Here is a 55854-nt window from a genome sequence, read left to right as displayed (position 1 = left end):
CCGAGGCCTCGGGCGTCGTCGCGGCCGACGAGCGCCGGATGATCCAGTCGGTCTTCGACCTCGGCGACACCAGTGCCCGCGAGGTGATGGTCCCGCGCCCGGAGATGGTGTGGATCGAGGCCGACAAGACCGCGCTGCAGGCCACGAATCTCGCGACGCGGTCCGGACATTCGCGGATCCCGGTGATCGGGGAGAACACCGACGACGTCCTGGGCATCGTGTACCTCAAGGATCTGGTGGCGCGCACGGTCGCCCAGCGGATCGATCCCACGACCCTCCGCGTGGTCGACGTGATGCGCGAGGCCGAGTTCATCCCCGACTCCAAGCCACTGGACCGGGTCCTCGCCGACATGCAGCGAGAGCGCAACCACATGGCGATGCTCGTCGACGAGTACGGCGGCATCGCCGGGCTGGTGACCATCGAGGACGTGCTGGAGGAGATCGTCGGCGAGATCACCGACGAGTACGACATCGACGAGCTCGCACCGGTCGAAGACCTGGGCGACGGGTCGTACCGGGTGTCGGCACGACTGCCGGTGGAGGATCTCGGCGAGCTGTTCGGCGTCGAGATCGCCGAGGAAGAGGTCGAGACGGTCGGCGGACTCGTCGGTCTGGAACTGGGGCGGGTGCCACTGCCCGGCGCCCGGGTGGAGTCGCACGGGCTGCAGCTGGTGGCCGAGGGTGGGCCCAATCGCCAAGGGCGCCAACGCATCATCACGGTGCTGGTCACCCGGGTCCCCGACGCGGACGAGGATTCCCGACGCGACGAGCACGGCGGGCAGTCGAGTCGATCGCAGGGACGTGCCGAGCGCACCACGGGCAACGCCCACGACGACCAGGACACGGACACCGCCGGCCAGGAGCGCGCAGGCGAGTCGAGAGCAAGGATGAACCAGTGACCGAGACCCTCTCCGACGAGGATCGCAAGCTCGTGGTGCTCGCCCGAGGTGCGCTGGCGCGCGCCGAGTCGCCCTCGGGCGCGGCGGTCCGGGACGGCGACGGTCGCACCTACGCCGGGGCCGACGTGCGGACACGCTCGCTGACCCTCACCGGACTCCAGGTCGCGGTGGCGTCGGCGATCTCGAGCGGCGCCCGCTCCTTCGAGGCGGCGGTCGTCGTCAACGGTGACGCCGACGACCCGGGCCTGGACACCCTGCACGAGCTCAGCCCGGAGGCGTACGCGGTTCTCACCGACACCGCGGGGCGTCCTCAGCATCGGGTGGGGCGCGCGGATGCCTGAGTTCCGTTCGGGCTTCGTCTGTTTCGTGGGCCGGCCCAACACCGGTAAGTCCACGCTCACCAATGCCCTGGTCGGCGAGAAGATCGCGATCACCTCGAATCGTCCGCAGACCACCCGCCACACCATCCGCGGGATCGTCAACCGGCCCGACGCCCAGCTGATCCTCGTCGACACCCCGGGCCTGCACCGACCGCGCACCCTGCTGGGTCAGCGCCTGAACGACCTCGTCCGCGACACCTACTCCGAGGTCGACGTGATCGGAGTCTGCATACCGGCCGACGAGGCCATCGGTCCGGGTGACCGGTGGATCATCTCGCAGGTCCGCGAGATGGCGCCGCGCACGACGATCGTCGGGGTGGTCACCAAGATCGACCGGGTCGGGCCGGAGCAGGTCGCCAAACAGCTGCTCGCGCTGTCGCAGGTACTCGGGCCGGACTCGGAAGTGGTTCCGGTGTCGGCGAAGTCGGGCAAGCAGCTCGACGTGCTGTCCGACGTGCTCGTGAGCCTCATGGAGGAAGGCCCCGCGTTCTACCCGGACGGCGAACTCACCGACGAACCCGAACAGGTGCTGATGGCGGAGTTCATCCGCGAGGCCGCGCTCGAGGGGGTGCACGACGAGCTGCCGCACTCGCTGGCCGTCGTCATCGAGGAGGTCATCGATCGTGAGGACCGCGACCCCGACCTACCGCCGATGGTCGATGTCCACGCCGTGTTGTTCGTCGAACGCGACAGCCAGAAGGGCATCATCATCGGCCGCAAGGGCGCGCGTCTGAAGGAGGTCGGTACAGTTGCCCGCGCACAGATCGAGCGGCTGCTGGGCACCAAGGTGTACCTGGATCTGCACGTGAAGGTCGCCAAGGACTGGCAACGCGACCCCAAGCAGTTGCGTCGATTGGGTTTCTAGCAGCGTGTTCCTGACGGCCTGACGCCGGCAGGGGCGGACTGCGGGGAGGTACGCCGATGGGAACGCACGAATCGCCACAACAACCGGGAGACGATTCCGGTAGGGGAGCGCACGAGGCGCCCGACACCGACCAGCCGACCGGACGCACGATCGCCGGCGTCCTCGGATCGCCGCGTTTCTGGCTGGCACCACTCGCGTTGGTCGCGGTGATGTTCTCGCTGATGGCCGCGCTGTACATGGCGGCGGTCGTCGACCCGCAGCGCCACCTTCACGACTTCCCCGTCGCCCTGGTGCAGGAGGACGCGGGTGGTGAGGTGCAGAACGCAGACGGACAGTCCACGCCGCAGAACTTCGGCGACCAGGTCGCCGAGGGCATCATCTCCTCGGCGGCGCAGAATGGGATCGTCGTGACCCGCACCGACCGCTCGACCGCGCTGTCCGAACTCAACAGCGGCAAGGTGTACGGCGTCATCGTCGTCGGGTCCAATTTCACGAATCGGGCGGTCGCACTGGGCCGGTCGACGGTCCTCACCGCCGAACCGGCGAAACCGACCATCGACATCTTCATCAACCGGGGCTCCGGGGCGTTCGCGTCGTCGATCACCACCACCCTCGCCGATCAGGTCCGTGAACGGGTCAACGAGCAGGTGGGCGCGCAGCTGACCGAACAGGTCCGTACCCAGCTCGAGCGCAACGACATCACCTTCACCGGCGCGGCGCAGGTCGCGCTCGCGACCCCGGTGGCCGTCGAGGTGTCCGAGCCGACCCCGCTTCCCGAGGGTGCGGGCAACGGATTGTCAGCGTTCTATCTGACCCTGCTGCTCGTGCTCGCCGGCTTCACCGGGGCGATGATGGTCAGCATCGTGGTCGACGGCATGCTCGGCCAGACCCCCATCGAGTACGGGCCGTTCTATCAGCTGCGCGAGCGGCTCGCGATCAGCCGGTGGGCGACGCTCGCGGCGAAGTGGACGATCATGTTCCTGGTCGCAGTGGTGCTCTCGACCCTGTTCATCGCCGTCGGCGCGATGGTCGGGACGTCGATCCCGAACGGCTTCGTGCTCTGGATGCTCTCGGTCCTCGGCATCTTCGCCGTCGGCGTGAGCGCGAGCGCGATGATGGCGGTGTTCGGCAACCCCGGTCTGCTGTTCAATCTGCTCTTCTTCGTGGTGTTCGGCCTGCCGTCCTCGGGCGGGACGCTACCGCTGGAGGCGAGTCCGCGCCTCTTCGAGTGGATCGCCGCGATCGAGCCGATGCACGTGATCTACCTCGGCGTGCGTGCTGTCCTGTACTTCGACGCCGACCTGTCGGCGGGGTTGGGCCGATCGATCATCCAGTGCTTCATCGGCTTGCTCGTCGGCGTGCTCCTCGGTCTGCTCGGCACCAAGTTCTACGACCGCAAGGGCTGGCACCGATACCCGGGTGGGATGACGCTGTCGCCGAAGCTGGACAAGATCGTCAACGCCGGCTGACACGGGCGGCGCCGCCTCGCCCCGACCGTTCACCTGGGTCTGACACGGTGGCCGGATGGGTAAACCCGTCGTCATGTCGATCCCCGAATTGTCCTCGGCCCTGCACGAACTGCGGGACGACCTCGATCGCGCCGAGGAGCAGGCCGCCTCGCTCATCGCCGCGGTCGCCGACCAGCACCGGGACAGCGCCCGCAACCTCGTGCACTACGTCGCGGTGCGACGCCGCGATCTGCGTCCGCTGCAGGAGTCGATGTCCGCGCACGGACTGTCGAGTCTCGGCCGGATGGAGTCGATCGTCTATTCGTGGATCGAGACGGTCATCGAGACGCTGGACGCCCTGGTCGAGGGGCGCACCCGGCATCCGATCTGGGGTGACCTCGCGGGCGGGGTGCGGACCCTGACGCGTAATCGCGACCGGCTCCTCGGGCGCGTGCATCCCGGTGGCGGCGATGACGCCATCGTCGACGGACCCGGTGACGAGCACGGCGAGCGGGCCACCCGTGTGATGGTCACGATGCCGACCCAGGCCGCCGACGACCCCGACCTCGTCCGCGCCATGGGTGCCGCCGGAATGGACGTCGCGCGGGTGAACTGCGCACACGACGGCCCGGCCGAGTGGGCGCGGATGATCGAGTCGGTGCGTGCTCTACCCGGCCGGGTGCGGGTGGCGATGGATCTCGCCGGTCCGAAGTTGCGCACCGGCCCGCTCGAATCGGGACCGAAGGTGATCAAGGTCAAACCGGTCCGCGCCGACGACGGCACCGTCGAACGGCGGTCGCGGGTGCGGCTCAGTGCCGCACCGTTCGATCCCGGCGCACGCCTGCCCGACGGCATCGACGCGGTCATCCCGGTACGCGCACTCGCCGACGTCGTGCAGGGAGACCGGTTGCGCCTACGGGACGCTCGTGGTCGCCGACGGCGACTCGAGGTGGTCGCGGTGTCCGAGGCGGGGATCGACGTCGAATGCGATCGCACCGTCTACTACGAGACGGGTACGCCGATCGGGTTGTCGGGCTCTGCCGACGCCGCTCCGATCGTCGTCGACGATCTGCCCGAGAAGCGTCAGCATCTGCTCGTGCGCACCGGTGACGAGATCCGGTTGCAGCGCGACCTCACGCCGACACCGGCGACCCGGACCGGGCCGCATCGGATCGGATGCGAGCTCGGGGACGCCTTCGACGACGTCGAGGCGGGCCATCGGGTGTTGTTCGACGACGGCAAGATCGCCGGGCGAGTGCGGGAGAAGGTCGACGACGAGATCGTGGTCGACGTCGAGCGTGCCGCGCCGGGTGGGACGAAACTCCGCGCCGAGAAGGGCATCAACCTTCCGGACACGACGCTGCACATCCCGGCGCTCACCGCGTCGGACCGCGATGACCTCGAGTTCGTCGCGGTACATGCCGACATGGTGAACTGCTCGTTCGTCCGGTCGCCGGAGGACGTGGCCGACCTCATCGACGAACTGAACCGTCGCGGTGCGTCCGATGTGGGCATCGTGCTGAAGATCGAGACCCGGGCGGCCTTCGAGTCGCTCCCGCAGATGCTGCTCGAGGCGATGCGCTGGGACGCGGTCGGGGTCATGATCGCTCGCGGCGACCTGGCCGTCGAGGTCGGGTTCGGCCGGCTCGCCGAAGTGCAGGAGGAGATCCTCTGGCTGTGTGAGGCCGCGCATGTGCCGGTCATCTGGGCGACGCAGGTGCTCGACGGACTGGCCAAGAAGGGCGTGCCGTCCCGGGCCGAGGTCACCGACGCCGCGATGAGCCGGCGTGCGGAGGGCGTGATGCTGAACAAGGGGCCCTACATCGTCGAGGCCATCGAGGCGTTGACGTCGATCCTCGATCGGATGGGTGGTCACGTCGAGAAGAAGCGCTCGCTGCTGCGGCCGCTGACCTCGTTCGACATCGATCCGGGGTAGGCCGGCGGGCATGTCGGGGCACGTCGTGTCGGTACCCGGTGGGAGAATGCCCCGGTGAGGTTCTACCGGGATGAGGCCGTCGTGCTGCGCCAGCACAAGCTGGGCGAAGCCGACCGCATCATCACGCTGCTCACCGCCGAGCACGGTCTCGTGCGCGCGGTCGCCAAGGGCGTGCGGCGGACGCGGTCGAAGTTCGGCGCCCGCCTCGAACCCTTCGCCCACATCGACGTACATCTGTATCCCGGCCGCAGCCTCGACGTGGTCACCCAGGTCCACAGCCTGCACGCCTTCGCCGACGCCATCGTCGCCGACTACGGGCGCTACACCACGGCCTGCGCGGTCCTCGAGACCGCCGAACGGCTCGCAGGCGAGGAACGAGCGCCCACCCGTCAGCTGCACCGGCTGACGGTTGGGGCGCTGGCCGCGCTGGCCGACGACCGCCGGCCGCGTGAGCTGATCCTCGACGCCTACCTGCTGCGCGCGATGTACAGCGCGGGCTGGATGCCGGCGCTCGAGGAGTGCGCGCGGTGCGCGACACCCGGTCCTCACCGCGCTTTCCACGTCGCCGCCGGCGGCGCCGTCTGTCTGCCGTGCCGGCCACCCGGATCGGCGACCCCCTCGCCCGGCGTGCTCGACCTCATGGAAGCCCTGTTCCGCGGTCGGTGGGATGAGGTCGTCGACGCCACGCCGTCGCTGCGTCGACAGGCCAGCGGACTCACCGCCGCGCATCTGCAGTGGCATCTGGAACGCCAGCTCCGAACCCTGCCGCTGATCGAACGCACCGCCCCTCATAGGCTGATGGAGACGGGTGTGGACACGGGCGTGAGGAGGGTCGACGATGGCGTTGCGGCCGGGTAGTTCGGGAAAGGCACGCAAGGCCGCGAGTCTCCGCGCCGATGTCCGTCCACCCGACCCGCATCCGAGCGGTGCGCGGCCACCCGCCATTCCCGCCGAGTTCGTACCGAATCACGTTGCGCTGGTGATGGACGGCAACGGACGCTGGGCGACCGATCGCGGCCTCCCGCGTACCGAGGGGCACAAGCGCGGCGAGGCCGTGCTGATGGACACCGTGTGCGGCTGTATCGAATTGGGGGTCGGCTGGTTGTCGGCCTACGCCTTCTCCACCGAGAACTGGTCCCGCAGTCCCGACGAGGTGCGGTTCCTCATGGGCTTCAACCGCGACGTCATCCGGCGCCGGCGCGACGAGATGCACGAGATGGGGGTCCGCGTGCGCTGGGCCGGACGCCGACCACGCTTGTGGCGCAGCGTGATCCGCGAACTCGAGATCGCCGAGGAGATGACCCGGGACAACACCGTGATGACGCTGACGATGTGCGTCAACTACGGCGGCCGCGCCGAGATCGCCGACGCCGCACGTGAGATCGCGCGGCGCGCGGCGCGCGGGGAGATCGATCCCGAGCGGATCTCGGAGTCGACGTTCGCGCGGTACCTCGACGAGCCGGACATGCCCGACGTCGACCTCTTCCTGCGCCCGTCGGGGGAGCAGCGGATCTCGAATTTCCTGCTGTGGCAGTCGGCGTACGCCGAGATGGTCTATCAGGAGAAGCTCTTCCCGGACTTCGATCGTCGCGACCTGTGGGCCGCCTGCCTCGAATACGCCTCGCGCGACCGGCGTTTCGGCGGGGTGAAGCCGTCATGACCGGCGCCGCGGGCCTCCTCGACCGCACGGCGGAGATCGTCGCCGAACTCGGACCCGTCGACCGTCCCGACGCCGATTCGCTCGTGGTGCAGGTCGGTCCGACACGCGCGTCGATCCGCGTGCTCACGCTGGCCGATGGGCTCGACGTGCTCGCCCTCACGCAGATGGTGGCGATGGACCTGCCCAACACCCCGTCCCTGCGCGACGACGTCGAGGCGTGCGCCGCGCAGCTCAGCTTCGGCAGCCTCCGACGATCCGATCGTGCCGGGGTCACCACAGATGTGTTGCAGTACTACACATTTCCGGCCGGGCAGCTCGACGACGTGCCGCTGCTGACGGTGTTGCACATCGTGCTCGCCGCGGGTGTCGACGCCGCCGAACGACTGGTGGGCCCGACCTCTGCTTGAGGCGACCACCCCCTCGGCTCAGGGAGCAGGGTGGAGTGTCGACAACCGTTCTCGTTCAGTCGTTTCCGGCGACCCGACAGTCACTGCATCGTCCGAAGACCTCGACGGTGTGATTGATGTCGGTGAAGCCGTGCTGGGCGGCGATCTTCGCGGCCCAGCGCTCGACCGGCTCGGCCTGCACCTCGACGGTGGTTCCGCATTCGCGGCACACGAGGTGGTGGTGGTGTCCCGACGAGCAATGGCGGTACCGGGTCTCGCCGGAGCCGTCCCACAGGACGTCGATCTGCCCGGCCTGACTCAGCGCCTGCAGATTGCGGTAGACCGTCGTCAGGCCGATCGATTCGCCCCGGCCCTTGAGGATCTCGTGGAGTTCCTGGGCGGAACAGAAGTCATCGGTGCCGGCGAGGGCGTCGGCGATCGCGGCCCGCTGGCGGGTCGAGCGGATGCCCGTGACCGGCTGCGGTCCCGAGGCGACCCCGCTCATTCGTTCACCGCTCGGGAGGTCTCGGACGGCACGGCGCGGCCGTCACTGGTCTCGTTCGCGTGGATCAGGGCGTCGCCGACGATGTGCGCGACGTGGTCGTCGAGGAGTTCGTAGGTGATCTCGCGACCGTTGCGCTGGCCGCGGACGACGCCGGCGTCCTTCAGGACGCGCAGGTGCTGGCTGACCAGTGGCTGACTCAGGCCCAGGTGCCCGACGAGCTCGTGTACGCACTGCACCCGCTCGCGCAGCGACAGCACGATCGCGACGCGGGTGGGGGAGGCGAGGGCGCGCAGGAGATCGGCCGCGGCTTCCCGCGCCGCGGCGTCGGCCGCCTCGGCAGGGTCGGGCCCGTCCAGTGGTTGGGTCGACATCGCGCTCCTCTCGCCTGGCTCGCGCCTTTGATCCGCCCATTCTAACGGAAATGGTTTTCAATCCATGTCCGGGTGTCGTGGCAGGTCAGCCGCCGTCGGCGCGTCGTCGTTCGGCGACGGGCGGCACCCCGTTCTCTCCCGCGGTCGACAACGCGTAGGTCGCCACCGCGTACGCGACCGCGGACGAGTTGACGGCCAGGAGATCGGTGTTGACGTTGTCGAGGGTGTCGCGCGCGGTGTGATAGGCGGGATCGAAGGCCTCTCCTGCCCGGCCGCCCCACATCTTCGCCTGCGCCTCGCTCTTCTTGCTCTCCGCGCCGGTGAACACACCGCCGGCGGGGATGCCCACCGCGATGAACGGGCCGTAGTCGGAGCGCCCGTCGAAGTCGTCTGGGGCAAGGGGGATCCCGCGATCGGCAAAGAACTTCTCGAAGGTCCGCTCGATGCCCCCGGAACCGTCCGGGCCGGCGCCGGCTCCCTCGCGTTCGGAGTCGTCGCCGTCGTGGGTGAAGTAGCCGCCGTTGGGCGAGGCGAGCATGTCGAAGTTCAGGTACAGGGCCACCGCGGCACGGGCGGCGGGGTCGAGCCCCCGGACGTACTCCGCCGAACCCACCAGCCCGTCCTCCTCCGCGCCCCAGAACGCGAACCGCACCCGATGCGGAACGCGGGGGGTCGAACCGAGCCGCAGCGCGGTCTCGAGCACGGCCGCAGTGCCGCTGGCGTTGTCGTTCGCGCCGGGCCCTTCGACGACGCTGTCGAGGTGCGCCCCGGCCATGACGACGTCGTCGGCGGTGCCCGTGCGAGTCTCGGCGATCAGCGAGCGCGTGCTGATCGCGGTGGTCTTCGCCTCGACCTCGAGAGTCACCGATCGTGCAGACCGCACCCGTTCGGCGTCGTCCGCGGAGATCCCGAGGACGGGGATCGACGGGCGGTCGTCCGGCCCGAGCGTGGCACCCGTGAGTGGGCCGGGCTCGTTGTTGACCATGATGGCCGCGACCGCGCCGGCCGACTGCGCGTTGCGCGCCTTGTCGGCGAAGGTGCAGGTTCCACGGACGATGACCGCGACGCTCCCGCGCACCGAGCCCGGGTAGTCGGTGCTCGCGCATCCGAGTCCCGCGACCGCCACGGGCGCGGCGGTGACCGGGGTGTCGCCGGTCCCGGCCGAGTACTCGACGATGCGCGTCGCGACCTTCAGGTCGTCGGCCGTCAGGCTCACCGGCCCGCCGTCGAAGCGCTCGTAGTCGACGGTGGGCGTGGTCACGTCGAAACCGGCCGCACGCAGCAGACCGGCGACGTAGTCCAGTGAGGCGTCGTACCCGGATGTGCCGGCCGCCCGGTTGCCGCCGTTGTTGTCGGCGATCTGCTGGAGGGCGCGGACGTGCGCCATCACGTTCTCGATCCTGACGGCGTCGCTCAGCGCGGCCGGGGTGACCTCGTCTATCGGCGGTGCGGGGGTGGGGGTGGAGACCGGTGCCGACGAAGGCCGATCGACCTCCGCGGTCTGATCGTCCCCGCAGGCCGCGACCAGCGACAGGGTCAGTACCAGGGACGCGGCGAGGGACACCGACCGGCGATACCGGGCCGGAGCGTTGACGCCGACGCGTCGTCGAGCTCGAACGATCACAGTGCCACTCTGGCAGTTCCGGTCCGCCGGTGTGTGCCCTACGGTTCGCGACAGGGGGCTCGGTTGCCGGTGCTTTCGGGAAACGGGACACCTGCTCGGTAGTCTGTACGGGTTGCCGCCTGTATCTCGTGGATGCACGCCGAGCACCGAGCGTCAGCACGACCGTCCCAGCCGAACACTCAACCCGTGGAGAGCAGTTAACCGTGGCCGCCCAGTCCAATGTGGAATCCGTCGTCAACCTCGCCAAGCGTCGGGGCCTGGTCTACCAGTGCGGTGAGATCTACGGCGGTACCAAGTCGGCGTGGGATTACGGCCCGCTCGGCGTCGAGCTCAAGGAGAACATCAAGCGCCAGTGGTGGCGCGCGATGGTCATCAGCCGTGAGGACGTCGTCGGACTCGACTCGTCGGTCATCCTGCCGCGCCAGGTCTGGGAGGCCTCCGGCCACGTCGAGGTGTTCACCGACCCACTGGTGGAGTCGCTGCACACCCACAAGCGCTACCGTGCCGACCACCTCATCGAGGCCTACGAGGCCAAGCACGGGCACCCACCGGCAAACGGTCTGGCCGATATCAACGACCCGGAGACCGGGCAGCCGGGCAACTGGACCGAGCCCAAGGCGTTCAGCGGTCTGATGAAGACGTTCCTCGGCCCCGTCGACGACGAAGAGGGCCTGCACTATCTGCGGCCGGAGACCGCGCAGGGCATCTTCGTGAACTTCAAGAACGTGATGACCACCGCGCGCAAGAAGCCGCCGTTCGGCATCGCGCAGATCGGCAAGAGCTTCCGCAACGAGATCACGCCGGGCAACTTCATCTTCCGCACCCGCGAGTTCGAGCAGATGGAGATGGAGTTCTTCGTCAAGCCGGGCGAGGACGAGGAATGGCACCAGTACTGGATCGACCAGCGCTTCGACTGGTACGTGAACCTGGGCATCGACCCGGAGAACCTGCGGCTCTACGACCATCCGAAGGAAAAGCTGTCGCATTACTCCAAGCGGACCGTGGACGTCGAGTACAAGTTCGGCTTCACCGGTAACCCGTGGGGCGAACTCGAGGGTGTCGCCAACCGCACCGACTACGACCTGTCCACGCACAGCAAGCATTCGGGCGAGGATCTGTCGTTCTTCGATCAGGCGTCGGGCGAGCGCTACACCCCGTACGTGATCGAGCCGGCGGCCGGCCTGACCCGCTCGCTGATGGCGTTCCTGTGCGACGCCTACACCGAGGAGGAAGTGCCGAACGCCAAGGGCGGCACCGATACTCGCACCGTGCTGCGGCTCGACCGGCGTCTGGCGCCGATCAAGGTCGCCGTGCTGCCGCTCTCGCGCAACGAGAAGCTCTCGCCCAAGGCCCGCGACCTCGCCGCCGAACTCCGCAAGCACTGGAATGTGGAGTTCGACGACGCGCAGGGCATCGGCAAGCGTTACCGCCGGCAGGACGAGATCGGCACGCCGTTCTGCGTGACCGTCGACTTCGACACCCTCGACGACCAGGCCGTCACGGTCCGTGAACGGGACACGATGAGCCAGGAGCGGGTCGCGCTCGACAAGGTCGCCGAGTATCTCGGCGGCAAGCTCCTCGGCGCCTGAGCGCTCTCGCGTCGCCACGGGCGTACGCTCTCGATTCCGCCTGACCTGCGGATGTCTGTCACAATTGATGGCGAGTTGTCGCGTGACGTAGGGCATGGGGTCCGGCGTGCATGCGACGAGAGAGTGAGTGGAGTCGTGTCTGTCAGCGGGAAAGTCGTTCATTACGACGCGAATCGGGGCTTCGGATTCTTGGCGCCGGAATCGGGCGGTGCCGATGTGTTCCTCCACATCAACGACATCGACATCGACGAGAACTCGTTGAAGCCCGGCGCGAAGGTGTCCTTCGACGTCGAGGAGACCGACCGTGGTTCGAAGGCGGTCAACGTCGCGGTGACCGAGGCCGCGCCCGCCGACGAAGCGGGCGCCCGGGCGCATCGTCGCGAGGATCACCACGGCCGGGATCGGGGCGAGCGGGGTGATCGCGGCGACCGCGGACGCCACGACGACCGCGGCAGCCGTCGTCCGCGCGCTGGTGGTGGTTCCCTGGACGCCGCCGCGTTCACCGAAGAACTCACCGAGCTCCTGCTCGATGCCGACGGCGCCCTCACCGCGCGGCAGATCGTGGCGATCCGGCAGCGGGTCACCGACTTCGCAGTCGCCCGGGGCTGGGTGCTTGACTAGCACCCGCCATGGGCCCGAGACCGTCGGGCATGTCCTCCCGGCGGTCGCCACCTACGCCGACGAGGCCGTCGAGCGATACGTGCCCGAGGGGGCGAAGGTCGCGAGCCTGCCCGGCACCCGGACCGATCATCGGAGCGACTTCGCCCGGGACCGCGCGCGGGTCCTGCATTCCGCCGCGCTTCGCCGGCTGGCCGACAAGACACAGGTCGTCGGCCCGCGCGAGGGTGACACCCCCCGTACCCGGCTCACGCATTCGCTCGAGGTCGGGCAGATCGGCCGCGGGATCGCGATCGGTCTCGGCGCCGAACCCGACCTCGTCGAACTCGCCGGACTCGCCCACGACATCGGGCATCCGCCGTACGGGCACAACGGCGAACGCGCGCTCGACGAGGTGGCCGCCGACCACGGCGGTTTCGAGGGCAACGCGCAGAATCTCCGGATCCTGACCAGGCTCGAGCCCAAGCTGCTCGACGCCGACGGGCAGAGCGTCGGCCTCAATCTCGCGCGCGCGTCGCTGGACGCGACCCTGAAGTATCCGTGGACCCGGCGCACCCCGGGTGGGAAGTTCGGGGCCTACGACGACGATGCCGGGATGCTCGAGTGGATCCGTCGGGATGCGCCCGGGACCCGTCAGTGCGTCGAGGCCCAGATCATGGACTGGTCCGACGACGTGGCGTACTCCGTGCACGACCTCGAGGACGGCGTGATCGGCGGGCGGATCGACCTGCGAACCCTCGGCGATCCGCAGGATCAGCGCGCGCTGGCCGACATCGGCGCCAAGGAGTTTCCCGGCCTCGACCCCGAGGCACTGGTCGACGCCGCCGGCCGACTGCACCGCATGGACATCGTGCGTTCGGTGGGTGTCTTCGACGGAACGCTCGACTCCTACGTCGCACTCAAGCGACTGACCAGCGAGTTCATCGGCCGATTCGCGTCGGCCGCGATCACCGGTACCCGCGAGGTGGTGGGGGACCGGCCGGTGTCGCGCTACGACGCCGATCTGGAAGTGCCGGAACTCATCGCGGCCGAGGTGTCGATGCTCAAGACCCTGGCCCTGCGGTTCATCTTCTCCAACGAACGCCACAAGGCGACCCAGCGTCGCCAGCGGGAGCGCATCCACCGGGTCGCGAACTGGTTCGCCGAAGCGGCGCCCGGAGGACTGGACCCGGTGTTCGTGCCGTGGTGGAACGCCGCCTCCGACGACGCCGCCCGCATGCGCGTCATCGTCGACCAGATCGCATCCATGACCGAAGGCCGGCTCGAGCGCACCGACAAGCACAACTCGGGGGCCCAGGCGCACCTGGGGTAGGCCGGGGTCCGTCGGTCCGCGCCGAAGGGGTTGTCGTCAGAGTCGGAGCCCACCCCTGGTACCCGCCCGGGACGTCGGCCCCGGTCGGGTGGACGACCGGTGTCGAGTACCAGGTCGGGCCGGCCGCGCGGCGTCACTACACTGGTCGCGTGGCAGGCCGAATTCCCGATCGCGACATCACGGCGATCCGTGAGCAGACGAGGATCGAGGACATCGTCGGCGATTACGTCGCCCTGCGCCGTGCCGGTGCCGACAGCCTCAAGGGCCTGTGTCCGTTTCACGACGAGAAGTCGCCGTCGTTCCACGTCCGGCCCAACCACGGTCACTTCCACTGCTTCGGCTGCGGCGAGGGCGGTGACGTCTACAGCTTTCTGCAGAAGCAGGAGCACGTCAGTTTCGTGGAGGCGGTCGAGCAGCTCGCAGACCGCATCGGTTACCAGATCAACTACGAGGGCGGTGGCACCGCCATCAAGCGCGACCGCGGTACGCGCGCCCGCCTGGTGGCGGCCAACGCGGCCGCCGCGAAGTTCTACGCCGCCGCGCTGCAGTCACCGGAGGCGCAGCCGGCGCGCGATTACCTGAAGGAACGCGACTTCGACGCGGTGGCGGCCGTCCGATTCGGTTGTGGCTACGCGCCCGCCGGCTGGGACACGATGACCAAGGCCCTGCTGTCGCAGGGATTCGAGTTCAGCGAGCTCGAGGCGGCCGGTCTGTCGAAGCAGGGACGCAAGGGGCCGATCGACCGGTTCCACCGCCGTCTGCTGTGGCCGATCCGCAACCTGGCCGGCGACATCATCGGCTTCGGCGCCCGCAAACTGTTCGACGACGACAACCTCGGCAAGTACATGAACACGCCGGAGACCATGCTGTACAAGAAGTCTCAGGTGCTGTTCGGACTCGACCACGCGAAGAAGAGCATCGCCAAGGGACATCAGGTGGTGGTCGTCGAGGGCTACACCGACGTCATGGCGATGCACCTGGCCGGCGTCACCACCGCGGTCGCGTCGTGTGGCACCGCGTTCGGTGAGGACCACCTGGCCCTCATCCGGCGTCTGATGATGGACGACTCGTACTTCCGGGGCGAGGTCATCTACACCTTCGACGGTGACGACGCCGGTAAAGCGGCTGCCCTCAAGGCTTTCGAGGGAGAGCAGTCGATCTCGGGTCAGACGTTCGTGGCGATCGCACCCGATGGGATGGATCCCTGTGAACTGCGTCAGGAGAAGGGCGACGCCGCCGTCCGCGATCTGATCGCGCGGCGGGTGCCGATGTTCGAGTTCGCGATCAAGGCGCTGCTCGCCGGACACGACCTCGACACGGCGGAGGGGCGTGTGCACGCCTTGCGCGACACCGTCCCGGTGGTCGCCCGGATCAAGGACATCGCTCTCCGCGACGAGTACGCGCGGCAGCTCGCCGGCTGGGTCGGGTGGGAAGAGGTCTCCCAGGTTCTCGGGCGAGTGCGCGAGGAGGGTGCCAGAATCCGGAAGGCGCAGGGCGTCAGCACTTCCGGAGGTCGGGGAAACGCGCGCGGCGCCCGTAACCGACCGGAGGCGGAGTCGGCACCGACCTCGGCGCGGCCCCAGCCCAACGATCCGCGCCTGTGGCCGCAACGGGAAGCGCTGAAGGCGGCGCTGCAGTATCCGGCGATCGCCGGCACGGTGTTCGACTCGCTGCCCGTCGAGTGCTTCAACGAACCGGCCTACGCGATCGTCCGCCAGGCGATGACCGGGCTCGGCGGGACGTCGGCCGGCATGGGTGGCGCGGCCTGGGTCGACGCCGTGCGCAATGCCGTCGACGACCCGATCATCGATCCGCTGGTGACCGAACTCGCCGTCGAATCGATGCCGGTCGACGAGGACAACATCGCCCGCTACATCTCGAGCGTGCTGGCCCGGCTGCAAGAGGTGTGGGTGGGCACGCAGATCGCCGACATCAAGTCGCGCCTGCGCCGGATGGCGCCCAGCGACGACCCGGACGGTTACAACGCGGTGTTCGGAGATCTGGTCGCTCTCGAGGCCTATCGTCGCAGCCTGCTGGAACAGGCCGTCGATCCCATCGTCGGCGCGGGCTGACGGGCTCACCGACGTCGAGAGCTGCGCGACCGATCCGCGCGTGGGCGCGACACCGATGAGTTCCCGCCTCCGCGGAGGTCTGCACCGTGGACACCCCGACTCGACCGGACGAAGGCAGGAGTACATGGCGACCACCATCTATTCGGCGACGGCATCTCTCGACGGATTCATCGCCGGGCCCGGCGGTGACATGTCCTGGCTGACGCCGTTCTTCGACGCCCCGACCGACGAACGGACCGAGGCCGCCGCCGATGCCGCCTCGCGGCTGATGCGGGGGACCGGCGCGCTACTGGTCGGCAACCGGTCGTTCGGCGGCGACGATCCCAACAAGGGAACCGACCGCGAAGGCGCGTTCGGCGGTGAATACGACGGGGACGCAGTCGTTCTCACCCACCACCCGCCTGCGGAGGCCGTCGCTGGCGTCACATTCGTCTCCGACCTCCACGATGCGGTCGAGGCCGCCGCGCAGATCGCGGGCGATGCCTACGTCACCGTCATCGGGGCCGATGTCGCGCGACAGATGATCGATCACGGGCTGCTCGACGAGGTCCTCGTGTTCTTCGTCCCGGTCTTCCTCGGTGCGGGCGTGCGACTGTTCGACCGGCCAGACGGCGGCGAGGTCCGGCTGACGCCGATCCCCGGCGAGACCGAGTACTGGTGTCGCGTCGAGCGATGAGCTCGCGCGGTGTCCGGGAACCGGAATCGAACCGTCGGTGCGGCTGATGAGTGGGGAGTGCGGGGCTCGAACCCGCGACCTACGGATTATGAGTCCGCGGCTCTAACCGACTGAGCTAACTCCCCGCGCAGATGTCGCTGCCTGCGGGAGGACAATACCGCACCTCGGAAGAACGACGACAGACGAGTGCGTGCAAAACGGTCGACTGTCGACGCCGCTACACTGGCCGCAAAATCGGGCACGAGTGTGGCGGGAAGTGGTACCAGATGACGGTCGAGGACGGGGTCGGTGGTGACCTGCCGGAGAGCCTGGTGGACGTCGCCGCGCGGCGGCTTCGTGACGCGATACTGAGCGGCGCACTCGAACCGGGACAGAAGATCGTCGAAGAGACGTTGTGTGCAGATCTCGGGATCAGCCGGGCTCCCGTTCGCGAGGCGTTGCGCCTGTTGGCGCAGCAGGGGCTCGTCGAACATCAACCGCGGCGCGGGGTCCGGGTGGCCGAGTGGTCGCCGACGGACATCCTGCAGCTGTTCGAGATCCGCCAGGTGCTCGAACGCCATGCCGTGGAAACAGCGCTACCGCTGACCGATCCCGACCGCCAGCTGGAACCCGTGCGCGAGGCGATCGACGCGATGCGTCGCGCGGGTGACGATCTGGAGCGCGACGATGCCCACCGCCGTTTCCACGCCGCGGTGGTCGCGCTGGCCGGGAACCGCCAACTCGACGTCACCCTCGCGCCGATCCTGCTGAAACTGCAACTGCCGATGGCGGTCAATCTGCGTTCCGAGACAGCTGACCATCACGGACCCGCGGACGGGTTCACCCGGCATCAGGCGATTCTCGATGCACTCGAACGCAATGACGCCGAAGCGGTCGTGGCCGCGCTCGGCGACCACGGGCATCTGCACTACCTCGGGTTGGTGTCCGCGAGCGCGGGCGAGTCCCCGGAGCACGTTCACGGGCACTTGCACACGCCCTGACCCGCCGACGGCGATGCCCTAACACGATCGACACACAGCCGTTCCGCAAGCGCCATCATTCTGTCGACAATCGACGTTATGACGAAAGCTGCCGGTCCGACGACGGGGCCCACGGTCGCCGAGATACTCGACTCGCACCTCCACGGAAGCGGGTCGCCGACCCGCACCGCGCGAGCCGTCCTCGATGCGATCGAGGCGCGAGGTGACGACGGCACCTGGCTGTCCACGGTTCCTCGGGACGAGCTCATCGCCGCGGCTGCGGCTCTCGAGAACCGTTCCGACGCACGGGACCTGCCGCTGTACGGCGTCCCGTTCGGGGTGAAGGACTCGATCGATGTCGCGGGGGTGCCCACGACGTTGTCGTGTCCCGCGTACGCGTACGTCCCCGAGACCACCGCCCCGGTGGTCCAGAAACTCCTCGACGCCGGTGCGCTGTATGTCGGCAAGACCAATCTCGACCAGTTCGCCACCGGACTCAACGGGACGCGTACCCCCTACACCGTGCCGCGCGGGGTCTACGGCAACGAGATGATCTCCGGCGGTTCGAGTTCCGGCTCCGCGCTCGCGGTGGCGCACGGGGACGTCCCGTTCGCCGTCGCCACAGACACCGCGGGATCCGGGCGTGTGCCGGCGGCGCTCAACGGCATCATCGGATACAAGCCGTCCCGCGGACTGATCAGCACGACCGGCCTCGTGCCCGCCTGCAAGTCGCTCGACTGCATCACCGCGATGACCTCGACCATCGCCGACATGGACGTGATCATGAACGTGATGATCGGCCGCGACGACGCGGATGCCTGGTCGCGTGACAGGGGAGCCCGCCACTCCGGCGGCACCCTCACCGTCGGCCTGCCCGCTCCGGCCGAACTCGAGTTCTTCGGCGACGATGCCATGCGCGACGCCCACCTGTCGTTCCGGGCGCGGTTGGCGCATCTGGCGGTGCCCGGGGGTCTCGAGATCGTCGATGTCTCGCTGGCCCCGTTCCTCGCAGCGGGGGAACTGCTGTACTCGGGGCCCTGGGTCGCCGAAAGGCTCGTCGAATTCGCCGGCTTCCTGGCCGAACGGCCCGACGACATCCACCCGGTGGTCCGCGAAATACTGCGCGGCGGCGACAAATACACCGCAGTGGACGCCTTCTCCGCACTGCAGCGGTTGCAGGAACTGCGCGCCGAGGTCGGCCGGTTGTGGCAGGAGATGGACGTCCTGGTGGTCCCCACCATCGGCCGCACCTTCACCGTCGACGAGGTGCTCGCCGAGCCGATCGCGACCAACACGATGCTCGGTCACTACACCCACTTCGGGAACCTGCTGGACCTCACCGGTGTCGCCATCCCGCAGGGTCTCACCTCCGACGGGCGGCCGCACAGCGCGATGCTCCTCGGCGATGCGCTGACCGACGACGCCGTGCTGCATCTGGCGGCCGCACTCCTCGACGAGCCGCGCGCCCGACCGGCGGATGACACGCCGGCACGCGCCCCGATCACCTCCGCCGCTCCGACCCCCTGAAGTCCGACGACACCGTCCCCCGAAGGAACCCCATGTCCGACACCGTCACACTCGACGCGCAGCCCGGCCCCATCGAACTCGACCTCGCGCACACCGCCCTCATCATCATCGACATGCAACGGGACTTCCTGCTGCCCGGTGGTTTCGGCGAGACGCTGGGCAACGACGTCAGTCAGTTGCAGCGTGTCGTCGCTCCGCTGGCAGGTCTGCTCGACGCCGCCCGCGCGGCCGGCATGCTCATCGTCCACACGCGAGAGGGGCACCTGCCCGATCTGTCGGACTGTCCGCCCGCCAAGCTCAACCGCGGGCTCCCGTCCAAGCGGATCGGTGATCCGGGAGCCTTCGGCCGCATCCTCATCCGGGGCGAATACGGCCACGACATCGTGGACGAACTCGCACCGCTCGACACCGAGGTCGTCATCGACAAGCCGGGCAAGGGCGCCTTCTATGCCACGGAGCTGGCGGCGATCCTGGCCGACAACGACATCACCCAGTTGCTCGTCACCGGTGTGACCACGGAGGTCTGCGTACACACGACAACGCGCGAAGCCAACGATCGAGGGTTCGAGTGCGTCGTCGTATCCGATTGTGTCGGTTCGTATTTCCCTGAGTTCCAGCGTGTCGGACTGGAGATGATCGCCGCGCAGGGCGGCATCTTCGGCTGGACCGCACCGAGCGAGGACGTCATCACCCTGCTGACGCCCGCCACCGCTGAGGACGTCGTCGGTTCGGCGTGAGCCGTCCGGGACCGACGACTCCGATTCCAGACCCCTTCTCGAGACACCGGCGTCTCGTACTCCCAACTCGACCACCCCGGAGGAAGTCATGAGCGCCACCACCGATCCAGCCCCTACGGCCGACCCGCCGTCACCCCCGCAGCAGTCCAAGGTCGCCTGGTGGACGCGCGGGGACACCAACGCGTTCTTCGGTCTCGGGTTCAACATCCTGGTCAACGTGCTGACGCTGACCGGACTGATGATCGGGGTGATCGGTCTCAGCGCGGAGAACGTCCTCGGTACCGTGCTGCCCGCCCTGGGGGTGGCTCTGATCCTGGGCAACCTGTACTACACCTTCCTGGCACGACGCCTCGCCGCGCGTGAGGGACGCGACGATGTGACCGCGCTGCCCTACGGTCCGAGCGTGCCGCACATGTTCATCGTGGTGTTCGTCGTGATGCTGCCGGTGTACCTGAACACCAACGACGCGATCCAGGCGTGGCAGGCCGGTCTGGCGTGGGCGTTCATGATCGGCGTCATCGTGATGATCGGCGCCTTCGTGGGTCCCTACGTCCGCAAGCTCACCCCGCGAGCGGCGATGCTGGGAACCCTGGCGGGCATCTCGATCACCTTCATCTCGATGCGGCCGGCCGCGCAGATGTGGGAGGCGGCGTGGATCGGCCTCCCCGTGCTGGCGATCATCCTCATCGGGTTCTTCACCGACGTGAAGCTGCCCGGCAACATCCCGGTCGGCCTGGCGGCGCTGCTCGTCGGCACGGCGATCGGCTGGGCGGGCGGGTACATGTCCGTGCCCGACCTGACCTCGGCGGTGGAGAACGTCGCGATCGGCATCCCGGATCAGCGTTTCGATCTGCTGTTCAACGGACTCGGTGATCTCGCACCCCTGCTGGGCACCGCCATACCGCTCGGTGTCTACAACTTCACCGAGGCGATGAGCAACGTGGAGAGCGCCGCGGCGGCGGGGGACAACTACAACCTGCGCAGCGTCCTGCTGGCCGACGGTGCCGGCGCGTGTATCGGTGCGGCTTTCGGGTCTCCGTTCCCGCCCGCGGTCTACATCGGACATCCCGGCTGGAAGGACGCGGGCGGGCGCGCGAGCTACTCCCTGGCGAGCGGTGTCGCCATCGGACTGTTGTGCTTCCTTGGCATGTTCGGAGTGCTCAACGCACTGTTGCCGGTCCCGGCGATCGTCCCGATCCTGCTGTTCATCGGCTTGCTCATCGGCGCTCAGGCCTTCCAGGCGGTGCCGCGCCTGCACGCGGTCGCGGTGGTGGCGGCACTGCTGCCGAACCTCGCCGAATGGGGTCGAGGGCTCATCGACAACGCGCTCGCGGCGGCCGGCACCACCGCCGACGAAGTGGGTATGGAGGCGCTCGGCGGTGCCGGGGTGATCTACGAGGGCCTCAAGACGCTGGGCGAGGGTGCGGTGCTCGTCGGTCTGGTCCTCGGCACCATCGTCACGTTCATCCTCGAGAAGAAATTCCACTACGCCGCGATCGCCGCGTCGGTCGGCGCCGTCCTGTCGTTCATCGGCCTGATCCACGCGCCCGAGGTGTCGTGGGCGGCGGCCCCCGCGGTCGCGCTCGGCTACCTTCTCTTCGCAGCAGTGTGCATCGCGCACTGGTTCCTACCGGGGGCGCGCACGCCCGTGGTGGTCGACGAGTCGGACGTGGTCGCCGGTCACTGACCTCGATGACCAGGTGGTCGGGCCGGTGTGACACACCGGCCCGATCGCACCGATATCTGCTGACCGCGCGTTTTGTTCTCCGGCGCGACCATGCGCTAGAGTCTGACCTCGGTTCTGGTGAAGCATCCGCGGGTGCCGAACGGAGCCGGAGCAATCCCCCATAGCTCAATTGGCAGAGCATTCGACTGTTAATCGAACGGTTACTGGTTCGAGTCCAGTTGGGGGAGCAGAAGAGCCCGTCACCTGCGAACGCAGGAGACGGGCTCTCTTCTTCTGTCGTGTGGCTCGTCCACCCAGGGCCCCGGCCCGCCGAGTTATTCGCGGGGGTAATCCTCGGGGTCGGTCTCGACCTCGGTGGCCTGCTCGGCGGCGTCGGCGTCGTTGGCATCGAACGGCACGGTGGGCTCCGCCGCCTCGGCGGGGTCGGGGTCCGTCGGCTGGGCTTGCTCGATCGCGTCGGCCTCGTTTGCCTCGATCGGCAGGTCGGCTTCCGGTGACGTCATCGGGTTGATCCTCTCGTCGTCGAACTCCTACGTATCCACGTGTACCCGACGAGATGGAATTCAGTCTCCGCCGCTGTGTCGCCCGTCGTACTGCGCCTGCGCGTCCCGGACGACGGGCATGTTGTCCTGCACGAGTTCGATCAGTCCGCTCAACTGGTCGGCGACCTGGCGGCCCAGCGGGGTGAGGTGATACTCGACCTTCGGCGGGATGGCCTCGAGGACGGTGCGTACGATCATGCCGTCGCGCTCGAGGTTCTGCAGGGTCTGCGACAGCATGCGTTCACTCACGCCGTCGACGCGTCGTCGCAAGGCGCTGAACCGATAGTTACTCTCTCCCAACGCCATCAGCACGAGGCTTCCCCAGCGACCGGTGACGGTCTGCAGCGTCGTCCGAGATGAGCAGTCTCGGGCGAAGACATTCGCTTCGAGGGACTCGTCGCTGGTCTCGGTCACGTCCTCAACGGTAGTCGAAGCGACGAGATCTTGCTAACACATCGTATTGCACTTACTAAAAGTTAGTGCATACTGGGGCGACCACCACCCAGAAAGAGGACACCATGACCACAGCAGTGACCGGCGCGACAGGACATCTCGGCGGACTCGTGATCGAGGAACTACTCGCTCGTGGCGTCGCGGCCACCGACGTCGTCGCGATCGTCCGGGACGAGTCGAAGGCGTCGAAGCTCGCGTCGCAGGGCGTCTCGGTCCGCGTCGCCGACTACGACGACCCGGAGTCGTTGCGGACCGCACTCGCCGGAGTCGACAAGCTGCTGCTCATCTCGGGCGCCGACATGGGCCGACGTGTCGCCCAGCACACCAACGTGATCGAGTCCGCGGAGGAGAACGGCGTCGCACTCATCGCCTACACCAGCCTGCTTCACGCGGACACGAGTGGCTTGAGCCTGGCCCCTGAGCATGTCGCCACCGAGGCCCGGCTGAGCAAGTCGCCGGTTTCCACCGTGATCCTGCGCAACGGCTGGTACTGGGAGAACTACCTGGCGGCCATCCCGCAGGCGGTGTCGACCGGGACGCTCTTCGGGGCGGCCGGTGAGGGAAGGCTCGCGGCCGCTGCCCGTGCCGACTACGCGGCCGCGGCCGCGGCTGTCCTCACCGCCGATTCCGATCAGGCCGGCAAGGTCTACGAGCTGGGTGGGGACGAACGGCTGACGTACGGAGAGTTCGCCCGCGCGATCGGTGAGGCGGCGGGTTCGACCGTAGAGTACCGCGACCTCTCGGAGTCCGATTACCGGGCGAGTCTGGTCGGCGCGGGCCTGCCCGAGCCGGTCGCCGCGATGCTGGCGAGCTCGGACGCGGGGATCAGTCGCGGCGAACTCGACACCACCTCCGGTGATCTCCGGTCGCTCATCGGCCGGTCGTCGACCCCCGTCGCCGACGTCATTGCCCAGGCGCTCGGCTGACGCTGCTTCGCTGTCGCCGCCTCCGGTCATCCGTATCGGTCACCTCCGTCGTGGGTCCGCAGGCGGCGATCGCGGCGTGGATCATCCGGTCTGCGCCGCGGCGATGAGTTTTCCGGCGCCACCGGGTCTGTCCGCATATATTGCTCGTGCCGACAGACGACGGGAATGCCAAGCCATGCCGCAACTACTCAGAGTCCAGAACTTCTCCATCTCGCAGGACGGGATCGGGGCGGGGGAGAACCAGACGTTCGAGCGTCCCTTCGGTGACCGCGTCGAACCCTGGGAACTGATGTCATGGGCGGGTGCCACCGCCGGCTGGCCCAATCGGACCGACCCGGGTGGCACGCGGGGCCTCGACGACTACTTCACGCGCGACTTCTCCCACAACATCGGCGCGGAGATCATGGGCCGCAACAAGTTCGGCCATCAGCGCGGCCCGTGGACCGACCATGAGTGGCAGGGTTGGTGGGGCGACGAACCGCCCTTCCACACGCCCGTCTTCGTGCTGACGCACCACGTGCGACCGTCGTTCACGCTCGGCGACACCACTTTTCACTTTCTCGACGCGACACCCGCCGAGGCTGCCGAGCAGGCGAAGGCCGCGGCCGACGGCAAGGACGTACGCATCGGCGGCGGCGTGAGCACCGTGCGGGAATTCCTCGACGCCGGCCTCATCGACACCCTGCACATCGCCGTCGCGCCGGTCACGATCGGGGAGGGGCTGAAACTCTGGGAGTCGCCCGAGGAACTCGAGGACCGGTACCACCACGAGTCGGTCCCCAGCTCCAGCGGGGTCACTCATCACCTGTTCTGGCGCGAGTAGCGCCGGCCGGCCGGCCGCTACCCGGTTGCGTTTTGTCCCGGCATCCGGGACAAACCACAACCGGATGGCGGCGGCGGTGGAATGCGATCGCCGATCGGCGTAGTTGTAGGGACCATGACGGAACTCTCCAGCAAGGCCACGACTCTGCTCGACCTCCACCAGCCCGGAAATCCGGTCATCCTGCCCACGGTCTGGGATGCGTGGTCGGCGAATCTCGCGATCTCCGCGGGGTTCACCGCGCTCACGGTCGGCAGTCATCCGGTATCGGACTCCATCGGCAAACCCGACAACGAGGGCATCACATTCGATGAGCTGACCACCCGGATCCGGCAGATCACCGCCGCCGTCGACGTCCCGATCTCCGTCGACATCGAATCCGGCTACGGGGAAGACCCGAAGACACTCATCGACGGCTTGATCGCGGCCGGCGCGGTCGGCCTGAACATCGAGGACACCGTGCACAGCGAGGGCGGTCGCCTCCGCGAGGCGCAGGAGCACGCCGACTTCGTGGGCGCATTGCGGGCCGCGTCCGACGCCACCGACGTCCACGTGGTCATCAACGCGCGTACCGACCTCTTCGTGAAGCAGGTCGGGGACGAATCCGATCGCGTCGACCGCGCCATCGAGCGACTGAAGCTGGCCGCCGAAGCCGGTGCGGATGTGTTGTACCCGGTCGGTTTCCACGAAGACGCCACGCAGAAGCGGCTCACCGCGGAGCTGCCGTTGCCGGTCAACGCGATCGGGCATCCGACCAAGAACTCGAAGTCGGCCTTGGCCGAACTCGGCGTCGCCCGGGTCAGTTTCGGGCCGATCTTCCAGATGGTGCTCGCCGAGCGCGCCGCCGAGGTACTCGAACCCTGGAAGTAGCCAGAACATCCCGTCCGGGTCGAAAGAACACGGACGGGATGTCGGTGGTGCGGTCTACCGTCGGCACATGGCACTCACGAAATCCGAACGAGAAGCGTTCCTGTCCGAACCCCACGTCGCGGCGTTGTCGGTGGAGGCCGAGCCCGGCCGGGCGCCACTGACCGTCCCGGTCTGGTACCAGTACGAGCCGGGTGGACGTCCCTGGCTGCTCACCGGGACCGAGTCGCGCAAACTGCAGCTCATCCGGGCAGCCGGGCGTTTCACGCTGATGGTCGACGAGGTGACGCCGCGGCTGATGTACGTGGCCGTGTCGGGGGATGCGGTCGACATGGTCGCCGGCACTCGCGCCGACCTCCAGGAGATGGCGGCGCGCTACCTCCCGCCCCAGGCGGTGGACCCCTACGTGGAGATGGCCGAGAAGGACCACGGCCCGCAGACGAAACTGTTCCTCGAGCCGAAGCAATGGGTGTCTCTGGACCTCGGCAGCCTCTGATCGTCGGGCACTGATCCGGCAGCGAGACGAACCGGCCGGGAACGTCTCGCTACATTGAACGCATGCCGAAGCCGCGTTCCACGTCCGACCAGCCCGACGCCGGGGGCACCGCACCCGGTGCCGAGTCCGATCAGTCCGTCGACCCCGGCTCGGCACAGGCGAATCCCCCCAGCGACGCCGCGGAGGTGAACCCTCTCCACGGCGCCGAGTTCCTGCAGGCCAACCGCAGCAACCGCGACAAGTACCGCGCCGAGGCCGAGGCCAAAGCGGAGAAGGCGGCTCGCAAGGCCGGTCGCAAGCGTGGCTCGGAGGGTTCGGGTCCCGCAACCCGTTCGGCGGCGACCGATTCCGCAGGCCCGGACCCCGCCGCGCCCACCGACGACCCGCCCACCGACGACCCGAAGTCCACCGACACCGATGCGGACCGCACGCCGCGCAAGATCGACCCCGCGGCGTCCGGTCGTCGTGGCTCTCGGTGGACCGGATGGACCTCGGCGGTCGGCGCCCGGCCCTGGGCCGTGATCGCGCTGATCGTGGCGGTCATCGCCCTCGCGGCGTCGACCGCGGTACTCGCGGTGGCCTATGTGGACGCCGACGAGCGGGCCGAGACGAGCGCGTCGGCCGGCGCCACGTCGTCGCTGCTCGAGACGGCGCGCCGGTACGCGGCCGAGATCTCCACCTACAACTCCGCCGATTACGCCGACCTCGACCGGCGCATCCGGGAGATCTCGACGCCCGCCTTCACCCAGACCTACATCGAATCCTCGCAGGACGCGAGACGCGGATCGACTGCGGCCGAATCGGTCTCGACCGCGAAGGCCGACAACGCCGGCATCATGTCCGTCGACGACGGCAAGGCCGTCGTGCTGGTGACGCTCGACCAGACGCTGAAATCGCCCCAGACCGCCCAGGAGTTTCCCGAGGGATTCCCGTACCAGTCGCGGGTCAAGGTCACTCTCGTCGAACAGGACGGCCGCTGGCTGATGGACGACTTCGCGGTGCTGTAGGGGCGTCAGTCGGCCACGTGTGGGCCGAGCAGTATCCGCATCGCGAGCGCTTCGATCCGCTCGGGCGAGGGCGGCGGGGACTGGCGCGACAGGTCGGTCACCACGTCGAGTGCCGCGTGCACGAGGAACCGGGCCTGTGAGAGCGACAGTTCCTCGCGGTCCCGGGTGAGCCACGTGGCGAACTCGTCGACGGTGATCCGTTGCTGATTGCGCAGTTCGGCGCGAGCCTCTGGGGTGGTGTGCCCGATCTCGGTCTCGTAGATCGAGATCAGATCCGTTGTGCTGGAGCTCAATCGGATGTAGGCGGCGAGTATCGCGACGATCGCCTCCCGGGGCGTCGTCGATGCGGCGAGGGCGTCGGCGATCGCAGACGTGACCCGATCGGTGGCGCGCCAGAACGATGCCTCGAGGATCGCGACCTTGCTCGGGAAGTGGCGGTACACGCCCGACGCGGGCAGGTCGGCCGCGTGTGCGATGTCCTCGATGGTGACGTCCCGGAACCCGCGGGCGGCGAAGAGTCCGATGGCCTCGGTCAGGATGACCTCACGTTTGGCGGCGGGGGCGAGTCCGGTGACCGTCGGTCGTTCGCGAGCGGTGGGGGCGGGTAACCCGACGTCGAGCAGGCCGATCGCGGCGCCGGACATCAGCGCCGTCGCCTCACGGGCGGGCAGCGCGGCGCGGTGCGTCGTGGGACTGGCCGCGACGCTGATGATCGCCGCGGCGACGAGATTGGCGTCGGAGTCGTTCAGCGACGGCCGCAGTCGCCGGGCGGCCGCCCGCACGCGACGGTGCTGGTGCACGACGACGTCGCGGACGATCGCGACGTCGGCGGGCTCGAGGTACCGCGATTCCCAGCGATACAGCCCGCCGCGGCGCCGGTTGTCGAACGAGGTGGCGGTGATCGCCTCGAGGAGCGCGTGCAATTCCTCCGGGGACCCCTCGGGGACGGTGTCGAGTACGTCGCGCAGGCCGGTGGCGAGTTCGGCGGTGGTCTCGGCGAACAGTGCGTACTTGTTCGGGAAGTGCCGGTACAGGGCCGGCGCGGAGATGCCGACGGCCTCGGCGATGTCGTCGAGTCGTACCGCGTGATATCCGCCGTCGCTGAACGCCTTCGCCGCGGCGTCGACGATCATGCGTCGCCGGTCGGCGGGGCGACGACGCCGGACGCCCGGGTCCGGGCGTGACGTCTGCGGGCGGGCGGTCATGACGACACAGCCTAGCCGGAGACCACGTTCTCGTGACAGATTTCCGGACCAGACGGTAAAACCGCAGTAGAGAAGCACAAAACGATCCGATAAGTTAACGAGAATTCTCGTGATCTGCGTCGCATTGTGATAGTAGTCTAGGCGATGGCACAGATGCGGGGCACTGTGTCTATCGGAACCGGCATGAATGGGGAGTGGTAGTGAGCGACGAGATCACGCACGACGGAGTGGTGACGTCCGTGGACGATTCCGGGATCGGACGTCTGACGATTTCTCGACCGGAACGGATGAACGCCCTCGACGGCCGGGCCGAAAAGGCGATCGAGGAGACCTTGTCGGAGTGGTCGAAGCGGGATGACGTCCGCGTCGTCGTGATCGACGGCGCCGGTGGCAGTTTCAGTGCCGGTGCCGACGTCCGGGGGTTCGCCGAGCGGTCGACCGAAGGTGGCGCGTCCGGCTTCACCCGGGAACAGGCCCGGGCGATCATCTCCGGTGGCTCCGCCCTCGTACGTGCCGTGCGTTCGGTCCCGGTCCCGGTGATCGCCTCCGTCGACGGCGCGGCTGCCGGGATCGGTGCGTCACTCGCACTCGGCGCCGACCTCATCTACACGACGGCGCGGTCGTACTTCCTGCTCGCATTCGTCAACATCGGTCTGATGCCCGACGGCGCCGCGTCGATGTCGTTCGCCACGGCGGTCGGTCGCGTACGGGCCAACGAGCTGGCACTCCTCGGCGAGAAGCTGCGTGCCGCAGAAGCTCTCGAGGCCGGACTCGTCAACGGGGTCGTCGACGACCGTGCCGCGCTCGACGAGGTGGTCGGCACTGTGGCCCGAAAGCTGGCGGGCAAGAGTGCCGCTGCGCTCCGGCTCACGAAGGCCGCGCTCGACGCGCACACGATGTCCGGTTTCGACGCCGCCATCGAGCGAGAACTCGACGGCCAGACCGAACTGCTCCAGTCCCCGGAGTTCCAGGCGGCGATCAGTGCCTTCGCCGGCGCCTCCCGGTGATTTTCGCGCCACGCCGGAAGAACCACACACCACCCGCCCCGACCCCATCACCACCAGAGAAGACAACGAGGAGACCGATCGTATGACCGCGACCGTCGACACCTTCAGCGACCTGGCCACCGAGCCACTGCGTTCGCGCCGCAACCACTGGAACAACCAGATCCGCCGCCACGCCTTCATGACCCCGGACAAGCCGGCGCTGAAGTTCCTGGGCAACGTCACCACCTGGAAAGAACTCGACGAGCGCAGCCGGGCGTTTGCCGCCGCGCTGAGCCGACGCGGCGTGCAGTTCGGTGACCGGGTCCTGATCGTCCTGCTCAACCGCTCGGAGTACGTCGAAGCGGTTCTGGGCGCCAACCTGATCGGCGCCATCCCCGTGCCGGTGAACATCCGGATGAGCCCGGCCGAGGTCGCCTTCCTCGTCAACGACAGCGGTGCCAAGGTGATCGTCACCGAGACCCTCCTCGCGCCGCTGGCCGACGCCGCGGGCGCCGCCACCGGCGCGATCGAGCACACCATCGTGGTCGGCGGATCGGACAAGGAGAATCACCTCGACTACGAGTCGCTGGTTGCCGAGGACTCGTCGGATCTCGAGGAGATCGATGTTCCCGAGGACACCGTCGCGCTGATCATGTACACCTCGGGCACGACCGGAAAGCCCAAGGGCGCCATGCTCACCCACACGAACATGCAAGCGCAGGCCGTCACCTGTCTGCAGGCTCTGCAGACCCGGTCCGATGACATCGGCTCCTGCGTCGCGCCGATGTTCCACATCGCCGGCCTCGGCGCGATGGCGCCACTGTTCTACATGGGTGCGCTCTCGGTGATCCATCCGCTCGGTGCGTTCGACCCCGACGACATGCTCGACACGATCGAGAAGGAGGGCACCACCTCGATCTTCCTGGTGCCCGCGCAGTGGCAGGCCGTCTGCGCCGCGCAGCAGGCCAAGCCGCGCGACCTCAAGCTGCGGGTGATCAGCTGGGGCGCCGCCCCGGCGTCGGACACGGTCCTGAAGGCGATGAACGAGACCTTCCCGGAAGCGCTGAACGTCGCCGTCTTCGGGCAGAGCGAGATGTCTCCGATCACCTGTGTGCTCGAGGGCCGGGACGCGCTGCGCAAGATCGGCTCGATCGGCAAGGTCGTCCCCGCGGTCACCGCCCGCATCGTCGACCCCGAGGGGAACGACGTGGCGCAAGGTGAAGTCGGCGAGATCGTCTACCGGGGCCCGAACATGATGAAGGGGTACTGGCAGAACGAGCAGGGCACCGCCGACGCCTTCGCCGGCGGCTGGTTCCACTCCGGCGACCTGGTCCGCGCGGACGAGGAGGGCTTCCTCTACGTCGTCGACCGCGCCAAGGACATGATCATCTCCGGTGGTGAGAACATCTACTGCGCCGAGGTCGAGAACGTGCTCTTCGGTCATCCGAGCATCACCGAGGCGGCGATCATCGGTCGGGCGCACGAGAAGTGGGGCGAGGTGCCGGTGGCCGTGGTGGTGCTGGCCGACGGAGTCGACGACCTGACCCTCGCCGACCTCGAGCCGTACCTCAACGAGAACCTCGCCCGGTTCAAGCATCCGAAGGACATCGTCATCGTCGACGAACTGCCGCGCAACGCCGGCGGCAAGGTCGTCAAGCCGACGCTGCGTCAGAGCTACGGCAGCAAGGACGCCGGCCTCTCCGACTGACGCCACCCTCCAGACCGACACCCTCCGACCTGGGCGCGAGCACTCGCGCCCAGGTCGTCGTGGTCTCGTCCGTCTCGATCGCACCGGGCGACTGCGCGGCCTGGAAACACGTACTAGAACACGTTCCAATTATGTGGTTGAGTGATGACTGTCACGTCATGGCGGCAACCGTCGGAGTGAGTAGATCCTCCCGGTGTGAGACGTCGCCGGGTTCGAACGGAGGAGTTCAGTGAAGACAAAGGGTGCACTGCTGCGGGAGCACAACAAGCCGTGGGCGATCGAGGACATCGAGATCGGCGATCCCAAGGCCCACGAGATCAAGATCAAGATGGAAGCCGCAGGCATGTGCCATTCCGATCATCATCTGATGACAGGTGGCATCCCGATGGCCGGGTTCCCGATCCTGGGCGGACACGAGGGTGCGGGAGTCGTCGCCGAGATCGGCGAAGGCGTCACCGACTTCGAGGTCGGCGACCACGTCGTGCTGTCGTTCATCCCATCGTGTGGCAAGTGTCCGTCGTGTCAGTCGGGGATGGCCAACCTGTGCGACTTCGGCGCCATGCTGCTGCAGGGTGAAGCCGTGTCGGACAACACCTTCCGCATCCAGACCGCATCCGGCGAGAACGTCTACCCGATGACGCTGCTGGGGACCTTCGCGCCGTACATGGTCGTGCACGAGGCGTCCGCGGTGAAGATCGACAAGGACATCCCGTTCGAGGTCGCCGCGCTGTGCGGTTGCGGCATCCCCACCGGTTACGGCTCCTCGACCCGGAGCGGCGACGTGCGCCCGGGCGAAGACGTCGCCATCGTCGGTGTCGGCGGCGTCGGTACCGCGGCACTGCAGGGCGCGGTGATCTCCGGTGCCCGCAACCTGTTCGCCATCGACCCGGTCGAGTGGAAGCGCGAGCAGGCGCTGAAGTTCGGGGCCACCGCGGCGTTCGCCTCGGTCGAAGAGGCTGCCATGGCGATCGCGGAGACCACGCACGGCGGCATGTGCCAGAAGGTGATCGTCACGGTCGGCGAGGTCCACGGCAAGGACGTCGACCTGTGGATGGGTATCACCGCCAAGGGCGGCACCTGTGTCCTGACCGGTATGGGCAACATGCTCGAGAGCGATGTGAACCTGAACCTCGCCATGCTGACCCTGCTGCAGAAGAACCTGCAGGGCTCCATCTTCGGCGGCGCCAACCCGAAGCTCGACATCCCGCAGCTGCTGTCGATGTACAAGATCGGCAAGCTCAACATCGCCGACATGATCACCCGCCAGTACCGGCTGGACCAGATCAACGAGGGTTACCAGGACATGTTGGACGGCAAGAACATCCGCGGTGTCATCCGCTACACCGAAGAGGACTGGTGAGCACCCGGGTAACGTGACCCGATGTGTCTGTCCTTGAATCTCTGACGGAATGGCCCGTCGACCACGCGTCGGCGGCGATCATCACCCGTGACGGGGTCGCCGACCAGTTCGGCGACCCCGCTCGCGTCTTCGAACTCGCCTCGGTGACCAAGCCGCTGGTGGCCTACGCGGTTCTCGTGGCGGTCGAGGAAGGTGCCGTCGAACTCGACGACCCGGCGGGGCCGTCGGGATCGACTCTCGCTCACCTTCTCTCGCATGCGTCCGGACTGGCCTATGACACCCGCGAGGTCGAGGCGCCGCCGGGGGAGCAGCGGATCTATTCGAGTTCGGGCTTCGAGGTGGCCGCCGAGGCCGTGGCGGAAGCTACCGGTATCGAGTTCGGCCGGTATCTCTCCGAAGCCGTGTGTATGCCGCTGGGGTTGTCGTCGACGACCCTCTACGGGTCGGCCGGGCATGCGGCGCGCTCGAGTGCGGCGGATCTGGCGGTCTTCGCTCGAGAGCTGTTGAATCCGCGGCTGCTGGCGCCGGAGACGTTCGGAAAGCTGACGTCGGTCCAGTTCCCCGGTCTCGACGGATTCGTTCCGGGTTACGGCAAGCACCGCCCCAACGACTGGGGGATCGGCTTCGAGATCCGCTCGGAGAAGTCGCCGCATTGGACCGGGACACGGAATTCTCCGCGCACGTTCGGGCACTTCGGGCAGGCCGGGACGTTTCTCTGGGTGGACCCGGTTCTCGACGCCGCATGCGTCGTGCTGACCGACCGGCCGTTCGGACCATGGGCGAAGCCGCTGTGGAGCGAGTTCAACGATCGTGTCGTTGATGAACTCTCGTCACAGAACTGAATTTTTCTCGCACCAGAAACTGGCGCAACACGTGCCTCATGAGGCACAATTGATCTCACGAGTGTGATATCCGCTGTCGCGAGGTGTGTTGGGGAAGACGTTCCTCGTCGACAACGGAGGTGAACAAGGTGCGCAATCTGAACCAGTTTGCGGACATGACAACAGGAGTGGTGTACATCCACTCGGCGCCGGTGGCGCTGTGCCCGCATGTGGAGTGGGCTCTGTCGTCGACCCTGAATGCGCGCGCCAACCTGAAATGGTCGGCACAGGATGCCGAGCCGGGCATGCAGCGTGCCACTGTCGACTGGGCAGGGCCGGTCGGCACTGCCGCACGTCTGGTGACGGCTCTCCGTGAGTGGTCGGCGCTTCGCTTCGAGGTGACCGAGAATCCGAGCGAGGGCGTCGACGGCGAGCGGTTCTGCTACGTCCCGGGACTGGGCCTGTGGCGCGGCTCCACGAGCGCCAACGGTGACGTCATCATCGGCGAGAACCAGTTGCGCTCGATGATCGAATCGCAACCCGACAGCGCCGGCCTCGCCGGTGAACTCGAAGGCGCACTCGGTACCGCGTGGGACAACGCCCTCGAGCAGTACCGCATGGGCGGCGCCGGCGCCGAGGTCACCTGGTTGCAGCAGCGGGTGGGCTGACCCTTCGAGACGCCCTCCGCAGGCTCCGGGCTCCTCAGGGAGCGGTGGTGGCGTGTCCTCCGCAGGCTCCGGGCTCCTCAGGGAGCGGTGGTGGCGTGTCCTCTGCACGCTCCGGGCTCCTCAGGGAGCGGTGATGACAAGTGCCCCGGTCCTCGAAGGACCGGGGCACTTGTCGTTGGTGCGACGCGTCAGAGCGGGATGTTCTTGTGGCGTCCGCGGCGTGCGGGTGCTGCCGCGAGCGCTTCGGCGATGATGCTGCGCGTGTGCGCCGGGTCGATGATCTCGTCGACCACCCCGATGGACTGAGCGCGGCCGACACCGCCGGCGATGGCCTCGTGCTCGGCGGCGAGGCGGTCGTGCAGAGCCTCTCGCTCATCGTCGGGTGCGGCGGCGAGGGCCTTCTTGTGGAGGATGCCCACCGCGGCCTTGGCGCCCATCACGGCGACCTCCGAACCCGGCCAGGCGAAGACCGCGGTGGCGCCGAGCGCACGCGAGTTCATCGCGATGTAGGCACCGCCGTAGATCTTTCGGGTCACCAGCGTGACGCGGGGGACCGAGGCCTCGGCGAAGGCATGCAGCAGCTTCGCGCCACGCCGGACGACGCCGTTCCACTCCTGGCCGACGCCGGGAAGGTAGCCCGGTACATCGGTGATGACGATGAGAGGGATTCCGAAGGCGTCACAGAGGCGGACGAAACGCGATGCCTTCTCGGCGCTCTCGGAGTTGAGGCAACCGCCCATCCGCAGCGGGTTGTTCGCGATGACACCGACGCTGCGTCCGGACAGCCGGCCGAAGCCGACGACGATGTTCGGCGCCCACTTCGCTTGCAGCTCTTCGAAACTCGAGATCTCCGTCTCGCCGTCGGCGGCCACACCGGAGTCGAGCAACTGCTCGACGACGGGGTGGACGTCGTAGGCGCGACGATTCGACTCGGGCAGCAGGGCCTTGAGGTCGGTGTCGCCGGCCCGGGCGTGATCGCGGTCGAAGTGTCCCTGCTGGGTGAACGTCGACACGAGACGCCGCGCCCGCCACAGCGCATCGGGCTCGGAGTCGGCGACGATGTGGCAGACGCCGGACTTCTTGCCGTGTGTGGTCGGGCCGCCCAGCGACTCCATGTCGACTTCTTCGCCGGTGACGCTCTTGACGACATCCGGCCCGGTCACGAAGACCCGGCCGGCCGGCGCCATGATCACGACGTCGGTCAGCGCCGGGCCGTAGGCCGCGCCCCCGGCCGCGAACCCGACGACGACCGAGATCTGCGGGATGTAGCCGGAGGCGCGCACCATCGCCTCGAAGACCTGGCCGACCGCGTGCAACGCCTCGACACCCTCGGCGAGGCGAGCGCCACCCGAGTGCCAGATGCCGATGACCGGCGCCTGCTCGGTGATGGCGGTGTCGATGGCGTTGACGATGTGCGCACACCCCACGACACCCATGGCGCCACCCATCACGGTGCCGTCGGTGCAGTAGGAGACCGTCCGGACCCCGTGGACCAGACCGACGGCGGCCTGGACGCCCGACTTGTCGCGTGGATGGAGCAGCGACATCGTGCCTTCGTCGAAGAAGTTGGTGAGCCGCAACAGGGGGTCGCGGGGATCGGCGGCTTCTTCGCGGCCGGCAACGGGAGCCAAGGTCGTCATCGATGTCTCCTGGGTGTCGGGGGTGTGGCGGGAGTGCTCAGTAGCGACCGAAGGCGAGCGCCACGTTGTGCCCACCGAAACCGAACGAGTTGTTGATCGCGTACTCGATCTGCCCGTAGCGGGGCTCACCGTGCACGACGTCGATGTCGCATTCCGGGTCCAGATTCTCGAGGTTGAGGGTCGGCGGGATGACGCCTTCCTCGACACTCTTGATGGTCAGGACCGACTCGAGCGCCCCGACGGCACCGATGGAGTGTCCGAGCGCGGACTTCGGTGCGTACACCGCCGCGTGCTGGCCGATGGCGGCGAGAATGCCCGCGGCCTCGGCGGTGTCGCCGATGGGGGTCGACGTGGCGTGCGCGTTGATGTGGGTGATGTCGGAGCGCTGCAGACCGGCGGTCTGCAGGGCCCGGGTCATCGCCCGTGCATTGCCCTGTCCACTGGGGTCGGGGGCGACGAGGTGGAATCCGTCGGAGGTGATGCCGGAGCCGAGGAGGCGGGCGTGGATGTGCGCGCCGCGTGCCCGTGCATGATCCTCACGCTCGAGGATCAGCATCGCCGAGCCCTCGCCGAAGACGAACCCGTCGCGGTCCTTGTCGAACGGCCGTGAGGCGGCCGCGGGATCGTCGTTGCGCGTGCTCATCGCACGCATCATCGAGAAGGCGGCGATCGGCACCGCGTCGATGTGACCCTCGACGCCGCCGGTGACGACCATGTCGGCGTCACCCATGACGATGTGGCGCCAGGCGTGTGCGATGGCCTCGGCGCCCGATGAACAGGCCGAGACCGGGGTGATCACGCCGGCGCGGGCGCCGACGTTGAGTCCCGCGACGGCCGCCGGTCCGTTCGGCATCGCCATCGAGACGGCGAGCGGGGACACCTTGCGGTAGTTCCCGGTGGTCTCCATGGCCTGGACCGCGTCGACCATCGCGTCGGCGCCGCCCTGACCGGTACCGATCACGACGGCAAGGCGGTCCTTGTCGACGTCGGGTTCGCCGGCCTGGGCCCAGAGGCGCTTGCTCATGACGTGCGCGATGCGCTCGACGTAGGCCATCCGCCGGGATTCGACGCGCGTGACCTCCTCGGCGGGATCCTGGAGGAGACGACCACCGATGCGCACCGGGAGGTTGTACTTGGTGATGAAGTCGTCGGTCAGCTCACGGATTCCCGATTCGCCGGCCAGCAGGTTCTTCCAGGTCGAGTCGAGGTCCCCGCCCAGCGAGGTGGTGGCCACCATGGAGGTGACCACCACACTCGGGAAGTTCCCACCCAGCGTGGAGTACTCGCGGAGGGAAGAGGGAGTCATCAGTTCTCGTCTGCCTCGACCTGCGCCTTGATGGCTGCAGCGGCCTCGGGGTTCTCGTTCTCGAGCTTCTGGATGTAGGCGACGGCGTCGCCGACGGTGCGGAGGCCGGCGAGATCCTCGTCCGGGATCTTCACGCCGTACTTGTCCTCGGTCTGGACCGCGATCTCGACCATGGACAGCGAATCGATGTCGAGGTCGTCGACGAACGACTTCTCGAGGGTCACCTCGGACGGCTCGATGCCGGTGACTTCTTCGATGATCTCCGCGATGCCGGCAATGAGTTGTTCCTGGGTGGCAGCCACTGTGGCGTTCCCTTTCCTTAGCTTCGTTGACTTGATGGTTCCGGAGCGCATGACGGACAGGAGAGTCCGCGCGCTTGGACACGCCGGCTCTAACAGCCGACGTTCCGGGGGTCGCGGACTACCCGCGACCTCTATCCAAGTTCGGTGATCTTCGTGATGTCGCCGGGCTCCTTGAGCGCCAGCGCGGGAGTGCCCTTGAGTTCGCGCTTGGCGATACCCACCAGCGTCCCCGCCGGGGGCAGTTCCACCACGGCGTCGGCCGAGTGGTCCCGCAGGTACGCCGAGCAGAGATCCCAGCGGACCGGCCTGGTCACCTGTCCCACCAGTTTTGTCAGCGCGTCGGCGCCGTCCGTTACAGGCTGACCGTCGGAGTTCGACAGCAGCGTGCGGACGGGGTCGGACGGGGTGATCTGTGCCGCGGCAGCGGCGACGGCCTCTTGGGCCGGAGCCATGAAGTGCGTGTGGAACGCGCCGGCGACGGCGAGCTTGCGGATGCGAGCCTTCTCCGGCGGCGACGCGATGAGTTCGTCGATCTGGGCGACCGCGCCGGCGGCGACGATCTGACCCGCCGCGTTGCGGTTGGCCGGGACGAGGTCGAGTTCGTCGAGGCGCGCGAGCACCGCGGCCTCGTCGCCACCGAGAACGGCAGCCATGGTCGTGGGCTCGAGCGCGCAGGCCTTGGCCATCTCGGCACCGCGGATCGCGGCGAGCGTGACCGCTTCGTCGGCGGAGATCACACCGGTGATCGCCGCGGCGGCCAGTTCACCCACCGAGTGTCCGGCCACGACGGCGTCGGCAGGCAGCTCGCCGTTCTTGCGGACCTCGTCGTAGGCCAGCAGCGCCGCGACCACGACGAGCGGCTGGGTCACCGCGGTGTCGGTGATCTCCTCCGCGGTGGCGGTGGTGCCGAGCCCTTCGAGGTCCAGCTGGATGAGCTTGGACCAGGTGGCGAGCTGGTCACGCGCGCCCGGCAGTTCGAGCCAGGGCACGAGCATTCCGGGTGTCTGTGAGCCCTGTCCGGGGGCAAGCATCGAAAGCACGTGACCAGAGAACACCCTTTGCCCGTGGGATGTGGGTGTGGAGAAGCATGAACCTTGTCGCCGCCTTTTGTGGGGTTCCCACAAAGGTGACCTACAGGTCACCTGGTTCGTCACCAGTCCGAGATTTGTTACCGAACCGTGTTCTTAAGGCTCCTATCAGCACAAACGGTGAATCGGACATGAAACCGGTGTGACTCATGTGGCTGATGAATGCGATTTGTGCCGGAAGTGTGTCAGTCGACCCACCGTCGACGCGACCCTCAGAACGTAGGCGTCGCGAGGGTTAGTTGGGTCACGTCCTGTGATTTCTGAAATTTTCTTCAACCGATAGCGGACCGTATTTGGATGTATGTACAGAATCCGAGCGCACGACTCCACCGAGCCGCCGGAGTCGAGGTAGGCATCGAGCGTCGTCGTCAACGTCGAGCCGCCCTCGGCCAGCGGTAGGACGAGGGATTCCACCAAAGCGGTCATCGCTGACTCGTCGCCGTTGAGCGCGCGTTCGGGGAGCAGTTCGAGACTGTGGACCGGGCGCGGGGCGTTCGGCCAGCCCGCGACCGCCTCTATTCCGGCCATCGCCTCGGTCGCACTCGTGTGCGCACTGCCGAGGTTCGGCATCGTCGGTCCGATGACGACCGGGGCATCGGCGAAGTGGGACAGCAGCGCGCCGACGAACTTCTCGGTCGGACGGGCCGGACCGCTCACGATGGCCACCAGTACCGAACCCTGCACCACCGAGAGGGCCGACCGGTCGAAGGACTTGGCCGTGTTGTGGATCGCCAGCGGCACCGAGACGTTCTGTTCCGGCGGCGGGGTCCCGACGATGACGGTGGCGGGTGCATCCGATTCCCAGTTGAGCGCTGCTGCGCGAGACAGCAACTGGGCGCCGGTGTCCCCGCGGACGACCGCGTCGACGACCAGGGCCTCGAGCCGGGAATCCCACGCACCCCGCGACTCCGCGGCCGAAGCGTAGATGGATGCCGCGGCGAAGCCGATCTCCCGTCCGTACCGCAGCACCGACTCGGTGAGCGCGCGGAGCTGGGCGTCGTTGCGGGCCAGGAGCGGGAGCCACTTCTCGAAAAACTCCATCGCCACGCGGACCATCTCGACGGTCTGCAGGAGGGTGATCCGGCGGGCGAGATCCTGGGGGACCACCTGGAAGGCCTGGACCGTGAACTTCACGTTGCCCTCGGGGTCCTGGATCCACTCGACGAAATTGACCACCGCGGTCTGCACGACGAGTTGCACACTCGCGCGCTGTGCCGCGTCGAGATCGGAGAAGTACGGCAGCTGGTCCTGCATCGAGTGGACCGCCTCGGTGGCGAGCCGGCCGCTGTACTGCTTGACCCGCCGGAGCAGTGTGTCCGGGAGCGCGTCGTGCACGGTGGCGGGGGCCGGTACATGGGCGCCCCGCTCACCGAACACATCAGCCGGCGGTGGCTTCCTGTTCACGCTGGCATCGGACACGACCTCAATCTAGACCCTCGGCCGGCCGGAGTCGCCGACCGTGGGCGAGACGAGGCCGCGTCCGTCGACGCGACGCTCAGGCGACACCCGGATCGCTGGTCTGCTCGGGCGCGGCCGAGACATCGTCGATCCGGTACTTGTCGGCGGCCTGCTTGGCGACCGACATCTCGATGTTGCCGTCCCGGGCGAGCGCGACGAGCACGGCGACCACGATCGACTCGGCGTCGACGTTGAAGAACCGGCGCGCCGCCGGACGGGTGTCGGAGAACCCGAAGCCGTCCGTGCCGAGCGTGAGGTAGGTGCCCGGGAGGTAGGCCCGGATCTGCTCCTGGACGCCACGCATGTAGTCGCTGACTCCGACGAACGGGCCGGCGGCGTCGGCGAGCAACTCGGTCAGGTAGGCCGGGGCCGGTTCGGCCCCCGGATCGCGCACCGCCTCGCGGTCGGCGCGGATGCCGTCGCGGGCGAGTTCGCTCCACGAGGTGACCGAGTAGACGTCGGCGCCGACGTTCCATTCCTCCGCGAGCATGTCTGCGGCGCGCAGCGCGTCGGGCATGGTCACGCCGGAGACGAGGATGTTGGCCGGATGCTGCTTGCCCTCGGGAGCCTTCTGGAACCGGTACGCGCCCTTGACGATGCCGGCCGGATCGAGCCCCTCGGGCTTGGCCGGCTGACTGATCGGCTCGTTGTAGACGGTCAGGTAGTAGAAGACGTTCTCCGGGTCGTCGCCGTACATGCGCTCGATGCCGCGCTCGACGATGTGGCCGAGCTCGTAGGCGAAGGCCGGGTCGTAGGCGACGACCGCGGGGTTCGTGGCGGCCAGCAACGGGGAGTGCCCGTCGGCGTGCTGGAGCCCCTCGCCGGTCAGTGTGGTGCGCCCCGCGGTCGCGCCGATGACGAAGCCTCGCGCCATCTGGTCCGCGGCCGCCCAGAAGCTGTCGCCGGTGCGCTGGAAACCGAACATCGAATAGAAGATGTACAGCGGGATCATCGGCTCGTCGTGGGTCGAGTACGACGTGCCGACCGCGGCGAAGCTGGCCGCCGACCCGGCCTCGTTGATGCCCTCGTGGAGGATCTGGCCCTCCGAGCTCTCCTTGTAGGCGAGCATCAGTTCGGCGTCGACCGAGGTGTAGAGCTGCCCGTTGCGGTTGTAGATCTTGAGGGTCGGGAACCACGAGTCCATCCCGAACGTGCGCGCCTCGTCGGGGATGATCGGGACGATGCGCTTGCCGATCTCCTTGTCGCGCAACAAATCCTTGAAGACACGTACGAGCGCCATGGTGGTGGCGACCTGCTGCTTGCCCGAGCCCTTCGCGGTGGCCTTCAGCGCCGAACTCATGTCCGCCTTCAGGACTTTGGACTTCGTGCGCCGGCTCGGCAGGAAGCCGCCGAGGGTCTTGCGCCGGTCGAGCATGTACTGGAGTTCCGGCGAGTCCTTGCCGGGGTTGTAGTACGGCGGCAGGTACGGGTCTTTCTCGAGCTGCTCGTCGGTGATCGGGATCCGCGTGCTGTCGCGGAAGGCCTTCAGGTCGTCGAGCGTCAGCTTCTTCATCTGGTGCGTCGCGTTGCGACCCTCGAAGTGCTTGCCCAGCGTGTAGCCCTTGATGGTGTGGGCGAGGATGACGGTCGGTTGTCCCTTGTGGGTCATCGCCGAGGCGTAGGCGGCGTGGATCTTGCGGTAGTCGTGACCGCCCCGCTTGAGGTTCCAGATGTCGGCGTCCGAGAGATCCTTGACGAGTTCCTTCGTACGCGGGTCGCGGTTGAAGAAGTGTTCGCGGACGAACGCGCCGTCGTTGGCCTTGTAGGTCTGGAAGTCGCCGTCGGGTGTGGTGTTCATCAGATTGACCAGAGCGCCGTCGCGGTCGGCGTGCAGCAGCGAGTCCCACTCACGGCCCCAGATGACCTTGATGACGTTCCATCCGGCGCCGCGGAAGAAGGACTCGAGTTCCTGGATGATCTTGCCGTTGCCGCGCACCGGGCCGTCGAGACGCTGCAGGTTGCAGTTGATGACGAAGGTCAGGTTGTCGAGACCCTCGGTGGCCGCGAAGCTGGCGAAGCCGCGCGACTCGGGCTCGTCCATCTCGCCGTCGCCGAGGAAGGCCCACACATGCTGATCGGAGGTGTCCTTGATCCCGCGGTCGTGCAGGTAGTGGTTGAAGCGCGCCTGGTAGACGGCGTTCATCGGGCCGAGACCCATGGAGACGGTGGGGAATTCCCAGAAATCGGGCATCAGGCGCGGATGCGGATACGACGGCAGGCCGCCGCCCTCGCCGGCGTGGCTGTGCTCCTGGCGGAAGCCGTCCATCCGGGCCTCGTCGATCCGGCCCTCGAGGTAGGCGCGGGCGTAGATGCCCGGTGAGGCGTGGCCCTGGATGAAGATGTGGTCGCCGCCGCCGGAGTGGTCCTTGCCGCGGAAGAAGTGGTTGAAGCCGACCTCGTAGAGCGACGCCGACGAGGCATAGGTGGAGATATGGCCGCCCACACCGACACCCGGCCGCTGGGCGCGATGCACCATGATCGCGGCGTTCCACCGGATCATCTGACGGAAGCGGCGTTCGACGTCCTCGTCGCCGGGGAACCAGGGCTCGGCCTCGGTGGGGATGGTGTTGACGTAGTCGGTGGAGGTGAGTGCGGGGATCGACACGCGCTTCTCGCCGGCCCGCTCGAGAAGTCGCAGCATCAGGTACCGAGCGCGACCGGGTCCCGCGGCATCGAGGAGGGCGTCGAACGAGTCGAGCCATTCGTCGGTCTCGTCTGGGTCGATGTCGGGCAGATAGGACGCGACTCCTTCGCGGATGACCCGGACTCGTTGTCCGGCGGCGCGTCCGTTCGAGCGGGGGCCGGTGTTCCCGGCGGGTTCGCTCGGCGAGACGTCCTGTGTCGCATGGTCCATCTGGTTGGTCACGGTGATGCCTACTCCCTCTGACAGGCCGGACTCGGGGTGGTGGTCCGACTGCATGGCGTCGGGCACCGCGCTCCGATGTTGTGCGGTGCCTCCCCTCATCGTGCCCCATGTGGGGTGGCTTGGCACCGGGTGGATCCGTGTCGGCTGTCGCGATCGCGTCGATGCGGTAGCGTCCAGAAACTATTACTGACCAGTAGGGGGAGTGGATGCCGGAGCGAGGAGCGGGAACGGTGGGGCGCCGCCGGGGCCGCGTCATCCGGTCGGCGACCGCGGCCACGATCGCCCTCGGGGCGGCGCTGTCGGGTGCGTGTGCCTCGACGGTCGGTGGCGCGGGCACCCCGGCGCCGGGCGAGGTCGCGGTCTACCGGTCCGAGCTGTCGGCCTCGGCGGCCGCCGAGGTACGGGCCGAGGGGGTCGAGCTGTGCCGCGAGTCGATGGCGTCGATGGTCGTGATGGTCCGGGGGTTCAACGCTTTCGTCACCCGTCTGAACGTCGCACAGTCGTATCCCGGGGTCGGCGATCTCGACGAGAAGGCACGGGCCAGTCTGATCGCCGGCGCCGATCAGATCCGTCCCAAGATCACCGAGACCGCGCCCGCGGACGTCTCGACGCCGGCGCGGACATTCCTGGAGTCGACCGCACGGCTGGAGAACGCGATCCGTCGTGAACTGAGTGCCGGCCTCAACCCGGTGTCGGGTCAGTGGTCCCGCGACAAGCAGCGGCTGCTCGACGTGTGCGGTGGTTACACGCCGCTTCCGGCGGCCTCCTCGGCCACCCCGCGCCCGTCCGTCCCGTCGACGACGTCGGACCGTCCCGGCGGGTAGCGTCGCCGCCCCGCGATGATTGGGATCGTGGCACCCGGGGTACCGGTTGTGCACAGGCGATCGCGAAACGCCCGAAATCCATGACGGCGTTCGGCTTGCAATGTGAGGCTTTAGGCTGTTGCCTATGCTGACAGGCGAACAGCGTGCGAGAACGTACGCTGATTCGGCACAGACGACGCACACAACGATCCACACATCTTCAGGAGGTCACGCGCGGTGGTAGCCGCCACAGACGGTAACAACGCCCAGAAACTGGGCTTGACCGCAGGCTTGGTCGTGCAGGAACTCGGCTGGGACGAGGACACCGACGACGAACTGCGCGCTGACATCGAGGACGCGATCGACGCCGAGATGGTCGACGAGGATGCTGATGACGTCATCGACGTCGTGGTCCTCTGGTGGCGCGACGGTGACGGTGACCTCGTCGACGCCCTGATGGACGCGATCGGCCCGCTCGCCGAAGACGGCTTCGTGTGGGTGCTCTCGCCGAAGACCGGCAAGTCCGGCTATGTCGACCCGAGTGAGATCGCCGAGGCGGCCCCGACCGCGGGCCTGACCCAGACCTCGGCCATCAGCCTCGGCGACTGGTCGGCGGCCCGACTCGTCCAGCCCAAGGCCCGCGCGGGCAAGAAAGCATGAGCGGTGCGCTGCCTTCTGCGCCCCTGACCGTCGGCGATCGGGCACCGGACTTCGCCCTTCGCGACCAGAACAACCAGCTCGTGTCGCTCTCGACGCTACGAGCCGACCGCAATGTGCTCGTCGTGTTCTTTCCGCTCGCATTCACCGGCACTTGCCAGGGCGAGCTGGGCTACATCCGCGACCAGCAACCGCGCTTCGAGAACGACGACGTGACGACGGTGACCGTGTCGGTCGGCCCCTCGCCCACACACAAGGTGTGGTCGGCGGCGCAGGGATTCCTGTTCCCCCTGCTGTCGGACTTCTGGCCGCATGGTGACACCGCGCGCGCCTACGGCGTGTTCAACGAAGACCGTGGTTACGCCAACCGCGGCACCTTCCTCGTCGATCGAGACGGCACGATCGTCTTCGCCGACATGGTCGGCCCGGGTGAGGTACGCGAGAACGCGGTCTGGGACAAGGCTCTCGGCGTCATCGGCTGATCGGGTCCGGCCGTCCTCGGATCAGAGTGCCGAGCGACATGGCAGGAGAAAACCGTTTGCCGCCCGGAGGATTCGACGGTGTGATGTGAGAGCCCGTCGACCCGGGCGCTCACGAAAGGACGATCCTCCATGCCGACCAAGTCGTCGCCCAAGGTGCTGAACTACGCATCGCACGTGGACGACAACACTCTGAACCAGGCGGCCGAGACCGCCCGAATGCCGTTCGTGCACCCGCACATCGCCCTCATGCCCGATGCCCACTTCGGGAAGGGTTCTGCGGTGGGCACGGTCATCCCGACGACCGGTGCGGTGATCCCCGCGGCCGTCGGCGTCGACATCGGCTGCGGCATGATCGCGGTGCAGACGCGACTGCGCGCCGCGGACATCGACGGAATGGACCTCGGCCGACTGCGAGGGAAGATCGAGGATGCGATCCCACTGTCGCCCGGCAACTACAACCGCGGTCTGGACCGGTTCGGTTTCACGCGGGCCCGGATCGACTCGCTCGACGAGCAGGCGACGAACGACGGTGTGGACCTCTCACATTCGCCGAAGTGGCGGGAACAGCTCGGATCGCTCGGCGGCGGCAACCACTTCATCGAACTGTGCCTCGACGAGCGGGACGTGGTGTGGCTGTTCCTCCATTCGGGTTCGCGCGGCGTCGGCAACAAGATCGCCCAGAAGCACATCAAGATCGCTCAGCGGCTGTGCCGCCAGTGGTGGATCAAGCTGCCCAACGCCGACCTCGCGTACCTGCCGCAGGGAACGCCGGAGCTCACGGCGTACCTGCGGGATCTGTCCTGGGCTCAGCGGTTCGCGTTCGAGAACCGCGCGGAGATGATGGATCGATTCGTCGCGGTGTTCGCCGAGTGGTTCGGCGACAACGTCTCCGGTGACCGCGATGCCGGGGCGGAGTCGCTGGAAGTGGACCGGATCAATTGCCACCACAACTACACGGTGCGGGAAACGCACGCGGGTAAGGACGTCTGGCTGACCCGGAAGGGTGCGATCGACGCCCATGAGGGCGTCCGGGGCGTCATCCCGGGGTCGATGGGCACGCGGTCGTACGTCGTGCGCGGCAAGGGCAATCCGGCAGGCCTGTGCTCGGCGCCGCACGGTGCCGGTCGGCGGTACTCCCGCAGCGAGGCGCGGAGGCGGTTCACCGCCGAGGATCTCGCGGCCCGGATGACGGGAATCGAGTACCGGCACGGCGACGAGTGGGTCGACGAGATCCCCGACGCCTACAAGGACATCGATCAGGTGATGGCCGACGCCGTGGACCTGGTGGACATCGAGCACACCCTGCGGCAGATCCTCAACGTCAAGGGGACGTGACCGGCCGCGTTCGGCCATGAGAACGAGACGAATCCCGAAGGTGCTGAGCACCTTCGGGATTCGTCTGTCGAGCTGGCAGAGATTTCAGTTGCCGGACAGCTTGTCCTTGATGTTCGACGCGGCGTCCTTCACGCTCTCCACGCCGTCCTTGACGGCCGCGGAGAGCTGATCGCCCTTGCCCTCGCTCTTGAGCTGGTCGTCACCGGTCACATCGCCGGCGGTCTCCTTGGCCTTGCCCGAGAGGTCCTCGGCCTTGTTGCTGACCTTGTCGCTGAATCCCATTTCTCTTCTCCTTCATCTCATGTGTTCATTCATGTGTTCGACGACAACCTCGGGTGAGGTCGTCGGTCGATGCGGGTGTCTGCCTGTTCACCGATCGAGGTGGACGAAGGCCTGCACGTGTACTCCGGAGTCGCCCAGCGCGGTCCGGATCGCGGTGACGGTGTCGGCGACCGGTGCGGTGACCTCGTCGAAGCTCCGGTTCGGCCTCGCCGACACCTCGAGCCGGATGATGCTGCGCGACCGGTCGTCGATCGCCTTCGCGGACACCTTCTGGAACAACGGGTTGCCGGCCAGTTCCGCCGCGGCCGCGTTCGCGATCAGTTTCGGTGCGACGGTGAGCGTTCCGGTCTGATCGGAGCCGTCGAGCACGGCGTCGTCGACGGCGCGTGGCCTGATGATGGTGGCCAGCAACAGCAGACCCCAGCCGACCGCGATCACGGTGAGACCGGCCAGCGCCCAGATCCACCAGGACGCCTGTGCCGCATCGAGAGCGGCGCGCTCGTCGAGACGTTCCACCCATCCGGCCACCGGCTCGATGCCGACCCGCCAGGCCATGGCCGCCGCACCGACGACGATGAGCAGCACGGCCACGAGCCCGACCGACAGTCGATGTGCGATGGCGGGAAGACGATTCATCGGACGCTCCTCGTTCCTTGCACGCGCAACCGCACGACGACCTTGGGGGACGACCGTACTTCGGCGGCCGTGTGAGCGACGGTGTCTTCGATCAGCTGGCGGTCGACACCCTGTGGCCGGACCGCCACCGTGCACCGGATCTTTCGCCGGGTCACCACCGTGTCGGCGTCGAGTACGCCGGGTAGGTCGGAGACGGCAGCACTGCACCGCCGCGCGACGTCCCCGGGGCGGGTCCACATCCCGTCGCCGGCGAGGGCGAGATGTGTCCTGCGCCGTGGTTTGACCGCGACCCACAACAGGATCAGACCCAGCACGACGGCTCCGACCGCGGCGGGCCACATCCAGTTCTGCCACTGCAGGTCCGAGATCCATTCGGCGGCCGTGACCGACCACTCGCGTCCGTCGAGCCAGTTCGCGCGGACGGCGATGTCGCGCACGGCCACCGCGCCGAGCGCGATGAACCCGAGCCCGAGTGCGGCGCCGGCGATCGCGGCGCCCGGAAGGGCCGCGGGCGGAAAGACGTGTTCCGAACCGGTGTTCCGCCCGCTCCCGAGACGTGCGGTATCCGGATCGAGTGCGGTCTGCGTCATCGTCGTACCCCCGGGTCGGTGGTGATGGTCGAGGTGAGCGTCGCGGTGTCGTGCTGCGGGCGCTGTGGGTCCGGCCCGTCCGACGGGACGCGGTCCGTGCGCGGGGCCTCGATGTGGGGGTCGTCGCCGACCGGTGGCAGGTCGACGTAACCGCGTTGGCGTCGCCGGATCGCCTGTCGTGGCTCGAATTTGGACACCGTCACGTCGACGCGTGTCGGTGCGATCCCGGCGAGGCGTTCGACCTCCGCGGTGACGTGGTCGCGCGTGCGACGGGACACCTCGGCGACTGCACACGGCCACTCGAGGGCGAGGGACACCGTGATCCGGGTGCCGCCCGCATGAACGGTCGCGTCAGGTAGGGCGGACCTCTCGCCGATCGCCCCCAGGACCGAGCCGACGCCGCCGCGATGACGGACGACGCCCGGGATGTCGAGGGCCGCCCGGGCCGCGATCTTCTCGAGGACGCGGTCGGCGACGGTGAGTGTCCCGGGCGGCGAGTCGTCCCCGGAGGGGACGCCACCCGTCACCGGCCCGCCGGTGTGCTCAGCCACGACCCCGGCTCCGCAGGAGGGCACCCAGGTCGATGGCGCCGTCACGGTTGAGCCCCAGGACGAGTCCCGCGGCGCCGAGCACGACGGCCAGCAGGAAGCCCGCCAGTCCACCGGCGACGGCGGCCAGTGCGAGGAGCAGGCCGACGAACAGACCCACCACTGCGTTGTTCATTTCGCTTCTCCTTCATGCGGACTCGGCTTCGAGCTGACACTGATGTCGGCCACGGTCACCGAGATCGGTCTCGCGGCGAGCGTTTCGGCGATGTCGCGGACCTGTGCGGCGACGCCCTGCAAGTCGTGCGCGGCGTCGACCACGATGTGGATCTCACCGCTGTCGTCGGCGAGGGACACGCCCGAGACCCGATGTCCGGGCAGGTAGGTGGCGATCTCCCCGAACAGACCGCTGTGCAGGTCGTGCACGCCCGGTACGGAGAGCACGGCGGCGGCGAGGCGATCTGCCAGTGAGCCGCCGTCATCCGTCCGCGCCGCCGGGAGGTCCGACGTCATCACTGGACCCGCGGGGTGGTGTTCGATTCCTGCTCGTCGTCGCCGAACGCGATGTCGTGCACGGTGACATTGACCTCGGTGACCTCGAGACCGGTCATCTGCTCGATCGCGGTGATCACGTTGCGTCGGATGGCAGCTGCCAGTTGATGGATCGCGACGCCGTACTCGGCCACGATGGAGACGTCGACGGCGGCCTGGCGCTCGCCGACCTCGACCTCGATGCCCTGGGTGGTACTCACCGTCGTGCCCGGCAGGACGTCGCGAACCCGGCCGACCACGCGTTCGGTGGTGCCGCCCAGATCGTGGACGCCGTCGATCTCCCGCGCGGCGATGCCGGCGACCTTCGCGACGACGATGTCGGCGATGGAGGTGCGTCCCCGATCGCCCGACGAATCACGGCGGGCGATAGCACGACCCGTGGCGGCGTCGGCGGCGCCGGTGCTCGACGCGCCGAGGGGGGCGGCGTCGTCCTTCGTGGCGTCCTTGGTCGGGGTGGCGCTTGCGGACATGTCGAACTCCTTCGGTCGTCGTGTCTTCTTCGTAGACGGACCGCCTTCGGATGATGCGCTATCGCAAAGGCTGTTCACGATCCGTCTGTAAGGTCAGTCGGGACGGACGGGGGGAGTTGCACGCATGGGACCCAGTGATTCGGCTCACAGACAGTCGCTCGACCTGTCCGAGCTCGGCGATGACGAACTCGCGGGCGCGGCCGCTGTCGGCGACACCGAGGCATTCGACGTCCTCGTCCGACGCGTGACGCCGGGTCTGCTGCGGTACATGCTGCGGATGGTCGACGGGCAGCAGACTGCCGAGGACCTCACCCAGGAGACGTTGCTCGATGCGTGGAAAGGGCTGCCCGACTTCGCATTCCGAAGCAGCTTTCGTACCTGGATGTTCGCCATCGCGCACCGGAAGGCGGTCGATTACCACCGGCGCAGGCGCGATGTACCGTTCGACGACGAACGGTTCGCCGAACTCGAGGCCGCCGGACCGTTGCCCTCCGACATGGCGGAGCGGAGTCTGCTGATCGACGCCCTGCGCGCCGAATTGGACAATCTGCCCGCGACGTCGCGCGCCGCGTGGTGGCTCAAGGAAGTCGAGGGGCTTACCCTCGAAGAAATCGGACAGGTGTTGCGCATCACCACCGGATCGGTGCGCGGCCACCTCCAGCGCAGCCGGAAGTTCCTGTTGACCCGTTTGGCACCGTGGAACCCTGGTAAACCGACAACCACACCGACGGCCACGACGATCGTCGGCGACGCGGAGGGAGGCGAGGACCGTGCCTGACAAGCACATCCGCGACGCTGACATCGCCGACGCGTGGCTGGTCGAGGCCACGCAGCGGCTGGCCGACGAGCCCGCGAACGACGTCGACCGCCTGATCTCCTCGATTTCGGGAAGCCTCCAACGCATCCGGCGGCCGGCCCGAACCCTGGCCACCGACGGGCTCCGCATCACCACCAGCGACCGTGTCGTCAAACAATTGATCGCCGTCCGCACCCGACGCGAACTCGGACGACTGACGGTCTTCGTGTCGGTGGACGGGGCCGGCGACACCGTCGACGGCGTGCGCGTCGGCCTCATCGCCCGTTACGCCGACGACCTCCCCGCGCTGTCCGACGACGTGCGCGACATCGTCGACGAGGTTCTGATCGAGACTCTCGGCACCGAGACCAGCGCCGCCGCCCGACGAAACATCTCGGTGCGCTGGCAGGACGTGTACACGCGAGAGTGGCTCAGCCGCTAGCGATTTCATAACTCGAAGCCGCGCTGGGCGCGGGTTGGGGCTATGGGATCGGGGTGGTGCGCGCAAAGGGATTCGAACCCCTGACCGCTGGTGTGTAAGTTGCGCTATCTGCGAAAACAGGCCTTACCGGGGTTTACCGACCTTTGCCTAGAATTACCCTGTATGCGCAGGTAGTGGCGATTTTCGACCTGGTTCTTTACCGGCGTCTACTTTGCCTTGCGTCGCCTTCTGCGGACTGGTTGCGGACTGGCTGCGGACTGAGAACGCGACTTTGGACAACCGGTCGGCGCTGGTCATAAGCTCGGCCTAGCGCGCTCGGGTCCTTCGATACCTCCCCGGCATCAGCGGCCGGGCGCGTCAGCCCCACCCTCGATACCTTGCGGGCCTCCGGGGTGGGGCTTCCAGATTCTCGGGACTTCTTCCATGTCGGCGGCGAGCCCGCGATAATGCGCGGATGACCCTCCCGTTTGGCGAACCACGTACGTATATCAACCGCTCAGGCAATCAGACGACCGAGTGGCCCGATGGCCTGAAGGTCGTTCGCATGAGTGATGGTCGGGTCAAGATCGGTCGGCAGGGCTCGCACCTCCGCGGGGGACCGAAGAACGTCAAGGTGCAACAGTTCTCGGACGGTAGCAACCCGACCGCCCACATCATCGCTGCGTTCGACGCCAACGACTGACACTTACCGTCGACCGTGGTGCTCGCTCTCGTCATCGGGCGGTCGGTAGCGTGAGAACCCGTAGCGCTGGTCCTGTCGCCGGAGTTCAGCGTCCTGGCGCTGCTCGGCAATCCACGCGGCATAACCCCGCGGTGCGGTGTCTGGGTCTGGTCGAGTGGTCATCTCTGTTATCCATCTGTTAATCGCCTGCGGCGAACCCAAATTCGCGTGTCTGTCGTGTCCTAGTGTCGTCAGCGCGGAACGCGGGGTCGGTGTGGTTCTTGGTCCCGATACGGACGATTTCGGCCCGCTTGCGCCGCGATGCGCGGTGGAGTCCGGCAAGGATCACCGGCGGCGGCTCGGCGTCCTCGTCGTGCGCGTCTCGCCATGCGGCGAGGTCGGCCCGCTCGGTGTCGCTGCCGCGTTCGTAGTCGAGGGTGTCGCCGTCCTCCTCGTCACCGGCGACAACCTCGACCGCGACGACCTCACGGCCGAACAACCGAAGCGCGATCAGCGCGCGACCCCACCCCTCGCGGCCGACATCGCGGGCCCGGATCGCGGCCGTCGACGCTTCGGCGTCGCGCCGTCGCTGCGCAGCGCGCACCCGGGCGTCGCGTAGTTCGATCTCGTCGAGCTCGCGCGCAATTGCGGCCCGGTGCTCGGTCTCGACCCGTTTCCGTTCGCCCCGGCTTGCTGCTTCACGCTGATCGCGAAGCTCGGGTGTTGGGTCCGGGTCGGTGAACTGCCACCCGCTCGCGAACGCCACCCGTGACCACCAAGCGCCGTGCTCGTGCGGCCACGCGGCGCCGCGACGGTGGAACCTGCCGCCTGTCTGCTGTCGTGAAAACGCGGTTTCGTCGAGTAGCTCGCCCGCGGGGTCTCGACGTCGGCACCCCAGTGAGCACAGTGCAAGGCGATCCGCAGGCAGCGCAAGCACTCCCACCCCGCCGGTGTCGCACCGGCGAGGTGAACATGCGTTGTGCGTGGGATGAGTTCGTGCCCGAAGCGGCGGCAATGGGCCGGAACCGTGAGTGTCGTCATCCGGGCACCACCCCCAGGCGGAATGCCTCGGCAAACTCGCGAGGGGGTCGCCCGTCGTCGCCGAGTAGGTTCCGGTCCGCGCACCACGCGTAGAACCCGTCGCGGCGCCGCTCGTGGGCGAGGGTTGTGCGCCAATGCGGCCAAGCGTCGTGGGTCCGAGGGGTGGGTGTCGGTGCGTTGGGATCGCGGAACGGGTTGTCGGGGTAGCCCTGCGCTACCTCGGCGGCAGTCATGCCGTCGTAGGCTGCGCGGAACTCTTCGTCGGTGACGGGGTTGCCCTCGCCGTCGCCGATCTGGTCGAGGTAGAACGTCGAGGTGGGCAGGAACCTGTCGGGAACCGCGGCGGGAGTGAGTGCGAGCCCGGTCGTGCCCGCTAGCTCCCCCGCACCTGCGAGGCGCGCCACTACCGAGCCTTCCGGGTGCGCGACGGCCGACGAACGGCGGCGTTGCGGCGGTCGGCCTGGCCGCGCTCGCCGCCGTCCCCGGCATACGGTCCGCGAAGAGCCCCGGGCGGCGTACCCCGAGAGGTCAGCTTGCCCGCGTTGGCTGCGGTCGTGAACCGGTGTTCGACGAGTTGCTGCAACTTGGCGAGCGCGAGCCGCTGTTGGCGGATCTCGGTTGTCGCCGGGTTGTTCTTGACCCCGCCGGTGGGAGACACGATGACGGCGCCGTTACTGTCGATCGAGCGCTGCAACGCGGTGATGGTGGCGATCGTGGCGCAGGCGTTCTCGATCAGGATCTCGTCGGCGTGATCGAGCACCAGGCCCAATCGGACGGCTTCGTCGACGTAGAACTGGCGCAGCGCACCGGCGGACATGTCGACCCCCGCGGGCTTGGCCTTCGAGGCGGTCTTTCTAGGCGAGGCTGCGTTCTGCGCGATCATGCTTCGATGATTGCACGGTCTGTCAAAAGGTAGTTCGGAGTGAAAGGGGCTGGCGTACAACGCGTATGGTTGCCGATCAACTCGAAAACTAGACCACACCATTTGTCGGCTCGATTCACCGGGGAAGGTGTCGGCGACGATTCATCGGGAGTGCTGCGGGTCACAACTCGGCGAGTCATCCACATCGGGCTCGCGGGGGATGCGAGGATGCCGACCAAGCGACACGACGGCGACCGGTGCGACCCGCCTGTCGGCTGATCTTCCGCGAAGCCAGGCCGAGCTTATGGAGGACCACTGTGACGGTGCCCGCTATGCCCGAGTTCGGGCCAGTTCTGTACCACTACACCGACATATACGGTGTCGAAGGCATCATCGGCGGCGAGAACCTGCGAGGCACTGATATCAGGTTCATGAACGACCTGTCTGAACAACGTTTCGGTGAAGGGCTTCTTGACAGGGCATTCGACGAATGCGGTTCGGAGCTGCAAGCAGAGGCGAAATCAGGTGATCCGCTAATCGCCGCGGCGGTGGACTCGCTTACCGATCTCCACGGAACGACGCGGATGTTCCGGGGGGACTATGCGCCACTCGCGATGGAGTACTTTGCGGTCTGCTTCTCAGAGTCGCGCGATCAACTCAGCCAGTGGCGCGCGTACGCGCGAGAAGGTTACTGCCTGGCGTTCGACACTGCCGAGCTGTTCACCTATCTACGCTCGACTCCCAATACGGGCAGTAGCGCCGATGCCCCGCTCGCGACTGACATGAGGCGAGTTTCTTACGGTGACTCGGGTTTTGCGGATCTAAAGGCATTCATTCGAGGCCGTGTCCTCGCAGCGGCCACCGAAGATATCGAACACGGGCTCGTGGGTTCGAGTTCCCGCACAGGTCATCGCAACGATTGGGGAATGGGCGTAGCACTGGAGGCCGTCTTCCACAAGGACCCTGCTTTTGCCGAGGAACGGGAAGTCCGTGTTCTGCTTGGTGGCGCCGCAGACGCACACACTCCCGGTCGCTTCGGCATGGTTCCGCGGGCTCATGTTCCGCTTCAGCGACAATTGGTCCGGTCGGTCACCGTCGGACCAAACACATATGCGGACCTTCAGGCGACATCGTTGGAGAGCTACGCGGTCGCCACCAGGTGGTGGGGCGGTCACCCAACCGGTCAGTTCAGTGTGCTGAGGTCTGAGATTCCCTACCGCGGCTAGCAAAGTTGACATAGGTGCCGGGGTGTCGACGGCCATCCTGGCGGGAGCCGACATAGTGTCTCTGGGTGACCGCGATGTTCGAAGTTGTCGACCTTGACGACGGATGGGTTCGCGGAGCTTCTGAACCGGGCGGTGACGAGCGCAAACGATGGTTCCACGGCCCGGAGTCCTCGCAGTACGCCGGGCACTGGCTGTTCAAACCCCGGACCGAAAAGACGCTGAAGTTGTCGAAGGCACGCCAGGTGCAGGGTGATAGTCCGGATGTCCTGATCTCGGGCGAGGACTGGGCAGAGAAGGTGAGCTATGAACTCGCGCTGTTGGTCGACCTGCCTGCGGCCGAGACAGAATTGGCAACAGTCACCCCGCCCGATGAACACCGAGTGTTGGGGTCGATGAGTCGGGACATGCGGCCCGAGGTTTCGGAAACCAAGCGATCGCAGAGGTGGCCCTGGTCCGCGGGCGGGTCGTTGGTCGCTGAGGTCGACGCCGCGTTTGATGCCGACACGTGCGTTGGCCACACGTTGACCGCAGTGCGAGACGTCCTCACAGACGGCGGGGTCACCGGTCCGATCGGTACCCGATTCGTCGACTGGCCCGCGTTCGATGTGTGGGCCGGATACCTGATGCTCGACGCGTGGATCGCGAACACCGACCGGCACGCCCACAACTGGGGTGTTGTGCAAAATCCGACCTCGGGCGCGACTTACCTTGGTCCGAGCTTCGATCATGGGTCGGCGCTTGGTGGAGTGATGGCAGAAGCAAACCGCACAAAATGCGTGGTCGACGATTCCGTCGCTCAATGGTGCGCAAAGGGCAAATCGAAGCGGTTCTACGGCGGTGAACCTCGGGACTTGGTCGACCTGGCGGTTGAGGCGTTGTCGCTGTGCTCACCGACCGCGCGGACACACTGGGTAACGCAAATCACTGCCGTTGACCTCGCGATATGCGACTCTGTCATCAGGCGAATCCCAGATATGTCCGACCAGACCCGTACGTTTGTGCAGACCGTAGTCACCACGAACCGAAAGCGACTGTGCGATGCTCTCCACTGATCTGCTGGACCTGTCATCGGCCTATGCCGATGATCAGTCGGCGGCGTCGCGGTTGATCGTGACCCGCCGAGGGGTGTACGACGGCACATATCGAGCGATCGGTTACCTCGATAGGGTCCGCCGCGACGACGGCGACACCTACGAGTTCAGCTACCTCGCGGCGTCTGCCGAGCAAGCGGGGTTCGTCCCGATCATCGGCTTCCGCGATGTCCACCGGCGCTATTCGTCGCCACGGTTGTTCCCATCGTTTGCCGAACGCGTCATCAGCGCCAAGCGTCCCGATCGGCCTCAGTATCTCGCTACGCTCGATCTCGATTCAGACGCCGATGCATGGGAGATCTTGTCGGCTTCTGGCGGTCACCGCGAGGGCGACCCGATCGAGCTGATCTCGCTGCCACGCTATGACGGCGACACCGGGGTGACGTCGGCTCACTTCCTCGCTCACGGCGTCAGGCACCGCGGGGAGCACACGAGCGCGCACATCACCGGCCTCGCGGCCGGTCATCGGCTGACCCTCTTGCCCGAACCGGCAAACGAGCATGACCCGCGTGCGGTCCAAATCATGGACGGAACGATGCACCTCGGGTATGTGCCGAGCCCGCTGCTCGACTACGTTCACTCGGTCATCGAGTGTGACGACCACACCCTGACGGTGGTGCGGGCGAACCCACCAGAGACCCACTCGCACTTGCGGTTACTGCTTCGTCTCGAAGGACGTTGTGACGAGTATGTGTTCGATCGCGCCGAATGGTGCCCGGCACGCCACGACGGCTAATCGACCTAAACGTCGTTCCTCGACGCGTCCACTATCACGTCCGTTAGGGATGTCAGATCATGCAAGACCGTGGTGCCGTGTAGTTCTGCCAGGCCTAACTGGTCGATGTGCCTAGCCCATTGACGCTCGGTGACCACAACGTCGCAATAGGGAATCGCAATCGACAGGAACGATAGATCGTTGAGGTCGTTCCGCGTCCAAGGTTGTTGAGGGTTGCGCAGACGAACCCGCCGTAGTTCGCTCATCACCCACCGGCTGGGGATGCCCTTCAGAAGATCGTATTGCGCATGCTTGCTGGCGATCAGATCGTTGAGGTCGACTCCGCTGCGGTCACACTCGGACATCAGCGGGTCGATAACGTCCGCGAGTTCCGACATGACCGCCACGTCGCCGAGGCGGCCTCCCAGCTTTTGTTCGACAACGGCCCTGCTCAGTTTGGTTTGACCGTCCGCGAAGAGCTGCGAGCTGGAATGTATCTGCGAGGCTGTTTCGAGCATCTCGCGGGCAGCCTCGGGTGCATCTTCGGGCGCGGCCAAGATGAACTCTTCGGCCTTGTTGCGGATGAGTGCCTTGACCTTTGCCCGTATGGCGGGCGGCAACGTTTCCTCGTTGGTCACCTTGAAGCCTGCGACTAGATCTAGGTCGGCGTCGAAAGCGTGCTTGAATCCGACCCCGAAGATGTTGATCTGTGATCGCAGGGGCTCGCCGGTGAGGTACTCCCGAATCTCGGCCGGGACAATCTTCTGAACCGGGGCGATTGCGTGAAACTTGGTTAGTTCGGCCATGGTCTCGCCGAGTTCACGACGGCTGCGCCCTGTCCCGCGGCGCTGAGTCTCGTAGTAGTGCGCAGACGACAGGGTCAAGTCCCAAGTAGTGG

The 55854-nt window shown here is 67.5% G+C and carries 60 protein-coding genes and 2 tRNA genes (1 of these 62 only partly in view); 38 read left to right on the top strand and 24 right to left on the bottom strand.

Features of this window, described 5'->3' with window-relative positions:
• The 8 genes in view from AMD30_RS09660 to AMD30_RS09625 are tightly spaced (at most 56 nt apart) and all read left to right on the top strand, a layout consistent with a single transcriptional unit that may run on beyond the window.
• Window positions 1-899: the 3' portion of a hemolysin family protein gene (locus AMD30_RS09660; RefSeq protein ID WP_055475476.1), read on the top strand. 526 nt of this gene lie to the left of the window's left edge; only the last 899 of its 1425 coding nucleotides appear in the window; its start codon lies beyond the left edge, outside the window; it ends in the stop codon at window positions 897-899.
• The gene (locus AMD30_RS09655) at window positions 896-1240 is read left to right on the top strand and encodes a cytidine deaminase (protein WP_055475475.1); all 345 of its coding nucleotides are present in this window, start codon (window positions 896-898) and stop codon (window positions 1238-1240) included. The genes AMD30_RS09660 and AMD30_RS09655 overlap by 4 nt, the downstream gene beginning before the upstream one ends.
• Window positions 1233-2144 (top strand): GTPase Era, encoded by a 912-nt coding sequence (gene era, locus AMD30_RS09650; protein ID WP_055475474.1) that lies wholly within the window; start codon window positions 1233-1235, stop codon window positions 2142-2144. The genes AMD30_RS09655 and era overlap by 8 nt, the downstream gene beginning before the upstream one ends.
• A 56-nt stretch (window positions 2145-2200) precedes the next feature.
• Window positions 2201-3613 carry a YhgE/Pip domain-containing protein gene (locus AMD30_RS09645; protein ID WP_055475473.1) on the top strand — a complete coding sequence of 471 codons (1413 nt, stop codon included), beginning with the start codon at window positions 2201-2203 and terminating at the stop codon, window positions 3611-3613.
• Between the two features lie 55 nt (window positions 3614-3668).
• Window positions 3669-5528, top strand: a complete 1860-nt coding sequence (locus tag AMD30_RS09640; protein ID WP_197282762.1) for a pyruvate kinase — start codon at window positions 3669-3671, stop codon at window positions 5526-5528.
• A 54-nt stretch (window positions 5529-5582) separates the two neighbouring features.
• Window positions 5583-6386 (top strand): DNA repair protein RecO, encoded by an 804-nt coding sequence (recO, locus tag AMD30_RS09635; protein ID WP_055475472.1) that lies wholly within the window; start codon window positions 5583-5585, stop codon window positions 6384-6386.
• Complete coding sequence (locus tag AMD30_RS09630) at window positions 6367-7188, top strand: isoprenyl transferase (protein ID WP_055475471.1); 822 nt, start codon at window positions 6367-6369, stop codon at window positions 7186-7188. The genes recO and AMD30_RS09630 overlap by 20 nt, the downstream gene beginning before the upstream one ends.
• Window positions 7185-7595 carry a hypothetical protein gene (locus AMD30_RS09625; protein WP_010841219.1) on the top strand — a complete coding sequence of 137 codons (411 nt, stop codon included), beginning with the start codon at window positions 7185-7187 and terminating at the stop codon, window positions 7593-7595. The genes AMD30_RS09630 and AMD30_RS09625 overlap by 4 nt, the downstream gene beginning before the upstream one ends.
• A gap of 55 nt (window positions 7596-7650) precedes the next feature.
• Here the strand turns inward: AMD30_RS09625 and AMD30_RS09620 are convergent, their stop codons facing one another.
• The 3 genes from AMD30_RS09620 to AMD30_RS09610 form a co-directional block, all read right to left on the bottom strand.
• Window positions 7651-8079, bottom strand: coding sequence for a Fur family transcriptional regulator (locus tag AMD30_RS09620; RefSeq protein WP_055475470.1), 429 nt, complete (start codon window positions 8077-8079; stop codon window positions 7651-7653).
• Window positions 8076-8450, bottom strand: a complete 375-nt coding sequence (locus tag AMD30_RS09615) for an ArsR/SmtB family transcription factor (protein WP_010841217.1) — start codon at window positions 8448-8450, stop codon at window positions 8076-8078. The genes AMD30_RS09620 and AMD30_RS09615 overlap by 4 nt, the downstream gene beginning before the upstream one ends.
• Before the next feature lie 85 nt (window positions 8451-8535).
• Entirely contained in the window at window positions 8536-10074 is a 1539-nt protein-coding gene (locus AMD30_RS09610; RefSeq protein WP_055475469.1) for a M28 family peptidase, read from the bottom strand.
• Window positions 10075-10277: 203 nt separating this feature from the next.
• Between AMD30_RS09610 and AMD30_RS09605 the strand changes: the two genes are divergently transcribed.
• The 5 genes from AMD30_RS09605 to AMD30_RS09585 all read left to right on the top strand — a co-directional run bounded on the left by AMD30_RS09605 (window position 10278) and on the right by AMD30_RS09585 (window position 16341).
• Window positions 10278-11663 carry a glycine--tRNA ligase gene (locus AMD30_RS09605; RefSeq protein WP_010841215.1) on the top strand — a complete coding sequence of 462 codons (1386 nt, stop codon included), beginning with the start codon at window positions 10278-10280 and terminating at the stop codon, window positions 11661-11663.
• Window positions 11664-11798: 135 nt separating this feature from the next.
• Complete coding sequence (locus tag AMD30_RS09600) at window positions 11799-12284, top strand: cold-shock protein (RefSeq protein WP_055475468.1); 486 nt, start codon at window positions 11799-11801, stop codon at window positions 12282-12284.
• Window positions 12277-13593 (top strand): deoxyguanosinetriphosphate triphosphohydrolase, encoded by a 1317-nt coding sequence (locus AMD30_RS09595; RefSeq protein ID WP_035716997.1) that lies wholly within the window; start codon window positions 12277-12279, stop codon window positions 13591-13593. Before AMD30_RS09600 ends, AMD30_RS09595 begins: the two co-directional genes overlap by 8 nt.
• A gap of 149 nt (window positions 13594-13742) precedes the next feature.
• Complete coding sequence (gene dnaG, locus AMD30_RS09590) at window positions 13743-15665, top strand: DNA primase (RefSeq protein ID WP_044506955.1); 1923 nt, start codon at window positions 13743-13745, stop codon at window positions 15663-15665.
• Window positions 15666-15789: 124 nt separating this feature from the next.
• Entirely contained in the window at window positions 15790-16341 is a 552-nt protein-coding gene (locus tag AMD30_RS09585; protein WP_055475467.1) for a dihydrofolate reductase family protein, read from the top strand.
• A 51-nt stretch (window positions 16342-16392) separates the two neighbouring features.
• On the opposite strand, the gene AMD30_RS09580 is transcribed toward AMD30_RS09585, so the two are convergent.
• Window positions 16393-16466, bottom strand: a tRNA-Ile gene (locus AMD30_RS09580).
• 141 nt (window positions 16467-16607) lie between these two features.
• On the opposite strand from AMD30_RS09580, the gene AMD30_RS09575 reads away from it, so the two are divergent.
• The 5 genes from AMD30_RS09575 (at window position 16608) to AMD30_RS09555 (ending at window position 21478) form a co-directional block, all read left to right on the top strand.
• A complete protein-coding gene (locus AMD30_RS09575; RefSeq protein ID WP_055475466.1) occupies window positions 16608-17321 on the top strand; it encodes a GntR family transcriptional regulator in 714 nt (237 codons plus the stop codon).
• 78 nt (window positions 17322-17399) lie between these two features.
• Window positions 17400-18827 (top strand): allophanate hydrolase, encoded by a 1428-nt coding sequence (locus tag AMD30_RS09570; protein ID WP_055475465.1) that lies wholly within the window; start codon window positions 17400-17402, stop codon window positions 18825-18827.
• A gap of 32 nt (window positions 18828-18859) precedes the next feature.
• Window positions 18860-19564 (top strand): cysteine hydrolase family protein, encoded by a 705-nt coding sequence (locus tag AMD30_RS09565; RefSeq protein WP_014927395.1) that lies wholly within the window; start codon window positions 18860-18862, stop codon window positions 19562-19564.
• 88 nt (window positions 19565-19652) lie between these two features.
• The gene (locus AMD30_RS09560) at window positions 19653-21251 is read left to right on the top strand and encodes a permease (protein WP_010841207.1); all 1599 of its coding nucleotides are present in this window, start codon (window positions 19653-19655) and stop codon (window positions 21249-21251) included.
• Window positions 21252-21405: 154 nt separating this feature from the next.
• Window positions 21406-21478, top strand: a tRNA-Asn gene (locus AMD30_RS09555).
• A gap of 87 nt (window positions 21479-21565) precedes the next feature.
• Here AMD30_RS09555 and AMD30_RS09550 read toward each other — a convergent pair.
• Window positions 21566-21754 (bottom strand): hypothetical protein, encoded by a 189-nt coding sequence (locus AMD30_RS09550; protein ID WP_010841205.1) that lies wholly within the window; start codon window positions 21752-21754, stop codon window positions 21566-21568.
• A gap of 60 nt (window positions 21755-21814) precedes the next feature.
• Window positions 21815-22207, bottom strand: a complete 393-nt coding sequence (locus AMD30_RS09545; RefSeq protein WP_010841204.1) for a winged helix-turn-helix transcriptional regulator — start codon at window positions 22205-22207, stop codon at window positions 21815-21817.
• Between the two features lie 104 nt (window positions 22208-22311).
• Here AMD30_RS09545 and AMD30_RS09540 point away from each other — a divergent pair, with 104 nt between their 5' ends.
• From AMD30_RS09540 to AMD30_RS09520, 5 genes are all read left to right on the top strand, one after another.
• Window positions 22312-23172 carry an SDR family oxidoreductase gene (locus tag AMD30_RS09540; RefSeq protein WP_055475464.1) on the top strand — a complete coding sequence of 287 codons (861 nt, stop codon included), beginning with the start codon at window positions 22312-22314 and terminating at the stop codon, window positions 23170-23172.
• A 175-nt stretch (window positions 23173-23347) separates the two neighbouring features.
• Window positions 23348-23995 carry a dihydrofolate reductase family protein gene (locus AMD30_RS09535; RefSeq protein WP_014927392.1) on the top strand — a complete coding sequence of 216 codons (648 nt, stop codon included), beginning with the start codon at window positions 23348-23350 and terminating at the stop codon, window positions 23993-23995.
• Window positions 23996-24109: 114 nt separating this feature from the next.
• Complete coding sequence (locus AMD30_RS09530) at window positions 24110-24862, top strand: isocitrate lyase/PEP mutase family protein (protein ID WP_055475463.1); 753 nt, start codon at window positions 24110-24112, stop codon at window positions 24860-24862.
• A gap of 67 nt (window positions 24863-24929) precedes the next feature.
• Complete coding sequence (locus AMD30_RS09525; protein ID WP_010841200.1) at window positions 24930-25355, top strand: pyridoxamine 5'-phosphate oxidase family protein; 426 nt, start codon at window positions 24930-24932, stop codon at window positions 25353-25355.
• Between the two features lie 62 nt (window positions 25356-25417).
• Window positions 25418-26362 carry a hypothetical protein gene (locus AMD30_RS09520; protein ID WP_055475462.1) on the top strand — a complete coding sequence of 315 codons (945 nt, stop codon included), beginning with the start codon at window positions 25418-25420 and terminating at the stop codon, window positions 26360-26362.
• 5 nt (window positions 26363-26367) lie between these two features.
• On the opposite strand, the gene AMD30_RS09515 is transcribed toward AMD30_RS09520, so the two are convergent.
• The gene (locus AMD30_RS09515; protein WP_055475461.1) at window positions 26368-27567 is read right to left on the bottom strand and encodes a TetR/AcrR family transcriptional regulator; all 1200 of its coding nucleotides are present in this window, start codon (window positions 27565-27567) and stop codon (window positions 26368-26370) included.
• A gap of 200 nt (window positions 27568-27767) precedes the next feature.
• On the opposite strand from AMD30_RS09515, the gene AMD30_RS09510 reads away from it, so the two are divergent.
• The 5 genes from AMD30_RS09510 to AMD30_RS09490 all read left to right on the top strand — a co-directional run bounded on the left by AMD30_RS09510 (window position 27768) and on the right by AMD30_RS09490 (window position 33110).
• Entirely contained in the window at window positions 27768-28574 is an 807-nt protein-coding gene (locus AMD30_RS09510) for an enoyl-CoA hydratase-related protein (protein ID WP_010841197.1), read from the top strand.
• An 82-nt stretch (window positions 28575-28656) separates the two neighbouring features.
• Window positions 28657-30261: a fatty-acid--CoA ligase FadD5 gene (gene fadD5, locus AMD30_RS09505; protein ID WP_014927383.1), complete on the top strand. Its 1605-nt coding sequence runs from the start codon at window positions 28657-28659 to the stop codon at window positions 30259-30261.
• A 229-nt stretch (window positions 30262-30490) separates the two neighbouring features.
• Complete coding sequence (locus AMD30_RS09500) at window positions 30491-31621, top strand: NDMA-dependent alcohol dehydrogenase (protein WP_010841195.1); 1131 nt, start codon at window positions 30491-30493, stop codon at window positions 31619-31621.
• A gap of 23 nt (window positions 31622-31644) precedes the next feature.
• A complete protein-coding gene (locus AMD30_RS09495; protein ID WP_055475460.1) occupies window positions 31645-32463 on the top strand; it encodes a serine hydrolase domain-containing protein in 819 nt (272 codons plus the stop codon).
• Window positions 32464-32591: 128 nt separating this feature from the next.
• Window positions 32592-33110 carry a DUF3145 domain-containing protein gene (locus AMD30_RS09490; protein WP_010841193.1) on the top strand — a complete coding sequence of 173 codons (519 nt, stop codon included), beginning with the start codon at window positions 32592-32594 and terminating at the stop codon, window positions 33108-33110.
• A 188-nt stretch (window positions 33111-33298) separates the two neighbouring features.
• Here the strand turns inward: AMD30_RS09490 and AMD30_RS09485 are convergent, their stop codons facing one another.
• The 6 genes from AMD30_RS09485 to aceE all read right to left on the bottom strand — a co-directional run bounded on the left by AMD30_RS09485 (window position 33299) and on the right by aceE (window position 41824).
• Window positions 33299-34750, bottom strand: a complete 1452-nt coding sequence (locus AMD30_RS09485; protein ID WP_010841192.1) for an acyl-CoA carboxylase subunit beta — start codon at window positions 34748-34750, stop codon at window positions 33299-33301.
• Between the two features lie 37 nt (window positions 34751-34787).
• Complete coding sequence (locus AMD30_RS09480) at window positions 34788-36056, bottom strand: KasA/KasB family beta-ketoacyl-ACP synthase (RefSeq protein ID WP_010841191.1); 1269 nt, start codon at window positions 36054-36056, stop codon at window positions 34788-34790.
• Window positions 36056-36358, bottom strand: a complete 303-nt coding sequence (gene acpM, locus AMD30_RS09475; protein WP_010841190.1) for a meromycolate extension acyl carrier protein AcpM — start codon at window positions 36356-36358, stop codon at window positions 36056-36058. Before acpM ends, AMD30_RS09480 begins: the two co-directional genes overlap by 1 nt.
• Window positions 36359-36489: 131 nt before the next feature.
• A complete protein-coding gene (locus tag AMD30_RS09470; RefSeq protein WP_010841189.1) occupies window positions 36490-37398 on the bottom strand; it encodes an ACP S-malonyltransferase in 909 nt (302 codons plus the stop codon).
• A gap of 195 nt (window positions 37399-37593) precedes the next feature.
• Window positions 37594-38865, bottom strand: a complete 1272-nt coding sequence (locus AMD30_RS09465) for a PucR family transcriptional regulator (RefSeq protein ID WP_014927379.1) — start codon at window positions 38863-38865, stop codon at window positions 37594-37596.
• A gap of 76 nt (window positions 38866-38941) precedes the next feature.
• Window positions 38942-41824, bottom strand: coding sequence for a pyruvate dehydrogenase (acetyl-transferring), homodimeric type (gene aceE, locus AMD30_RS09460; protein ID WP_442902690.1), 2883 nt, complete (start codon window positions 41822-41824; stop codon window positions 38942-38944).
• Window positions 41825-41976: 152 nt separating this feature from the next.
• On the opposite strand from aceE, the gene AMD30_RS09455 reads away from it, so the two are divergent.
• The 4 genes from AMD30_RS09455 (at window position 41977) to AMD30_RS09440 (ending at window position 45047) form a co-directional block, all read left to right on the top strand.
• Entirely contained in the window at window positions 41977-42594 is a 618-nt protein-coding gene (locus AMD30_RS09455) for a hypothetical protein (protein ID WP_081637169.1), read from the top strand.
• A gap of 216 nt (window positions 42595-42810) precedes the next feature.
• A complete protein-coding gene (locus AMD30_RS09450) occupies window positions 42811-43233 on the top strand; it encodes a DUF3052 domain-containing protein (RefSeq protein ID WP_055475459.1) in 423 nt (140 codons plus the stop codon).
• Window positions 43230-43712: a peroxiredoxin gene (locus AMD30_RS09445; protein ID WP_014927376.1), complete on the top strand. Its 483-nt coding sequence runs from the start codon at window positions 43230-43232 to the stop codon at window positions 43710-43712. Before AMD30_RS09450 ends, AMD30_RS09445 begins: the two co-directional genes overlap by 4 nt.
• A gap of 129 nt (window positions 43713-43841) precedes the next feature.
• Complete coding sequence (locus AMD30_RS09440; protein WP_055475458.1) at window positions 43842-45047, top strand: RtcB family protein; 1206 nt, start codon at window positions 43842-43844, stop codon at window positions 45045-45047.
• An 84-nt stretch (window positions 45048-45131) separates the two neighbouring features.
• On the opposite strand, the gene AMD30_RS09435 is transcribed toward AMD30_RS09440, so the two are convergent.
• The 7 genes from AMD30_RS09435 to AMD30_RS09405 form a co-directional block, all read right to left on the bottom strand.
• Window positions 45132-45329, bottom strand: a complete 198-nt coding sequence (locus AMD30_RS09435) for a CsbD family protein (RefSeq protein WP_010841182.1) — start codon at window positions 45327-45329, stop codon at window positions 45132-45134.
• An 87-nt stretch (window positions 45330-45416) separates the two neighbouring features.
• Window positions 45417-45965, bottom strand: a complete 549-nt coding sequence (locus AMD30_RS09430) for a hypothetical protein (protein WP_055475457.1) — start codon at window positions 45963-45965, stop codon at window positions 45417-45419.
• Window positions 45962-46555: a DUF6286 domain-containing protein gene (locus AMD30_RS09425; protein ID WP_055475456.1), complete on the bottom strand. Its 594-nt coding sequence runs from the start codon at window positions 46553-46555 to the stop codon at window positions 45962-45964. The genes AMD30_RS09430 and AMD30_RS09425 overlap by 4 nt, the downstream gene beginning before the upstream one ends.
• Complete coding sequence (locus tag AMD30_RS09420; protein WP_055475455.1) at window positions 46552-47106, bottom strand: Asp23/Gls24 family envelope stress response protein; 555 nt, start codon at window positions 47104-47106, stop codon at window positions 46552-46554. The genes AMD30_RS09425 and AMD30_RS09420 overlap by 4 nt, the downstream gene beginning before the upstream one ends.
• Window positions 47099-47278, bottom strand: coding sequence for a hypothetical protein (locus AMD30_RS09415; RefSeq protein WP_004022968.1), 180 nt, complete (start codon window positions 47276-47278; stop codon window positions 47099-47101). The genes AMD30_RS09420 and AMD30_RS09415 overlap by 8 nt, the downstream gene beginning before the upstream one ends.
• Window positions 47275-47613 carry a hypothetical protein gene (locus AMD30_RS09410; protein WP_055475454.1) on the bottom strand — a complete coding sequence of 113 codons (339 nt, stop codon included), beginning with the start codon at window positions 47611-47613 and terminating at the stop codon, window positions 47275-47277. The genes AMD30_RS09415 and AMD30_RS09410 overlap by 4 nt, the downstream gene beginning before the upstream one ends.
• Entirely contained in the window at window positions 47613-48122 is a 510-nt protein-coding gene (locus AMD30_RS09405) for an Asp23/Gls24 family envelope stress response protein (RefSeq protein WP_055475453.1), read from the bottom strand. The genes AMD30_RS09410 and AMD30_RS09405 overlap by 1 nt, the downstream gene beginning before the upstream one ends.
• Before the next feature lie 124 nt (window positions 48123-48246).
• Here AMD30_RS09405 and AMD30_RS09400 point away from each other — a divergent pair, with 124 nt between their 5' ends.
• The 3 genes from AMD30_RS09400 to AMD30_RS24990 all read left to right on the top strand — a co-directional run bounded on the left by AMD30_RS09400 (window position 48247) and on the right by AMD30_RS24990 (window position 50042).
• Complete coding sequence (locus AMD30_RS09400) at window positions 48247-48900, top strand: RNA polymerase sigma factor (protein ID WP_055475452.1); 654 nt, start codon at window positions 48247-48249, stop codon at window positions 48898-48900.
• Window positions 48893-49360: a hypothetical protein gene (locus AMD30_RS09395; RefSeq protein ID WP_055475451.1), complete on the top strand. Its 468-nt coding sequence runs from the start codon at window positions 48893-48895 to the stop codon at window positions 49358-49360. Before AMD30_RS09400 ends, AMD30_RS09395 begins: the two co-directional genes overlap by 8 nt.
• A 544-nt stretch (window positions 49361-49904) precedes the next feature.
• Window positions 49905-50042, top strand: a complete 138-nt coding sequence (locus AMD30_RS24990) for a hypothetical protein (RefSeq protein ID WP_156354211.1) — start codon at window positions 49905-49907, stop codon at window positions 50040-50042.
• A gap of 178 nt (window positions 50043-50220) precedes the next feature.
• On the opposite strand, the gene AMD30_RS09385 is transcribed toward AMD30_RS24990, so the two are convergent.
• The 3 genes from AMD30_RS09385 to AMD30_RS09375 all read right to left on the bottom strand — a co-directional run bounded on the left by AMD30_RS09385 (window position 50221) and on the right by AMD30_RS09375 (window position 51945).
• A complete protein-coding gene (locus tag AMD30_RS09385; protein ID WP_055475449.1) occupies window positions 50221-50787 on the bottom strand; it encodes a hypothetical protein in 567 nt (188 codons plus the stop codon).
• Window positions 50788-51058: 271 nt separating this feature from the next.
• Window positions 51059-51466 (bottom strand): hypothetical protein, encoded by a 408-nt coding sequence (locus AMD30_RS09380; protein WP_055475448.1) that lies wholly within the window; start codon window positions 51464-51466, stop codon window positions 51059-51061.
• A complete protein-coding gene (locus AMD30_RS09375) occupies window positions 51466-51945 on the bottom strand; it encodes a P27 family phage terminase small subunit (RefSeq protein ID WP_055475447.1) in 480 nt (159 codons plus the stop codon). The genes AMD30_RS09380 and AMD30_RS09375 overlap by 1 nt, the downstream gene beginning before the upstream one ends.
• 296 nt (window positions 51946-52241) lie before the next feature.
• Between AMD30_RS09375 and AMD30_RS09370 the strand changes: the two genes are divergently transcribed.
• The 3 genes from AMD30_RS09370 to AMD30_RS09360 all read left to right on the top strand — a co-directional run bounded on the left by AMD30_RS09370 (window position 52242) and on the right by AMD30_RS09360 (window position 54977).
• Window positions 52242-53150: a DUF2971 domain-containing protein gene (locus tag AMD30_RS09370; RefSeq protein ID WP_156354209.1), complete on the top strand. Its 909-nt coding sequence runs from the start codon at window positions 52242-52244 to the stop codon at window positions 53148-53150.
• Between the two features lie 74 nt (window positions 53151-53224).
• Window positions 53225-54202, top strand: a complete 978-nt coding sequence (locus AMD30_RS09365) for a hypothetical protein (RefSeq protein WP_055475521.1) — start codon at window positions 53225-53227, stop codon at window positions 54200-54202.
• Window positions 54189-54977, top strand: coding sequence for an HIRAN domain-containing protein (locus AMD30_RS09360; protein WP_055475445.1), 789 nt, complete (start codon window positions 54189-54191; stop codon window positions 54975-54977). The genes AMD30_RS09365 and AMD30_RS09360 overlap by 14 nt, the downstream gene beginning before the upstream one ends.
• Before the next feature lie 5 nt (window positions 54978-54982).
• Here AMD30_RS09360 and AMD30_RS09355 read toward each other — a convergent pair.
• On the bottom strand, window positions 54983-55854 hold an 872-nt coding region (locus AMD30_RS09355; protein ID WP_055475444.1), incomplete at its 5' end, for a hypothetical protein.

Origin of the sequence: Gordonia sp. HS-NH1 (assembly GCF_001418765.1) — a bacterium.
GTDB lineage: Bacteria > Actinomycetota > Actinomycetes > Mycobacteriales > Mycobacteriaceae > Gordonia.
The sequence above is the reverse complement of the archived record's forward strand: the minus strand, read 5'-3'. Positions and strand labels throughout refer to the sequence as shown.

What these genes read in the sequence shown, in the direction of transcription:
- era (WP_055475474.1), top strand. Translation starts at nt 1,233, where the DNA reads ATGCCTGAGTTCCGTTCGGGCTTCGTCTGTTTCGTGGGCCGGCCCAAC.
- AMD30_RS09645 (WP_055475473.1), top strand. Translation starts at nt 2,201, where the DNA reads ATGGGAACGCACGAATCGCCACAACAACCGGGAGACGATTCCGGTAGG.
- AMD30_RS09640 (WP_197282762.1), top strand. Translation starts at nt 3,669, where the DNA reads ATGGGTAAACCCGTCGTCATGTCGATCCCCGAATTGTCCTCGGCCCTG.
- AMD30_RS09630 (WP_055475471.1), top strand. Translation starts at nt 6,367, where the DNA reads ATGGCGTTGCGGCCGGGTAGTTCGGGAAAGGCACGCAAGGCCGCGAGT.
- AMD30_RS09625 (WP_010841219.1), top strand. Translation starts at nt 7,185, where the DNA reads ATGACCGGCGCCGCGGGCCTCCTCGACCGCACGGCGGAGATCGTCGCC.
- AMD30_RS09620 (WP_055475470.1), bottom strand. Translation starts at nt 8,079, where the DNA reads ATGAGCGGGGTCGCCTCGGGACCGCAGCCGGTCACGGGCATCCGCTCG.
- AMD30_RS09615 (WP_010841217.1), bottom strand. Translation starts at nt 8,450, where the DNA reads ATGTCGACCCAACCACTGGACGGGCCCGACCCTGCCGAGGCGGCCGAC.
- AMD30_RS09585 (WP_055475467.1), top strand. Translation starts at nt 15,790, where the DNA reads ATGGCGACCACCATCTATTCGGCGACGGCATCTCTCGACGGATTCATC.
- AMD30_RS09575 (WP_055475466.1), top strand. Translation starts at nt 16,608, where the DNA reads ATGACGGTCGAGGACGGGGTCGGTGGTGACCTGCCGGAGAGCCTGGTG.
- AMD30_RS09570 (WP_055475465.1), top strand. Translation starts at nt 17,400, where the DNA reads ATGACGAAAGCTGCCGGTCCGACGACGGGGCCCACGGTCGCCGAGATA.
- AMD30_RS09565 (WP_014927395.1), top strand. Translation starts at nt 18,860, where the DNA reads ATGTCCGACACCGTCACACTCGACGCGCAGCCCGGCCCCATCGAACTC.
- AMD30_RS09560 (WP_010841207.1), top strand. Translation starts at nt 19,653, where the DNA reads ATGAGCGCCACCACCGATCCAGCCCCTACGGCCGACCCGCCGTCACCC.
- AMD30_RS09550 (WP_010841205.1), bottom strand. Translation starts at nt 21,754, where the DNA reads ATGACGTCACCGGAAGCCGACCTGCCGATCGAGGCAAACGAGGCCGAC.
- AMD30_RS09540 (WP_055475464.1), top strand. Translation starts at nt 22,312, where the DNA reads ATGACCACAGCAGTGACCGGCGCGACAGGACATCTCGGCGGACTCGTG.
- AMD30_RS09535 (WP_014927392.1), top strand. Translation starts at nt 23,348, where the DNA reads ATGCCGCAACTACTCAGAGTCCAGAACTTCTCCATCTCGCAGGACGGG.
- AMD30_RS09530 (WP_055475463.1), top strand. Translation starts at nt 24,110, where the DNA reads ATGACGGAACTCTCCAGCAAGGCCACGACTCTGCTCGACCTCCACCAG.
- AMD30_RS09525 (WP_010841200.1), top strand. Translation starts at nt 24,930, where the DNA reads ATGGCACTCACGAAATCCGAACGAGAAGCGTTCCTGTCCGAACCCCAC.
- AMD30_RS09520 (WP_055475462.1), top strand. Translation starts at nt 25,418, where the DNA reads ATGCCGAAGCCGCGTTCCACGTCCGACCAGCCCGACGCCGGGGGCACC.
- AMD30_RS09515 (WP_055475461.1), bottom strand. Translation starts at nt 27,567, where the DNA reads ATGACCGCCCGCCCGCAGACGTCACGCCCGGACCCGGGCGTCCGGCGT.
- fadD5 (WP_014927383.1), top strand. Translation starts at nt 28,657, where the DNA reads ATGACCGCGACCGTCGACACCTTCAGCGACCTGGCCACCGAGCCACTG.
- AMD30_RS09485 (WP_010841192.1), bottom strand. Translation starts at nt 34,750, where the DNA reads ATGACGACCTTGGCTCCCGTTGCCGGCCGCGAAGAAGCCGCCGATCCC.
- AMD30_RS09480 (WP_010841191.1), bottom strand. Translation starts at nt 36,056, where the DNA reads ATGACTCCCTCTTCCCTCCGCGAGTACTCCACGCTGGGTGGGAACTTC.
- aceE (WP_442902690.1), bottom strand. Translation starts at nt 41,824, where the DNA reads ATGCAGTCGGACCACCACCCCGAGTCCGGCCTGTCAGAGGGAGTAGGC.
- AMD30_RS09455 (WP_081637169.1), top strand. Translation starts at nt 41,977, where the DNA reads ATGCCGGAGCGAGGAGCGGGAACGGTGGGGCGCCGCCGGGGCCGCGTC.
- AMD30_RS09445 (WP_014927376.1), top strand. Translation starts at nt 43,230, where the DNA reads ATGAGCGGTGCGCTGCCTTCTGCGCCCCTGACCGTCGGCGATCGGGCA.
- AMD30_RS09440 (WP_055475458.1), top strand. Translation starts at nt 43,842, where the DNA reads ATGCCGACCAAGTCGTCGCCCAAGGTGCTGAACTACGCATCGCACGTG.
- AMD30_RS09435 (WP_010841182.1), bottom strand. Translation starts at nt 45,329, where the DNA reads ATGGGATTCAGCGACAAGGTCAGCAACAAGGCCGAGGACCTCTCGGGC.
- AMD30_RS09430 (WP_055475457.1), bottom strand. Translation starts at nt 45,965, where the DNA reads ATGAATCGTCTTCCCGCCATCGCACATCGACTGTCGGTCGGGCTCGTG.
- AMD30_RS09425 (WP_055475456.1), bottom strand. Translation starts at nt 46,555, where the DNA reads ATGACGCAGACCGCACTCGATCCGGATACCGCACGTCTCGGGAGCGGG.
- AMD30_RS09415 (WP_004022968.1), bottom strand. Translation starts at nt 47,278, where the DNA reads ATGAACAACGCAGTGGTGGGTCTGTTCGTCGGCCTGCTCCTCGCACTG.
- AMD30_RS09410 (WP_055475454.1), bottom strand. Translation starts at nt 47,613, where the DNA reads ATGACGTCGGACCTCCCGGCGGCGCGGACGGATGACGGCGGCTCACTG.
- AMD30_RS09405 (WP_055475453.1), bottom strand. Translation starts at nt 48,122, where the DNA reads ATGTCCGCAAGCGCCACCCCGACCAAGGACGCCACGAAGGACGACGCC.
- AMD30_RS09400 (WP_055475452.1), top strand. Translation starts at nt 48,247, where the DNA reads ATGGGACCCAGTGATTCGGCTCACAGACAGTCGCTCGACCTGTCCGAG.
- AMD30_RS24990 (WP_156354211.1), top strand. Translation starts at nt 49,905, where the DNA reads ATGAGTGATGGTCGGGTCAAGATCGGTCGGCAGGGCTCGCACCTCCGC.
- AMD30_RS09375 (WP_055475447.1), bottom strand. Translation starts at nt 51,945, where the DNA reads ATGATCGCGCAGAACGCAGCCTCGCCTAGAAAGACCGCCTCGAAGGCC.
- AMD30_RS09365 (WP_055475521.1), top strand. Translation starts at nt 53,225, where the DNA reads ATGTTCGAAGTTGTCGACCTTGACGACGGATGGGTTCGCGGAGCTTCT.
- AMD30_RS09360 (WP_055475445.1), top strand. Translation starts at nt 54,189, where the DNA reads ATGCTCTCCACTGATCTGCTGGACCTGTCATCGGCCTATGCCGATGAT.